This is a genomic window from Nonomuraea sp. NPDC049421, from assembly GCF_040677005.1.
Lineage (GTDB): Bacteria > Actinomycetota > Actinomycetes > Streptosporangiales > Streptosporangiaceae > Nonomuraea > Nonomuraea salmonea.
The window spans coordinates 1-53712 of record NZ_JBFAQA010000004.1; the positions used below are offsets into that span (position 1 = coordinate 1).

The 53712-nt window shown below is 73.2% G+C and carries 56 protein-coding genes and 1 pseudogene (1 of these 57 only partly in view); 33 read left to right on the forward strand and 24 right to left on the reverse strand.

The window, feature by feature from the left end; genetic code table 11:
* The first annotated feature begins 109 nt into the window (after positions 1-109).
* Positions 110-664 carry a dienelactone hydrolase family protein gene (locus tag AB0K18_RS08145; protein ID WP_364911607.1) on the forward strand — a complete coding sequence of 185 codons (555 nt, stop codon included), beginning with the start codon at positions 110-112 and terminating at the stop codon, positions 662-664.
* 40 nt (positions 665-704) lie between these two features.
* Positions 705-1304, forward strand: a complete 600-nt coding sequence (locus AB0K18_RS08150; RefSeq protein ID WP_364911610.1) for a TetR/AcrR family transcriptional regulator — start codon at positions 705-707, stop codon at positions 1302-1304.
* 51 nt (positions 1305-1355) lie between these two features.
* Here the strand turns inward: AB0K18_RS08150 and AB0K18_RS08155 are convergent, their stop codons facing one another.
* Positions 1356-2138 (reverse strand): SDR family oxidoreductase, encoded by a 783-nt coding sequence (locus AB0K18_RS08155; protein ID WP_364911613.1) that lies wholly within the window; start codon positions 2136-2138, stop codon positions 1356-1358.
* A gap of 87 nt (positions 2139-2225) precedes the next feature.
* Between AB0K18_RS08155 and AB0K18_RS08160 the strand changes: the two genes are divergently transcribed.
* The 3 genes from AB0K18_RS08160 (at position 2226) to AB0K18_RS08170 (ending at position 4995) form a co-directional block, all read left to right on the forward strand.
* Positions 2226-3071 carry a helix-turn-helix transcriptional regulator gene (locus AB0K18_RS08160; protein ID WP_364911616.1) on the forward strand — a complete coding sequence of 282 codons (846 nt, stop codon included), beginning with the start codon at positions 2226-2228 and terminating at the stop codon, positions 3069-3071.
* A 67-nt stretch (positions 3072-3138) separates the two neighbouring features.
* The gene (locus AB0K18_RS08165; RefSeq protein ID WP_364911619.1) at positions 3139-3729 is read left to right on the forward strand and encodes a TetR family transcriptional regulator; all 591 of its coding nucleotides are present in this window, start codon (positions 3139-3141) and stop codon (positions 3727-3729) included.
* Positions 3730-3774: 45 nt separating this feature from the next.
* Positions 3775-4995 carry a cytochrome P450 gene (locus AB0K18_RS08170; RefSeq protein WP_364911622.1) on the forward strand — a complete coding sequence of 407 codons (1221 nt, stop codon included), beginning with the start codon at positions 3775-3777 and terminating at the stop codon, positions 4993-4995.
* 268 nt (positions 4996-5263) lie between these two features.
* Here AB0K18_RS08170 and AB0K18_RS08175 read toward each other — a convergent pair whose 3' ends face one another.
* Together AB0K18_RS08175 and AB0K18_RS08180 are read right to left on the reverse strand one after the other, a co-directional pair.
* Complete coding sequence (locus AB0K18_RS08175) at positions 5264-5935, reverse strand: response regulator transcription factor (RefSeq protein ID WP_364911625.1); 672 nt, start codon at positions 5933-5935, stop codon at positions 5264-5266.
* Positions 5920-7158 carry a histidine kinase gene (locus tag AB0K18_RS08180; RefSeq protein ID WP_364912720.1) on the reverse strand — a complete coding sequence of 413 codons (1239 nt, stop codon included), beginning with the start codon at positions 7156-7158 and terminating at the stop codon, positions 5920-5922. The genes AB0K18_RS08175 and AB0K18_RS08180 overlap by 16 nt, the downstream gene beginning before the upstream one ends.
* 183 nt (positions 7159-7341) lie before the next feature.
* Between AB0K18_RS08180 and AB0K18_RS08185 the strand changes: the two genes are divergently transcribed.
* Both AB0K18_RS08185 and AB0K18_RS08190 read left to right on the forward strand, forming a co-directional pair.
* A complete protein-coding gene (locus tag AB0K18_RS08185; RefSeq protein ID WP_364911627.1) occupies positions 7342-8274 on the forward strand; it encodes an ATP-binding cassette domain-containing protein in 933 nt (310 codons plus the stop codon).
* Positions 8271-10529, forward strand: coding sequence for an alpha/beta fold hydrolase (locus tag AB0K18_RS08190; RefSeq protein ID WP_364911630.1), 2259 nt, complete (start codon positions 8271-8273; stop codon positions 10527-10529). The genes AB0K18_RS08185 and AB0K18_RS08190 overlap by 4 nt, the downstream gene beginning before the upstream one ends.
* Before the next feature lie 161 nt (positions 10530-10690).
* Here the strand turns inward: AB0K18_RS08190 and AB0K18_RS08195 are convergent, their stop codons facing one another.
* From AB0K18_RS08195 to trpB, 5 genes are all read right to left on the reverse strand, one after another.
* Positions 10691-12625: an alpha/beta fold hydrolase gene (locus AB0K18_RS08195; protein WP_364911633.1), complete on the reverse strand. Its 1935-nt coding sequence runs from the start codon at positions 12623-12625 to the stop codon at positions 10691-10693.
* An 11-nt stretch (positions 12626-12636) separates the two neighbouring features.
* Positions 12637-13206, reverse strand: a complete 570-nt coding sequence (locus AB0K18_RS08200; protein WP_364911636.1) for a TetR/AcrR family transcriptional regulator — start codon at positions 13204-13206, stop codon at positions 12637-12639.
* 71 nt (positions 13207-13277) lie between these two features.
* Positions 13278-14033: a GntR family transcriptional regulator gene (locus tag AB0K18_RS08205; RefSeq protein ID WP_364911639.1), complete on the reverse strand. Its 756-nt coding sequence runs from the start codon at positions 14031-14033 to the stop codon at positions 13278-13280.
* Between the two features lie 9 nt (positions 14034-14042).
* Positions 14043-14834, reverse strand: a complete 792-nt coding sequence (gene trpA / locus AB0K18_RS08210; protein ID WP_364911642.1) for a tryptophan synthase subunit alpha — start codon at positions 14832-14834, stop codon at positions 14043-14045.
* Positions 14831-15988, reverse strand: a complete 1158-nt coding sequence (gene trpB, locus AB0K18_RS08215) for a tryptophan synthase subunit beta (protein ID WP_364912725.1) — start codon at positions 15986-15988, stop codon at positions 14831-14833. The genes trpA and trpB overlap by 4 nt, the downstream gene beginning before the upstream one ends.
* 240 nt (positions 15989-16228) lie before the next feature.
* Here trpB and AB0K18_RS08220 point away from each other — a divergent pair, with 240 nt between their 5' ends.
* Positions 16229-17122, forward strand: a complete 894-nt coding sequence (locus AB0K18_RS08220; protein WP_364911645.1) for an oxidoreductase — start codon at positions 16229-16231, stop codon at positions 17120-17122.
* Between the two features lie 139 nt (positions 17123-17261).
* On the opposite strand, the gene AB0K18_RS08225 is transcribed toward AB0K18_RS08220, so the two are convergent.
* Positions 17262-18269: a helix-turn-helix domain-containing protein gene (locus AB0K18_RS08225; RefSeq protein ID WP_364911648.1), complete on the reverse strand. Its 1008-nt coding sequence runs from the start codon at positions 18267-18269 to the stop codon at positions 17262-17264.
* Between the two features lie 72 nt (positions 18270-18341).
* Here AB0K18_RS08225 and AB0K18_RS08230 point away from each other — a divergent pair, with 72 nt between their 5' ends.
* A complete protein-coding gene (locus AB0K18_RS08230; protein WP_364911651.1) occupies positions 18342-19106 on the forward strand; it encodes an NAD(P)H-dependent oxidoreductase in 765 nt (254 codons plus the stop codon).
* A 4-nt stretch (positions 19107-19110) separates the two neighbouring features.
* Here AB0K18_RS08230 and AB0K18_RS08235 read toward each other — a convergent pair whose 3' ends face one another.
* Positions 19111-19554 (reverse strand): rhodanese-like domain-containing protein, encoded by a 444-nt coding sequence (locus tag AB0K18_RS08235; protein WP_364911654.1) that lies wholly within the window; start codon positions 19552-19554, stop codon positions 19111-19113.
* A gap of 71 nt (positions 19555-19625) precedes the next feature.
* Here AB0K18_RS08235 and AB0K18_RS08240 point away from each other — a divergent pair, with 71 nt between their 5' ends.
* Entirely contained in the window at positions 19626-20600 is a 975-nt protein-coding gene (locus AB0K18_RS08240; protein ID WP_364911657.1) for a helix-turn-helix domain-containing protein, read from the forward strand.
* Here the strand turns inward: AB0K18_RS08240 and AB0K18_RS08245 are convergent.
* The gene (locus AB0K18_RS08245; protein ID WP_364911660.1) at positions 20575-21333 is read right to left on the reverse strand and encodes a MerR family transcriptional regulator; all 759 of its coding nucleotides are present in this window, start codon (positions 21331-21333) and stop codon (positions 20575-20577) included. The two genes, AB0K18_RS08240 and AB0K18_RS08245, sit on opposite strands and share 26 nt — an antisense overlap.
* 40 nt (positions 21334-21373) lie before the next feature.
* Complete coding sequence (locus AB0K18_RS08250; RefSeq protein ID WP_364911663.1) at positions 21374-22111, reverse strand: SDR family oxidoreductase; 738 nt, start codon at positions 22109-22111, stop codon at positions 21374-21376.
* A 95-nt stretch (positions 22112-22206) separates the two neighbouring features.
* Between AB0K18_RS08250 and AB0K18_RS08255 the strand changes: the two genes are divergently transcribed.
* A complete protein-coding gene (locus tag AB0K18_RS08255; RefSeq protein WP_364911666.1) occupies positions 22207-22815 on the forward strand; it encodes a TetR/AcrR family transcriptional regulator in 609 nt (202 codons plus the stop codon).
* A gap of 180 nt (positions 22816-22995) precedes the next feature.
* On the forward strand, positions 22996-24456 hold the full coding sequence (locus tag AB0K18_RS08260) for an FAD-dependent monooxygenase (RefSeq protein ID WP_364911669.1): 1461 nt from the start codon (positions 22996-22998) through the stop codon (positions 24454-24456).
* Here the strand turns inward: AB0K18_RS08260 and AB0K18_RS08265 are convergent.
* The 4 genes from AB0K18_RS08265 to AB0K18_RS08280 all read right to left on the reverse strand — a co-directional run bounded on the left by AB0K18_RS08265 (position 24428) and on the right by AB0K18_RS08280 (position 26743).
* Positions 24428-24874: a VOC family protein gene (locus AB0K18_RS08265; protein ID WP_364911672.1), complete on the reverse strand. Its 447-nt coding sequence runs from the start codon at positions 24872-24874 to the stop codon at positions 24428-24430. The genes AB0K18_RS08260 and AB0K18_RS08265 overlap by 29 nt on opposite strands.
* Positions 24875-25126: 252 nt before the next feature.
* On the reverse strand, positions 25127-25501 hold the full coding sequence (locus AB0K18_RS08270; RefSeq protein ID WP_364911675.1) for a DUF5655 domain-containing protein: 375 nt from the start codon (positions 25499-25501) through the stop codon (positions 25127-25129).
* A 73-nt stretch (positions 25502-25574) separates the two neighbouring features.
* Positions 25575-26255 carry an NAD(P)H-dependent oxidoreductase gene (locus AB0K18_RS08275; protein WP_364911678.1) on the reverse strand — a complete coding sequence of 227 codons (681 nt, stop codon included), beginning with the start codon at positions 26253-26255 and terminating at the stop codon, positions 25575-25577.
* A gap of 83 nt (positions 26256-26338) precedes the next feature.
* A complete protein-coding gene (locus tag AB0K18_RS08280) occupies positions 26339-26743 on the reverse strand; it encodes a helix-turn-helix domain-containing protein (protein ID WP_364911681.1) in 405 nt (134 codons plus the stop codon).
* 192 nt (positions 26744-26935) lie between these two features.
* Here AB0K18_RS08280 and AB0K18_RS08285 point away from each other — a divergent pair, with 192 nt between their 5' ends.
* A complete protein-coding gene (locus AB0K18_RS08285; protein ID WP_364911684.1) occupies positions 26936-27979 on the forward strand; it encodes a serine/threonine-protein kinase in 1044 nt (347 codons plus the stop codon).
* Here the strand turns inward: AB0K18_RS08285 and AB0K18_RS08290 are convergent.
* Both AB0K18_RS08290 and AB0K18_RS08295 read right to left on the reverse strand, forming a co-directional pair.
* On the reverse strand, positions 27972-28835 hold the full coding sequence (locus tag AB0K18_RS08290) for an aldo/keto reductase (RefSeq protein ID WP_364911687.1): 864 nt from the start codon (positions 28833-28835) through the stop codon (positions 27972-27974). The genes AB0K18_RS08285 and AB0K18_RS08290 overlap by 8 nt on opposite strands.
* Before the next feature lie 106 nt (positions 28836-28941).
* Positions 28942-29388 (reverse strand): helix-turn-helix domain-containing protein, encoded by a 447-nt coding sequence (locus AB0K18_RS08295; protein WP_364911689.1) that lies wholly within the window; start codon positions 29386-29388, stop codon positions 28942-28944.
* 294 nt (positions 29389-29682) lie between these two features.
* Here AB0K18_RS08295 and AB0K18_RS08300 point away from each other — a divergent pair, with 294 nt between their 5' ends.
* The 5 genes from AB0K18_RS08300 (at position 29683) to AB0K18_RS08320 (ending at position 32741) form a co-directional block, all read left to right on the forward strand.
* Entirely contained in the window at positions 29683-30504 is an 822-nt protein-coding gene (locus AB0K18_RS08300; protein ID WP_364911692.1) for a nitroreductase/quinone reductase family protein, read from the forward strand.
* Between the two features lie 181 nt (positions 30505-30685).
* Positions 30686-31324 carry a TetR/AcrR family transcriptional regulator gene (locus AB0K18_RS08305; RefSeq protein WP_364911695.1) on the forward strand — a complete coding sequence of 213 codons (639 nt, stop codon included), beginning with the start codon at positions 30686-30688 and terminating at the stop codon, positions 31322-31324.
* Positions 31305-31613: a DUF6204 family protein gene (locus AB0K18_RS08310; RefSeq protein ID WP_364911697.1), complete on the forward strand. Its 309-nt coding sequence runs from the start codon at positions 31305-31307 to the stop codon at positions 31611-31613. The genes AB0K18_RS08305 and AB0K18_RS08310 overlap by 20 nt, the downstream gene beginning before the upstream one ends.
* A 28-nt stretch (positions 31614-31641) precedes the next feature.
* On the forward strand, positions 31642-32202 hold the full coding sequence (locus AB0K18_RS08315; RefSeq protein WP_364911699.1) for an XRE family transcriptional regulator: 561 nt from the start codon (positions 31642-31644) through the stop codon (positions 32200-32202).
* A gap of 11 nt (positions 32203-32213) precedes the next feature.
* Entirely contained in the window at positions 32214-32741 is a 528-nt protein-coding gene (locus tag AB0K18_RS08320; protein ID WP_364911701.1) for a GNAT family N-acetyltransferase, read from the forward strand.
* Here AB0K18_RS08320 and AB0K18_RS08325 read toward each other — a convergent pair.
* Positions 32725-33552 carry a MurR/RpiR family transcriptional regulator gene (locus tag AB0K18_RS08325; protein WP_364911704.1) on the reverse strand — a complete coding sequence of 276 codons (828 nt, stop codon included), beginning with the start codon at positions 33550-33552 and terminating at the stop codon, positions 32725-32727. The two genes, AB0K18_RS08320 and AB0K18_RS08325, sit on opposite strands and share 17 nt — an antisense overlap.
* A gap of 55 nt (positions 33553-33607) precedes the next feature.
* Between AB0K18_RS08325 and thrC the strand changes: the two genes are divergently transcribed.
* From thrC to AB0K18_RS08375, 10 genes are all read left to right on the forward strand, one after another.
* The gene (gene thrC / locus AB0K18_RS08330) at positions 33608-34660 is read left to right on the forward strand and encodes a threonine synthase (RefSeq protein WP_364911705.1); all 1053 of its coding nucleotides are present in this window, start codon (positions 33608-33610) and stop codon (positions 34658-34660) included.
* A gap of 165 nt (positions 34661-34825) precedes the next feature.
* Entirely contained in the window at positions 34826-35449 is a 624-nt protein-coding gene (locus AB0K18_RS08335) for a DNA/RNA non-specific endonuclease (RefSeq protein ID WP_364911708.1), read from the forward strand.
* Between the two features lie 91 nt (positions 35450-35540).
* Positions 35541-36146, forward strand: coding sequence for a biotin transporter BioY (locus AB0K18_RS08340; RefSeq protein WP_364911711.1), 606 nt, complete (start codon positions 35541-35543; stop codon positions 36144-36146).
* A gap of 7 nt (positions 36147-36153) precedes the next feature.
* Positions 36154-37518, forward strand: coding sequence for a class I adenylate-forming enzyme family protein (locus tag AB0K18_RS08345; protein WP_364911714.1), 1365 nt, complete (start codon positions 36154-36156; stop codon positions 37516-37518).
* Positions 37519-37520: 2 nt separating this feature from the next.
* On the forward strand, positions 37521-38651 hold the full coding sequence (locus AB0K18_RS08350) for a thiolase family protein (protein WP_364912728.1): 1131 nt from the start codon (positions 37521-37523) through the stop codon (positions 38649-38651).
* Positions 38652-38654: 3 nt separating this feature from the next.
* Positions 38655-39329, forward strand: a complete 675-nt coding sequence (locus tag AB0K18_RS08355) for an ABC transporter ATP-binding protein (protein WP_364911717.1) — start codon at positions 38655-38657, stop codon at positions 39327-39329.
* A complete protein-coding gene (locus tag AB0K18_RS08360; RefSeq protein ID WP_364911720.1) occupies positions 39326-39937 on the forward strand; it encodes an energy-coupling factor transporter transmembrane component T in 612 nt (203 codons plus the stop codon). The genes AB0K18_RS08355 and AB0K18_RS08360 overlap by 4 nt, the downstream gene beginning before the upstream one ends.
* Before the next feature lie 39 nt (positions 39938-39976).
* Entirely contained in the window at positions 39977-40327 is a 351-nt protein-coding gene (locus AB0K18_RS08365) for a metalloregulator ArsR/SmtB family transcription factor (protein ID WP_364568258.1), read from the forward strand.
* Positions 40327-40932 (forward strand): SRPBCC family protein, encoded by a 606-nt coding sequence (locus AB0K18_RS08370; protein WP_364911723.1) that lies wholly within the window; start codon positions 40327-40329, stop codon positions 40930-40932. The genes AB0K18_RS08365 and AB0K18_RS08370 overlap by 1 nt, the downstream gene beginning before the upstream one ends.
* Positions 40933-40989: 57 nt before the next feature.
* Entirely contained in the window at positions 40990-41625 is a 636-nt protein-coding gene (locus AB0K18_RS08375; protein WP_364911726.1) for an SDR family oxidoreductase, read from the forward strand.
* Positions 41626-41628: 3 nt separating this feature from the next.
* On the opposite strand, the gene AB0K18_RS08380 is transcribed toward AB0K18_RS08375, so the two are convergent.
* Positions 41629-42789: an SWIM zinc finger family protein gene (locus AB0K18_RS08380; RefSeq protein WP_364911729.1), complete on the reverse strand. Its 1161-nt coding sequence runs from the start codon at positions 42787-42789 to the stop codon at positions 41629-41631.
* Between the two features lie 22 nt (positions 42790-42811).
* A complete protein-coding gene (locus tag AB0K18_RS08385) occupies positions 42812-45541 on the reverse strand; it encodes a DEAD/DEAH box helicase (protein WP_364911732.1) in 2730 nt (909 codons plus the stop codon).
* A gap of 102 nt (positions 45542-45643) precedes the next feature.
* Here AB0K18_RS08385 and AB0K18_RS08390 point away from each other — a divergent pair, with 102 nt between their 5' ends.
* Genes AB0K18_RS08390 through AB0K18_RS08410 form a run of 5 tightly spaced genes read left to right on the forward strand, consistent with a single transcriptional unit; the run spans position 45644 to position 51504 of the window.
* The gene (locus AB0K18_RS08390) at positions 45644-46261 is read left to right on the forward strand and encodes a DedA family protein (protein ID WP_364911734.1); all 618 of its coding nucleotides are present in this window, start codon (positions 45644-45646) and stop codon (positions 46259-46261) included.
* Positions 46245-47348: a histidine kinase gene (locus AB0K18_RS08395; RefSeq protein ID WP_364911737.1), complete on the forward strand. Its 1104-nt coding sequence runs from the start codon at positions 46245-46247 to the stop codon at positions 47346-47348. The genes AB0K18_RS08390 and AB0K18_RS08395 overlap by 17 nt, the downstream gene beginning before the upstream one ends.
* Entirely contained in the window at positions 47339-47983 is a 645-nt protein-coding gene (locus tag AB0K18_RS08400; RefSeq protein ID WP_364911739.1) for a response regulator transcription factor, read from the forward strand. The genes AB0K18_RS08395 and AB0K18_RS08400 overlap by 10 nt, the downstream gene beginning before the upstream one ends.
* 39 nt (positions 47984-48022) lie before the next feature.
* The gene (locus AB0K18_RS08405) at positions 48023-50605 is read left to right on the forward strand and encodes a DUF6493 family protein (RefSeq protein WP_364911740.1); all 2583 of its coding nucleotides are present in this window, start codon (positions 48023-48025) and stop codon (positions 50603-50605) included.
* Positions 50606-50631: 26 nt separating this feature from the next.
* Positions 50632-51504: a hypothetical protein gene (locus AB0K18_RS08410; protein ID WP_364911743.1), complete on the forward strand. Its 873-nt coding sequence runs from the start codon at positions 50632-50634 to the stop codon at positions 51502-51504.
* Between the two features lie 166 nt (positions 51505-51670).
* On the opposite strand, the pseudogene mca reads toward AB0K18_RS08410, so the two are convergent.
* From mca to AB0K18_RS08425, 3 genes and pseudogenes are all read right to left on the reverse strand, one after another.
* Positions 51671-52556: pseudogene (gene mca / locus AB0K18_RS08415) on the reverse strand (mycothiol conjugate amidase Mca).
* Positions 52553-52726 carry a hypothetical protein gene (locus tag AB0K18_RS08420; protein WP_364911745.1) on the reverse strand — a complete coding sequence of 58 codons (174 nt, stop codon included), beginning with the start codon at positions 52724-52726 and terminating at the stop codon, positions 52553-52555. Before AB0K18_RS08420 ends, mca begins: the two are co-directional and overlap by 4 nt.
* Positions 52727-53165: 439 nt before the next feature.
* Positions 53166-53712: the 3' portion of an NmrA/HSCARG family protein gene (locus AB0K18_RS08425; RefSeq protein ID WP_364911748.1), read on the reverse strand. It continues 368 nt past the right edge of the window; 547 of the gene's 915 nt are visible here — the last part of the coding sequence; its start codon lies beyond the right edge, outside the window — the gene reads right to left on this strand; the stop codon is at positions 53166-53168.

The window sequence follows — 53712 nt, forward strand, 5'->3', positions numbered from 1 at the left end:
ATCGGTAAGCCGTATGCGGGAAAACCGCACGTACGGAATTGAAAGGGGGATGGGGAACCGGGCCTTCACGGCACCGCGCCCCTGACTACCAATGGCACGGATTCTCCTCTTGCACTCCATGTACGGCCTGCGGCCCGCCGTCCACCAAGCCGCCGACAGGTTGCGGACGGCCGGACACGAGGTGCACGTGCCCGATCTCTACGACGGCCGGGCGGTCGGCACCCCCGAGGAGGGCATCGCGATCAAGGAGGAGATCGGCCGCGACGAGCTGCTCAAGCGGGCCGTGACCGCCGCGGCCCCGCTGTCGGAGCACGGCCTGGTCTACGCCGGCTTCTCGCTGGGCGCCGCGCTGGCACAGAACCTCGCCCTGGGCGACGAGCGCTCGCGCGGCCTGCTGCTCATGCACGGCACCTCCGACATGGCCGACGGCGTGGCGGCCGACGACCTGCCCGTGCAGCTCCACGTCGCCGACCCCGACACCAGCGAGCCGGCCGACTGGCTCAACGCCTGGTACATCCAGATGCGCAGGGCGCGGGCCGACGTCGAGGTGTTCCGCTACGCGGGCGCCGGACACCTGTTCACCGACCCCGACCTGCCCGACTACGACGCCGAGGCGGCCGAGCGCGCCTGGGCGATCGCGCTGGACTTCGTGGCCGACCTGTGAGACCCGCCGGTCTCACCCCACATCGAGAGGGAGACGGACGATGCCGACCGGCATTGCCATCCGCGATGTCCGCGCGCAGCTGTTCGGGGCGGCCGAGCGGGTGCTGCTGCGCGCCGGGCCCGAGGGCCTGACCAGCCGGGCGGTCACCGTCGAGGCGGGGGTCGCCAAGGGGGTGCTGCATCGCCACTTCGCGGACTTCGACGCGTTCCTCGTCGAGCTGATACGCGACCGCATCGCCCGCCTCGACGCCCAAGCCGCCGCGCTCGTCGCCGCCGCGGGCACCGGCACGGTCGCGGGCAACCTCACCGCCGCGCTGATCGAGCTGTTCGACCCGGTCACCGTGTCGATCACCGGTTTGATCATCTTCCGCGACGAACTGCGCGCCCGCCTGCGCCAGTCCACCCCGTCCGGGGTCCCGCTGCTGGCCGAGGGGGCCGCCATGCTGCGCTCCTACCTCGCCCGCGAGTGCGAGCTGGGCCGGGTCGCCGCCGACACCGACGCGGCGACGCACGCGCTGACCCTGATCGGGGCCGGTCACCTGCTGTTCGCCGACCGCGCGGCCGGGCCGCCCGAGGAGCAGGCGGTGGCGGCCATGGTCAGCACGGTCATCGCCGACATCGTCCAGCGACGCCTCCTCTGACCGCCCGAGCGCGCCAGCTCAGGCCACGTTCAGGCCGGAAACCCGAGCGGGTCAGGCGCCGGCGCCGCCGTCCACCGGGACGATCGCGCCGGTCACCATCGAGGCGCGGTCGCTGAGCAGCCACGCCGCCACCTCGGCGACCTCACGGGGCTCGGCCATCCGGCCGAGCGGGGTCATGGCGGTCGCGTGCTTCTGGACGCCGGGCGTCATGGCCTCCCATTCGTCCATCATCTCGGTGACGGTGGCGCCGGGGGTGATGCCGTTCACCCGGATGCCGTCGGACGCCCAGCTCACCGCGGCGGTCTCGGTGATGCTGTTGAGCGCCCGCTTCATCGCCCCGTACGCCGGCAGCGCGGGGTTGGCGCGGCGGCTGCCGATGCTGGAGGTGTTGACGATGGCGCCGCCACCGCCGCGCCGCATCAGCGCGGCCTCGGCGGTCATGGCCGTCCAGTGCCCGCGGAAGTTCACCGCGAACTGCCGGTCGATGTCCTCGTCGCTGGTGGTGTCGAGCGGTCCAGGCTGCTGGATCGCCGCGCCGTTGTTGAACGCGCCGTCCAGCCGCCCGTGCAACTCCTCGACTCGCTCGACCGCCGCGCGGATGCTCGCACGGTCGGCCAGGTCCACGGCCACGGCGTCGGCGACGCCGCCCTCCTCGCGGATCTCGGCCACGATCTTGTCCAGTACGCCGGTGCTGCGGGCGGCGAGCACGACGGCGGCGCCCTCGCGGGCGAAGAGCCGGGCCGCGGCCTCGCCGATGCCGCGGCTGGCGCCGGTGATGAGCGTCACCTTGCCGGTGAGCAGGCCGACAGGGGCGGAAACAGTGGTGTTGGTCATGCCGACCAGTGTCAGCCGGGTGGCCGGAGCGGATGCAGGCACAACCGGTACCAGGCTACGCGGCCACGCCACAGGCACACTGGAGATATGGACAAACAGGAACTCGGGGCCTTTCTGCGCAGCAGGCGGGAGCGGCTCCGCCCGGAGGACGTCGGCCTGCCCTCGGGGCCGCGCCGCCGGACACCCGGTCTGCGCCGCGAGGAGGTGGCGGTGCTCGCGCACATCTCCACCGAGTACTACGTCCGGCTGGAGCAGGGCCGGGCGCCGCGCCCGTCGGGTGAGGTCCTGGCCGGGATCGCCGCCGCGCTGCGGCTCACCGACGCCGAGTCCCGCCACCTTCACGTGCTGGCGGGCACCGCGGAGAGCCGTACCGGGCGGCACCCGCGTGACGTGCGCCCGAGCATTCTCGCGCTGCTGGAGCGGCTGCCGCAGACGGCCGCCTTCGTCACCTCGGCCGCGTTCGAGGTGCTCGCATGGAACCACCTGGCCACCGCGCTCATGGAGGACTTCGGCAAGCTCGCCCCGAAGGATCGCAACGTCGCGCGCCGGGCCTTCCTGCCCTGGACGCTGGAGGGCCCCCGCCCGTACGGGATCTCCGACGCCGGCGTCTTCCGCCAGCACGTCGTCATGGAGCTGCGCCGCACCCAGGCCCGCTACCCGAGCGACCCCGAGGTCGCCGAGCTGATCGAGGAGCTGCGTACCGGCAGCCCTGAGTTCGCGCGCCTCTGGGAGCGGCACGACGTGCAGCCCGCGCCCACGCTCTCCAAGACCTTCCATCACCCGGTCGTCGGTTCCGTCACCGTGGACTGCGACTCGCTCGCGCTCACCGACTGCGACCAGCACCTCATCCTCTACAGCGCGCCTCCGGGATCCGCCGACGCCGAGGCCCTGGCGCTGCTGAACGTCCTCGGCCCCGACTACGCGCACCGATAAGTCAACAGCGATTTACATCTGCGGCCGGTCGCCGCTATCCTGCCGGAGTAAACGGAAAGGGACATCGATGACCGGAGGCGGCACCGAGGTCGTCCGGCGCCGCGACGCGGCCAGGACCCGGCAGCGGCTGCTCGACGCGGCGCTCAAACGCTTCGCGCACGACGGCTACGCCGCGACGACCGTCCGCGACATCACCGACGACGTCGGTGTCAACGTCGCCCTCGTCAACCGCTACTTCCAGTCGAAGGAAGGGTTGTTCGAGGCGTGCCTGGAGGCCGCGTCCGAGGAGCTGCGCCGCATCGCCGACCACGCCCCCATCCCCGACGCCATCAGGCACGTCATCACCGCGACCGGCGAGGGGCGGCTGACCGACGTGCTGCTGCTCCTGCTGCGCACGTCCGGTGACGAGCGCACCGAGCGGATGCGCGTCGGGCTGCTCAGGTCCACCAGCGAGGACCTGGCCGCCGCGGCAGGATGGCGGCCCGACGCGCCGGAGGGTGAGCGGCTGATGCTGCGCGCCCAGCTGGTGCTGGCCCTGTCGGTCGGGGTGACCACGCTGCGCGCCTCCACCGGGCTGCGGCCCCTGGCCACGGCCTCGGACGAGGACCTGGCCGGGCCGCTGCGCGAGGCCGTGGACGCGCTGCTGCCCAGGCCGTGAGCGCCGCTTCCGTCACATCGATGGCCGTGATGAAGGGGGAGAGTCTTGACCATTGACTCCGCTGAGTCCGCTGAGACGCTGCAGACCGCGCGCGGGTGCCCGTTCGCCCCGCCCGAGCAGCACGTGCGGCTGTTGCGCGAGCGGCCCGTCGCCAAGGTCACGCTGCCCACGGGCCGCGACGCCTGGGTGGCCACCCGCTACGAGGACATCAGGACAGTTCTGAGCGACCCGCGCTTCAGCGCGAACCGCCGTCATCCCGCCGCGCCGCGCCTGGTCAACGACGGCAGCGAGCAGCCCGCGTCCTCGCCGCTGCCGAAGATGATGCTGGAGATGGACCCGCCCGAGCACGGGCCCGTCCGCCGGGCCGTGGTCGGCGAGTTCACGCTGCGGCGCATCGCCGCCATGCGGCCGCGCATCCAGCAGATCGTGGACGAGCACCTGGACGCCATGCTGGCGGGTCCGCGCCCGGCCGATCTCGTGCACGCCGTGGCGCTCCCGGTGCCGTCGCTGGTGATCTGTGAGCTGCTCGGGGTGCCGTACGACGATCACGACTTCTTCCAGACCAACTCCGCGCAGCTGCTCAACCGGCGCGCCAGCGAGCAGGAACGCCAGCACGCCGTGCTGGAGCTGGCCGTCTACCTCGACAAGCTGATCACCGCCAAGGAGCAGCAGCCCACCGACGACCTGCTCGGCCGCCAGATCGTCAAGCAGCGCGAGACCGGCACCGTGGACCACCAGGCGCTCATCAGCCTGGCGTTCCTGCTGCTCATCGGCGGTCACGAGACGACCGCGAACATGATCTCGCTGGGCACGTACCTGCTGCTCGAAGAGCATCCCGAGGCGGCGCAGGCGCTGCGCGAGCACCCCGAGAAGGCCGAGCACGCCGTGGAGGAGCTGCTGCGCTACTTCACGATCGCCGAGTTCGCGATGGCGCGGGTCACGCTGGAGGACGTCGAGCTGAGCGGCACCGTGATCCCGGCCGGGTCGGGCGTGCTCATGCTGGCCAACGCCGGCAACCGCGACCCCGAGGTGTTCGAGGACCCCGAGCGCTTCGACATCGAGCGCGGCGCCCGCAACCACCTCGCCTTCGGCTACGGCGCCCACCAGTGCCTGGGCCAGAACCTGGCGCGGGTGGAGCTGGAGATCTTCTTCAGCACGCTGTTCCGCCGGGTGCCGACGCTGCGGCTGGCCGTCCCCGCCGAGGAGCTGTCGTTCAAGGAGGAGGCCGCGGTCTACGGCATGCACGAGCTGCCCGTCACCTGGTGACCAGCTGCCTCCTGGCCCGCCTCCCGGCGCGCGCTCGGCGAGATCACCGCGGGCCTGGACGCGGCCCGGCGCCTCGGCAGCGGGGAGGCCGGTCTCATCAGGGCCGGCTTCGCCGCCTCGCTCGCGCTGACCGTCCTGCCGGGGCTGCGCGCGTACCGCCGCATCTCACCGAACGACGCACGCACCACCGTCGCGGTGGCCTGGCCTCGCGGCGATGACAACAAGGCGACGGTCCGCTCACCGCTGCTCCAAGCAATGCATGTGAGCGCTACGCCGGTGGCCGTGATGGTGTGGGTGTGGCTTGCAGGTAGGCCAGAACCGCCATGACGCGCCGGTTGTGATCCTCGGACGGAGGAAGGCCGAGTTTGGCGAAGATGTTGTTCGTGTGCTTGCCGATCGCCTTGTCGGTGACCTGGAAGCGGGCGGCGATGGCCAGGTTGGACATGCCCTCCGCCATGAGCGCGAGCACCTCACGCTCCCGGAGGGTCAATGTGGCGAGCGGCTCGTCGCGGCTGCGGCGGGTCAGCAACTGGGAGACCACCTCCGGGTCCATCGCGGTGCCGCCCCCGGCGACCTGGCGTACCGCGTCGACGAATCTGTCGACGTCGCCCACCCGGTCCTTCAGCAGGTAGCCCACCCCGCCGGAATGGTCGCACAACAGCTCCCTGGCGTAGAGCTGCTCCACGTACTGCGAGAGGATCAGCACTGGCAGCCCCGGCACCTGGCTGCGCGCCTCCAGGGCCGCGCGCAGCCCCTCGTCGGTGAAGCCGGGCGGTAGCCGCACGTCGATCACGGACACGTCCGGGCGGTGCCGGACCAGGGCCTCCAGCAGCATGGGACCGTTGTCCACGGCCTCCACGACGGTGAAGCCGTTCGCCGACAGCAGGCGGACCAGCCCGTCCCTCAGGAGTGTCAAGTCTTCGGCTATGACAACGCGCACGGGACCTCCATGGTCAGTATGGTAGGGCCGCCTTGAGGGCTGCTCACGGTGAGCGAGCCGTCGAAGGCGGACAGGCGGTCCTCGATGCCACGCACTCCGGTGCCACCGTCACAACGCACCATGCCGCACCCGTTGTCGCCCACGGTCATGCGAAGCACGCCGGTGGTGTGCCGCAGCCGCACCCATGCCCGTGAGGCGCCGCTGTGCTTAGCCACGTTGACCAGCGCCTCGGCGACGGCGAAGTAGACAGCGGACTCCACGGGCGGTTGCGGGCGGCCGGGCAGATCGATGTCGACCTCGACCGGTATCGGGCACAGCAGCGCGGACGCCTCGATGGCGCCGGCCAGACCTCGGTCGGACAGCACCGGGGGATGAATGCCACGCACCAGGTCGCGCAGGTCCGTCAGCGCCTGGCCGGCGACCTCTCGCGCCTCGTCGATCATGCGCGCCATCTCGCCCGGATCACGGGAGCCGCGGGCCAGCCCCAGGTGCATGGAGATGGCGATCAGCTTGGCCTGGGCGCCGTCGTGCAGGTCACGTTCGATGCGCCGCAGCTCGGCGGCGCGCGCGTCGACCACCGCGGCTCGCGACGCGGTCAGCGCTCGGATTCGCGCGTCCGTCGCGGTGTCACCGTCCAGCAGCCGTCGCGCCAGTCGCGCCTGCCCGATGCGGAACTGGAAGATGGCCATGAGGGCGACCGCCGCGATAGCCACGATGGACAAGCTGAGCGCGAACGTGTTCAGCGTGCCCGTCTGCGTCGGCTGCAGCCGGAACCAGACGTAGTCCAGGGCGGCCAGCATCGCCAACACCGCCGCCACCGGAGCGGGGCCCGTGACGACGTGCACGGCCAGCCAGCCCAGTTCACGCCGCGTGCCGCGGCGGCGCGCTTCCGGCACCGCAGTGGCCCGCCATGGCCGGCCCATTTCACGCCGGTGACCTCCTGCGGCGCCGTCCCTGTCGAGTACTCGGCCCGCCCAGCGGCGCTGGTGGGCGGCCAGGCGATGGACGAGAACGAGCCCGAGGCCGAGCGGCGCCCGCCCGAGACCGGCCACCGGCACGAGGGCGGCGCTCACCATCACCAGGGCGAGCACCACCAGCGCCGCAAGGCCGGTGACCGCGTTCAGCGCCAGCGCCGCCAGGCTGCTCACCGCGTCCCGCGCGTACCCCGCCGAAGCATTGACGGCCTGTCGCGCCGGCCCGCCGAACGCGGGTCGTATCCCCATCACAGGTGCAGTCTGCCCTGCCGGCGAGGAGAACACGGTGGGGCCGGCCCTACCCCTTGAGGTGGCTGTTTCCCACCCTGGCCGGTGGGCCGACACCTATGGAGGCCGGAGCCCGGGACCGCGAGGCTGATCCGGCCGATCGGATCGAGCTGATCGGCCTGATCTGGCGGACAAGGATGAGACGTGATCGAAGTGCGAGGGCTGAGCATGCGATACGGCCGCACGCTCGCCGTGGACGACCTGACCTTCACGGTCAAGCCGGGCCTGGTGACCGGTTTCCTGGGGCCGAACGGAGCAGGCAAGTCCACGACCATGCGAGTCGTACTCGGGCTGGAACTCCCCACCGCGGGTGAGGCGCTGGTGGACGGTCGCCCGTACGCGACGCTGCGCCGTCCCATGCGCACGATGGGGGCGCTGCTGGAGGCCGGGGCGGTACACGGCGGGCGTACGGCCCGCGACCATCTCGGCTGCCTGGCACGCAGCAACGGCATCGGCATGAAGCGGGTGGCCGCCGTGCTCGACCAGGTCGGCTTGACCGACGTGGCGAACCTGCGGATCGGCGGGTTCTCCTTGGGCATGAAGCAGCGCCTCGGCATCGCGGCGGCGCTGCTCGGCGACCCGGCGGTGCTGATGTTCGACGAGCCACTCAACGGCCTGGACCCGGAGGGCATCCGCTGGATCCGCGACCTGCTGCGCTCGCTCGCGGCCGACGGTCGTACCGTCCTGCTGTCCAGTCATCTGATGAACGAGCTGGCCCTCACCGCCGACCACGTCGTCGTCATCGGACGCGGCCGGCTGATCGCCGACACGACGACGAACGCACTCGCCGCGCGGTTCCAGCGCGATGTCTTGGTCCGCACGGCGCATCCGGATCGGCTGGCGCAGACCCTGCGCGCGCACAGCGCGAGCGTGACCGCAGACGCCCTGGCGCCGGGCGACCTGACGGTGCGAGGCATGGACGCGGCCGAGATCGGCGAGCTGGCCCTGCGGGCGGGCATCGCACTGCGGGAGCTGACGCCGCGCAGCGCCTCGCTGGAGGAGGCGTTCATGGAATTGACCGATGACAGCGTCCAGTACGGCGCCCGCCCCGCCACCGTCTCGGGGGTGCCCCGATGAGGGACGTGATCGCCTCGGAGTGGTACAAGCTGCGCTCGCTCCGCTCCAATGTCCACCTGCTGGCCGTCTCGGTCCTCGCCGTGCTGGTCTGCGCTGGGGTGGCGTACCTGGTGGGCCGGGGGTTCGACCGCCAGACGTTCGAGGAGCGGATGCGCTTCACCAGCAACGGCGCCGGGCTGGGCACCGGGCTGCCGGTCGCCTACTTCGTGCTGGGCACGCTGGGCGCGCTCTCGATCACCTCCGAGCACGCCACAGGGATGATCCGTACAAGCCTGGCGGCGGTGCCGCGGCGGCAGGTGTTCCTGTTCGCGAAGATCCCCGGGCTGGCCGCGGTCACCCTGGTCGCCGGCCAGGTGCTGGCGTTCGCGATGCATCTGGCCGCCCAGGCCGTCCTCGGTGACCGCGCCGGTCAGATGCTGCTTGACGGGGGCACCCTCGGCACCCCGCTCTCGGAGCCGGGCGTGCTCGCCACGGTGATCGTCGCCGGGCTGTCCATGACGGCCGCGGCGCTGATCGGGCTCGGTGTGGGGGCGGCGATCCGATCGACCCCCGGCAGCCTGGTCGCGCTCGTCATGTTCTTCCTGGTGATCCCGATCGTCGCGCAGGCGCTGCCGTCCCCGCTGCGTTCGCAGGTGGGCTCGTACATGATGGAGAATCTGCCGTCGCAGATCGCCGGAGTGGGCGGCGGCCTGCTCCCTTCTGGGGTGGCGGCCGCGCTGCTCGTCGTCTACGTCGCCGCAGCCCTGACGGCGGGCGCGACGGTGACCGCGCTTGAGGGACGCCTCAAGGTGGCGGCCGTTGGAGCGGCCGCCACGCTTTTGGCCGCGCTGGTGGCGGTGCCCGCCACCGCAGACTCGGCCGGCTCCGGCCCGTCCTCGCTGGCTTGGGGACCGTGTACCGGCAAGGACGCCCCTAAGGACATGCGCTGTGCCTCCGTCCAGGTGCCCCTCATCTGGACGGAGCCCGCGGGACGGAAGATCACCGTGCCCATCGCGATGCTTCCCGCCTCCGGTGCGGCACGCCGGATCGGCACGGTGTTCGCCATCCCCGGCGGTCCCGGTGTGTCGGGCATCGATGAGCTCAAGCAGTTCCACGCGAGGTTCGCCAAGCTGCGTGACCGCTTCGATGTGGTCAGCTTCGACCCGCGCAACACCGTCAAGCCCGGCGGCGTACTGCCGTACGAGTGCCTGGCCACCGGCCCTTACATCACCCTGCCGGACACCCGTGCCGAGTACGCCGCACTCGCCCGGACCAACCGCGAACACGCGCAGCAGTGCCGGTCGGCAGACCCGGACTTCTTCGACCACATGGACTCAGCCTCGGTCGCCCGCGACATCGAGGCCGTCCGCACCGCGATGGGCGAGCGGCGGCTGAGCTTCCTCGCCACCTCCTACGGCGGACATCCCGCGCTGGCCTACGCCCGCCTGTTCCCCTCCCGCATCCGCGCCATGGTCATGGACGGCACCGCCGGCCATGTCGAGGACACGGTGGCCAGGGAACCCTCCATGTATCTGAGGGCGGAGAAGGCACTGGAGCGGTTCGCCGCCTGGTGCCGTTCGGCCACGGCCTGCGCCCTGCACGGGCAGGACGCCGGTGAGGTGTGGCGTCGGCTGGTGGTCGCCGCCGACCGCTCACCCGTACCGGTGCACAACGACCCGACCGAAGCCGCCTACACCGGATTCGACCTGAAAGTGGCCGCCGCCCCCAGCTTCACCTCGCCCGGCCCGGAACCGGACGTGCCGCGCTGGGTCGAGCTGGCCGAGGCGATCAAGAAGGCCGCCGAGGGCGACGCCTCCGGATTCGCCGAGTACGTCCGTCGCGCCACCGGCAGCCCCAAGCTCCCCTCACTCGCCGGGCAGAACATGACCCACTGCCTCGACGGCCGAGCATACGAGAGCTACGCGGCCTACCGCAGCGCACTGCGCAGGGCGCAAGAGCTGTCGCCGAACTTCGCGGGGCAGCGGGCGTGGTGGCCGCTGGGCTGCGCCGGTTGGCCCGCTCCCGTCACCAACCCGCCGGCGCCGCTGCCCACCAGCGGTCTGGTGCCCTTCCTCGGAGTCGGCAGCTGGACCGACCACGACGAGGTCGCCGACATCATCCGCCACGTGCCGGGCTCCTCAAGCGTCCGCTACGACGGACATGGCCACGCGCTCTACGTCTACGGCAAGGGCGGCTGCGTCACCGCTCACGTCAACCGCTACTTCACCAGTTTGAGGCTCCCGCCCCCGGGCACCACCTGCCAGGCCACCGCATGACGACCGGCCGCATTTCCCGGTGCCGCCCCCCTGGGAAATGCGGCCGCCGAAACTGCCAAGTCCTCGGCGGGTGAGATCATCACGCACCGAACGCCAGGAGGGCCTGGGGCGGTACGTCCAAGACGCGCCGGCCGATGACGTGATGACCGAAGGCGAATGGATCAGCTGGCGCTCCGGGCGCCCACCTCGGCTTCGAGATGGGTGGCGAGCGCCGCGGGGTGGGTGAGCTGCGGGAAGTGGCCGGCGCCGTCGATCGTGGTCACGGGGATGTCCACCGCGACGGTCAGCGGGTCGGCCGAGCCGACGACGATCTCCACGGGCACGTCGATGCGTTCCAGGAGGCGGCGCAGCTCGTCGCGCCGGCCGTGGGCGGCACGCAGGGCGGCGACGACGGCGCGGGCGCGGCCGGGGCGGGCCAGGTCGGCCGTACTGCCCACCGGGATGCCCAGCGTCCTGGCCAGGCGGGCGGCCGGCAGGCGGCGCAGCAGCGGCACCGCCGCCCACGACCGCAGCAGCCAAGAGGAGGGGTTCTGCAGGAACGCGGGAGCCACCAGCACCAGCCGGGAGATCGTGCCACGGTGTGCGGCGGCGTAGCGGAGTGCGGGGCCGCAGGCGAACGAATGCGCCACGAGCACCGGCCGCGTCGCCACCGGCTCCAACAGCCCGGCCACCCACCCCTCCAATGCCCTCGGGTCCAACGCCCTCGGGCCGGCTCGCTCTGCCCGAGCCTGGCCTGCCGTGGGTTCTGGTGGTGGGGCGGATCTGCCGTGACCGGGGAGGTCGGCCGTCAACGTCGGGGTGTCGAGGCGGGTGGTGACATGGGTCCAGGAGTCGGCGTCCAGGGGGAGGCCGTGGAGCAGGACATAGCCGGGTCGCTCCCGGTCGCCGGTCAGCCAGGTGCGGACGCCTGCCACGTCCTGGTAGCCGTAGCGGCCGGTGGGTGGGGAGGCGGCGCCGAAGCGGGCCGCCACCAGGGCGTCGGCCCAGGTCGTCAGAACGGTCTCGGTGGGTGGCTGGCTGAGGCCGGTCTTCTCGGCGAAGGCCCGCGCGGGCGCGGTGTCGTAGCGGTCGGCCGACAGGAACGACAGCGTCTCGGGGTCCACGCCGGTCAGCGCCCGGGGGAGGCGGCGCAGCAGGCCGACCGGGATCGAGCGCCGGGGCGCTCGCACGCCCATGTGGCGGGCCAGCAGCGCGATGAGGTCCGGCAGGACGGGCGTGCGGTCGTCGAGGATCCAGTACGCCCGGCCGGCCGTCTCCTCGTGCTCGGGCAGCCGGGTCATGAACGCCGCGAGGTAGCCGACGTCCACGACCGGCACGAACGCCTCGCGCCCGCCGGGCAGGGCGGGCAGGCGGCCGTGCCACAGGTCCGACACCATCGACGCCAGCCCGACGTACTGGCCGGGTCCGACGGCGGTGGAGGGGTTGGCGATGGTGAGCGGGATGCCGCGCTCGCGGGCGCGGACCCGCACTGCCGCGTCGCCCTCCTTCTTCGACGCCTCGTACGCCCCCAGCCGCCGGTAGTCGGGCGAAGTGTCGTCCGCAGGGCCGTCCGCAGGACCGTCCGCGCTGACGCGGTACCCACTGACGTGCACGACGCGCCGCAGCCCCGGCAGTTCGGCGGCCCAGTCGAGGACGTTGAGCGCGCCGGTCACGTTCGCCGCCCGAGCCTCGGCGACGCTCAGCCCGAACGCGAAGCGGGCCGCGCAGTTGTAGATGTCGCGCACGCCGTCCAGGCCGGTGGGCGGCAGGCCGAGGCCGGTACGGGTGATGTCGGCGCGGACGACGCTCAGCCCGCCGGCCGGCACATCCTGACCCGCCAGCCAGGCGGTGAGCCGGTCGGCATCGCCACGCACAGCGGCGGCGACCCGCCGGCCGCAGCGCAGCAGCTCGGCGACCACGGACCGGCCGATGAAGCCGCCCGCACCAAAGACGATGGAGTCCGGCGAGCCGCCGGACGGATCGAGAGGGCTGGCAGAGCTGGGCAGATCAAAGGGGCTGGAGGAGTTGGGCTGGTCAAGCGGGGCGAAGGAGCCGGGCCGGTCGAGGGGGCCGGACGGACCAGGTTGGTCGAGCGAGCCGGGGGAGTTGGAGGGCACGGGGGTTCTCCTCAGTGGGTGGTGAGTAGGAGGGTGGCGCGGCGGGCTGCGGCGTCGAGGGGGCGGCGGTCGCGGCGGGCTCTGGCCAGCAGAAGCGCGCCCTCGATCAGGGCGAGCACGGTCGTGGCGGTGTCGTCGGCGTGGGGGTGGCCGTCGGCGGCGAGCCGGTCGGACAGGATGCGCTCCCAGGAGTCGTAGACCTCGGCGCACACCTGCTGGAGCACGTCATGGGTGGCCGCCAGTTCCAGCGCGACGGTGGCGACCGGGCAGCCCTTGCGCCACCCGGACGCCTCCAGCCGGTCACCGAGCAGCGTGATCATGCCGGTGAGCAGGGCCGTCGTGTCGGGCGCCGTGGCGGCGAGCCCGTCCACGGCGGCGGCGATCTCCCGCCCGGCCCGCCGCAGCGCCTCGGCGACCAGCTCGTCCTTGCCGCCGGGGAAGTGGAAGTAGAGCGAGCCCCGGGGCATCCCGCTGGCCGCGATGACCTGGTTGAGCCCGGCGCCGAAGTAGCCCCCCGCTTCGATCAGCTCCTGGGTGGTGTCGAGCAGCCGTCCGCGCGTCTCCGCGCCTTTACGTCCCATGCCAGAAAAAGTAGACCGGTCTGCATATTTTTGGCAAACCAGCAAGCCAGCAAACCCTTCAGGGGCGAAGGTCAGGTGGTGGCGCCCCATGTGAGGGACAGGCCGGTGGCTGCGCGTTCGGTGCGGATCTCCATCATGCTGCCCAGGATCGTGGCGTGGTCGGACACCACAGGCGTGGCGTCGAGCGTCGCGGTGACGCGGGTGCTGACCAGCACCGGGCTGCCCTCCGGCTCCAGCAGGTGGCGGGCGGCCGCGGCGTCGAGCAGGCCGGGCCGCACCACCTCCGATGCGCGGGCGACCGCCACGCCCGCGTCGGCGAGCGCGGTGTAGAGGGAGACCTCGGTGAAGTCGCGGTCGCGGATGTGGTCGGCCATCGGCCGGCGCACCCAGGAGACCTGGTGGACGGCCGGGCGGCCGGCGAACTCGCGGACCCGCTCAAGACGCAGCGCGCTCCCGCCGGGCGGCAGCCGCAGCTCGGCGGCGATCCTGGCAGGAGCGCGGCGTACGGCCCGGCCCACAACGACGGTGCGTACGTCGTGGCCCTGCTTGCGCAGGTCGTCGGCCAGGCTGCGGAGCGAGTCGAGCTGGTACGCCAGATGCGGCGGCGCGACGAATGTGCCCTTGCCCGGCCGCTGCACGATCAGCCGCTCGTCGCTGAGCTGCCGCAACGCCTGGCGCAACGTCATCAGGGTGACCCCGTAGGAGGCGCTCAGCTCGCGCTGCGGCGGCAGCGCCTCGCCAGGGGCGTAGTGGCCGGACCGGATCTTCGCGGCGAGGTCGGCGGCGATGGCGCGGTATCTCGCCTCGTGCCCGGCTTCGGCGGTCATCGTGGTGCATCACTCCTGGTCGAGGGCCTCCCGCAGGCTCGTGACGAAGGCCCGCAGGTCGTCCGGCCCCGCACCGTCGAGCACCCGCCGCATGACGGCGGCGCCGACCACCACGCCGTCGGCGTGCCGGCGGGCCTCGCGGGCCTGGTCCGGGGTGGAGATGCCGAATCCTAGCAAGACCGGCAGGTCGGTGACCCGCCTGAGCCGCGCGGCGAGCCGCTCCGCCGAGTCGGCGAGCGCGGCCCGTTCGCCGGTGGTGCCCATGACCGACACGGCGTAGACGAAGCCGCGGCTGCGGGCGGCGATCTTCGCCAGTCTCGGCTCGGGCGTGGTGGGCGAGGCCAGCAGGGCGGGCTCGATGCCGGTCGCCTTGGCCGCGTCGGTCAGCTCGTCCGCCTCGTGCACCGGCAGGTCGGGCACGATCAGGCCGGCGACGCCCGCCTGGCGCAGCGCGGCGCAGAACGGCTCGGGGCCGGCGTTCAGCACCAGGTTGTAGTAGGTGCTGACGACCAGGGGCACGCCCACGTCGGGCATCGCGGCGAGGATGTCGCGGGTGTTCGCGCCTCTGGCCAGCGCGGCCTGGCTCGCCTGCTGGATGGTGGGGCCGTCCAGCGTGGGGTCGGAGAAGGGCAGGCCGACCTCGATCGCGTCCGCCCCCGCTTCGGCGAAGCCGTGCAGGTAGCCGGTCCAGTCAGGTGTGATGCCGGCGGTGACGTACGGCATGAGCAGGCCGCGGCCGGTGTCACGGGCGGCCCGCAGGCGGCGTTCGACCGCTCCCGCGACCAGGACGGAGTCGTTCACAGCAGCTCCTTCAACGTCGCCATGTCCTTGTCACCGCGCCCGGACAGCGTCATCAGCACCGTCGATCCGGCCGGCAGGTCGCCTGCGGCGGCCGCGCGGATGATCCAGGCGAGGGCGTGCGCCGATTCGAGCGCGGGCAGGATGCCCTCGGTGCGCGCCAGCCGTACGGCGGCGGCGACCGCCTCCTCGTCGGTCACCGTGACGTAGCGGGCTCTGCCCAGGTCGCGCAGGTGGGCGTGCTCGGGGCCGACGCCGGGGTAGTCGAGCCCGGCCGCGATGGAGTGCGCCTCGGTGATCTGCCCGTCGCCGTCCTGGAGGAACAGCGAGCGGGCGCCGTGCAGCACGCCGAGCCTGCCGCGCACGGCTCCCGCGCCGCCCTCGGCCTCGACGCCGACCAGCCGGGCCGAGGTGTCGGCGAACCCGGCGAACGTGCCGGCCGCGTTCGAGCCGCCGCCGACGCAGGCCACCACGTGCTCGGGGACGCCGGTGGGCAGCTCGGCGGCGCACTGGGCGCGCGCCTCGTCGCCGATGACCCGCTGCAGCTCCCTGACCAGATACGGGTACGGGTCGGGCCCCACGACCGAGCCGATGCAGTAGTGGGAGTCGCCGGTCGTGCCCACCCAGTGACGCATGGCCTCGCTGGTGGCGTCCTTGAGCGTACGGCTGCCCGTGGTCACCGGCACCACCTCGGCGCCTAGGACGCGCATGCGGAAGACGTTCAGCTCCTGGCGTTCGATGTCACGGGCACCCATGAACACCGTCGCGCGCAGGCCGAGCAGCGCGGCGGCGGTGGCGGCGGCCACGCCGTGCTGGCCCGCGCCGGTCTCGGCGATCAGCCTGGTCCTGCCCATGCGGGTGGCCAGCAGCGCCTGGCCGAGCACGTTGTTGATCTTGTGGGAGCCGGTGTGGGTGAGGTCCTCGCGTTTGAGGTAGAGCCGCACGCCCAGCTCGTCCGACAGGCGGGCGGCGGGGGTGAGCGGGGTGGGGCGGCCGGCGTGCACGGCCAGCAGTGTGGCCAGCGCGTTGCGGAAGCCGGGATCGGCCCAGGCGGCGCGGAACGCCTCGTCCACCTCGCGGCAGGCCTCCACCAGGGACTCCGGGGCGTACCGGCCGCCGTACGCGCCGAACCTGCCGCGTTCCTGCGGCTCGTTCATCGTCGTGTCGGGTGGGGCCGGGTCTCTCCAGGGCAGCACGTCGTACATGCCGAACTCCTCTCGTTATAGAACTCCTATAAGAGTTCTATAACAGTGAGTGTGGCACGGAACCCACGGGACGCGCCACCGGCCCCCGGGGGACTGGTATGCTGATCAAGCACCTGTGAGCCTCCTCGTCCGCCGCGAGGAGGCTTTTTTTGTGCCCGGAACCGGGCGCAACCCTCTCTGATGGAGATTGAGATGAGTGCAACATGGCGGCTCGGCGACCTGACCGTGAACAGGATCGGTTTCGGGGCCATGCGCCTGGCCGGGCGGGTCGCGTTCGGGTCCGACCAGCGCGGGCGTGACCGGGCGATCGCGGTGCTGCGGCGGGCCGTCGAGCTCGGCGTGAACCACATCGACACCGCGTCCTTCTACTTCACCGGCGACCTGGCGGCCAACGATGTGATCAGGGAAGCCTTGGCCCCGTACCCGGACGATCTCGTCATCACCACCAAGGTCTGGCCGGCCCGCCACCCGGACGGCACGTGGTGGTGGGCCACGCCCGAGCAGTTGCACGGCCAGGTGGAGGACAACCTGCGGACGCTCGGCCGCGACCGGCTCGACGTGGTGAACCTGCGCGTGCCCCCGAGCACGCAGGACGGCTCGATCGCCGCGCACTTCGGCGCGCTGGCCGAGCTGCGCGAGGCCGGGCTCGTCCGGCACCTGGGCGTCTCCAACGTCACGGCGGAGCAGCTCGCCGAGGCGCGGGCCATCGCGCCGGTGGTGTGCGTGCAGAACGCCTTCGGCGTCGGCGCCCCCGCGCAGGAGCGCGAGCTGCTGCGCGGCTGCGGCGAGCAGGGCATCGCGTACGTGCCGTTCTTCGCGATCGCCGGCTCCGGCCGCGAGTCGGGGACGGGGACGGGCGAGCACGAGGCCGTGGAGGAGGTCGCCCGCGCCCACGGCGCGTCACCCGCCCGGGTCCGCCTGGCCTGGACGCTCGCCCAGGGCCCGCACGTCCTCGCCATCCCCGGCACCGGTGACCTCGACCACCTGGCCGAGAACGTGGCGGCCGGCGCCCTGCGCCTGTCCGACGACGACCTCGCCCGCCTGAACGGCCTCACCGGCCAGGGCTCGGCGGGTGTGCGTGCGTGAAAGTGCCCCTTCGCACGCGCGCCCGCAGGGGCGGAGAGTCCCCGCAGACACACCAGCAGGGGCGGGTCCGGGTCCGAACAGGTCAGCGGGTGATCGCGGACCCGGGTCCGCGATCCGGCGGGCGAGCCGTGAGCATCGGTCAGGGGCCCCGGAAGGTGGCGCGGTAGGCGGTGGGGGAGACGCCCAGCTCGGCCTTCATGTGCAGGCGCAGTGAGCCGGCGGTGCCGAAGCCAGCGGCGACGGCGATCTCGTCGACGGGCAGGTCGGTGCGTTCCAGCAGCGAGCAGGCCCGCTCGACGCGCTGCCGGGTGAGCCACCGCCCCGGCGAGGTGCCGATCTCGTCGCGGAAGCGCCGGGTGAAGGTGCGCGTGCTCGTCGCCTCCTGGGCGGCCAGCTCGCGCAGCGTGATGGGCCGGTGCAGGTTGGTCAGCGCCCACCGGCGCGCCCTGCCGGTCGAGGAGATCTTCGGGTCCGGCATCGGCCGCCGCACGTACTGCGCCTGCCCGCCCTCGCGGTGCGGCGGGACGACGGAGCCACGCGCCACGTCGTTGGCGACGGCCGCGCCGTGGTCGGTGCGGATCATGTGCAGGCACAGGTCGACGCCCGACGCCCCGCCCGCCGAGGTGAGGACGCCGTCGTCGTCGGTGTAGAGCACGTCGGGGTCGACGACGACGTCGGGGAAGCACTCGCGAAACCGGGCGGACGAGCGCCAGTGCGTGGTCGCCCGCCGCCCGGCCAGCAGGCCGGCCGCGGCGAGCATGAACGCACCCGTGCAGATGGCGGCGACGCGGGTGCCGGGACGGATCCGCGCCAGCGCGGCGACGATCGCGGGGTCGAGCGGCTCGTCCGGGCGCTCGACCCCGCGATCGAACTCGTCGTGCTCGAAGTCGTTCAGGGAGGCCGGGACGACGACGGTGCCGGCCTCGGCCAGCGCTTCGAGGCCGTGCGCGACGGTGAGGGTGAAGTCTCCGTCGGTACGCAGCTCGCCGGGCTCGGCCGCGCAGGTCACGACCTCGTACAGGGCGGCGCCGTCGGCCGAGCGCGCCTGGCCGAAGAGCCGGTGGACGATGCCGAGCTCGAAGGAGAGCGCCCGGTCACGCGCCAGCACGGCCACCCGGTGCCGCCCATCACCGGAGAAAACGGACATGGCCCGATCTTCGCACATGTTGTCCATCAGGCCAGTCGTGCGGGCGGGCGCCGCACGACCAGCATGGACGCCATGAACGTCCTGTGGATCCTCGCCCACCCCGAACCGCGCTCGCTCAACGGCCACCTCGCCGAAGAGGGGCAGCGCGCGCTCCGCGCGGAAGGCCACCGCGTCGAGGTGTCCGACCTGTACGCGATGGGGTGGAACCCCGTCGTCGACCCCGCCGGCTACGCCCACGACCCGGGCGAGCGGTTCCAGGTCGCCGCCGCCGCGAAGCAGGCGTACGAGAGCGGCGCCCTGAGCCCCGACATCCGTGCCGAGCAGGAGAAGATCGACCGGGCCGACACCCTCGTCGTCCAGTTCCCGATGTGGTGGTTCGGGATGCCCGCCATCCTCAAGGGCTGGTTCGACCGGGTCTGGCACCAGGGCTACGCGTACGGGCTGCGCGGCCCGGACGGCGAGTGGATCGGCTACGGCGACGGTTTCCTCGCGGGCAAGCGCGCGATGGCGGTGGTGACCATGGGCGGGCCCGGCTGGTTCTACGGCGCGCGGGGCATCCACGGCGCCGTGGACGAGCTGCTGTTCCCGCTGCAGCACGGCACCCTGTTCTACGCGGGCGCGCAGGTGCTGCCCCCGGTGCTGATCTTCGGCGCCGACCGGTTCACGCCCGGCGAGGGCCGGACGGCGGCCAAGGAGCTGACCGCACGCCTGCTCGCCATCCCGGAGACCGAGCCGATCCCGTACCGTACGCAGAGCGGCGGCGACTACGACGCGAACCTCGTGCTCCGGCCGGACGTGGCCCCTGACCTGACCGGGCTGCGAGCGCACACGGCCTGAACCCTCAGCAGTCGCACGTCACGGTCAGCTCATCCCCCTGACGCCGCCTGACTCCGTCGCGGGTGCGGACCGGGAGGCCCTCGCGCACCCAGTACTCAATGCCGCCGATCATCTCCTTGACCGGGTAGCCGAGTCTGGCGAACTCCAGCGCGGCCCTGGTGGAGCCGTTGCAGCCAGGGCCCCAGCAGTAGGTGACGACGACGGCTCCGGCGGGGATCTCGCGCGCGGCCCTGGCCGCGATCTGCCGGGTCGGCAGGTGGATGGCGCCGGGCACGTGGCCCTGCTCCCAGGCGTCGGCGCCGCGGGTGTCCACCACCACGAAGCCGGGCACGCCCGTCTCCAGGTCCTGGTGGACATCGCTGACGTCGGTCTCGAAGGACAGCTTGGCGGCGAAGTGGGCGGCAGCCCGCTCAGCGGGCGCAGGCGATGAGGAGAGTACGAAGGACATGCGGAAATCCTCGGCCCAAGCGTGTCCCCCCGGCCAGTGGCGCCAGTGACGATGCCCGCTAACATTCCGCCATGCCGCGACCCGCGCCGACCGTCTCGGTGCTCGCCTACGACGGGATGTCGGTCTTCGAGCTGGGCATCGTCACCGAGGTGTTCGGCCTGCCCAGGCCGGAGTTCGACGTCCCGTGGTACGACCTGACCGTCTGCGCGGAGACGCCCGGCCCCGTACGCGTCGTCGGCGGGGCCGCCCTGCACACGCCCCACGGCCTCGACGCGTTCGCCGCCGCGGAGACCGTCATCGTTCCGGGCGTGCCCGACGTCGCCGCCGATCCCTCACCCGAGCTGGTCGCCGCGCTGCGCCGGGCTTCCCATCAGGACGCGCGGATCATGTCGATCTGCTCGGGAGCGTTCGCGCTAGCCGGCGCGGGCCTGCTGGACGGCCGCCGCGCCACCACCCACTGGCGCTACGCCGACCGCTTCCGGCAGCGCCACCCGGCGGTGGACCTCGACCCCGACGTCCTCTACATCGACGACGGGCCGCTGCTCACCAGCGCCGGCAGCGCCGCCGGGCTCGACCTGTGCCTGCACGTCGTGCGCAGCGACTACGGCCATGCGATCGCCAGCGCGGTCGCCAGGCGGCTGGTGATCCAGCCGTACCGCGAGGGCGGGCAGGCGCAGTTCATCGAGGCCCCGCTGCCCGCCGACCCGGCCGACGACCGCATCGCCCGCAGCATCGCGTGGGCCCTGGCGCACCTCGGCGAGGCGATCACCGTCGAGCGGCTGGCCGGGCAGGCCCACATGTCCGCCCGCACCTACCTGCGGCACTTCGCCCGCGCCACCGGCACCACCCCGATCCGGTGGCTGATCCAGCAGCGCGTCCAGGCGAGCCTCGCCCTCCTGGAGACGACGGCCACGCCGATCGAGAAGGTCGCCAGGGCGGTGGGCTTCGACACGGCCGTCACCTACCGCCACCACTTCGCCGCCATCATGCGCACGTCGCCGTCGGCGTACCGGAACGCCTTCAGCGGGGCAGGCGGTCGCCGATGAGGCGGACGGCGCGGCGGACCACCTCCGCCTGGGCCGGGGCCAGGCCGCCCAGGAACGGCTCGACCGCGTCGGCGCGCCAGCCGTCCCGCGTCTGGCCGGCCAGCACGTGGTCCAGACTGAACGCGGCCAGCTCCTCGGCCATCGGCCCCACCCGCGGGTCGTCGGGCTCCGCGCCGGCCAGCTCGTCCAGCCTGCGGTAGAAGTCGTGGCCGCGCGCCGTCAGTTCGGGGTCGGCGGCCAGCGCGTCGAGCACGGTGAACGCCCGCCCGTCCGGCGTCTTGGAGGCGCTGTCGACCAGCACCAGCAGGTCGCGGTCCCAGGCCGCCGACGCCGAGGCCGGCACGTCGATGACCTTGAGGAAGGACACCAGGTCGGGGGACGCGGTGTCGTCCGGGCCGAGCGTGCCGTCCTCGGCCCGGCGCAGCACCTCCGCCAGCCTGGCCCGCCGCAGGCGGATGTCGCGTTCCTGCGCGGCCAGGTCGGCGTCGATCTCGGCGAGGATCTCGGGCAGTTCCCTGGAGCGCTCCTCGGCCATGACGTCGCGGATCTCGTCGAGGCTGAGCCCGAGCCCCACCAGCCGGCGTACGCGGGCCAGGGCGATGGCGTCGCGCATGCCGTACTCGCGGTAGCCGTTGGCCAGGCGCGGCGGCTCCGGCAGGACGCCCTGGTGGTGGTAATGGCGCACGGTCCGGGTGGTCACCCCGAGCAGCGCGGCCAGCTCTCCGATCCGCATACTCCCTAGTTAAGACGTTGACGCGGCGTCAAGGTCAAGCTCAGATCTGGTTGAGGCCGCCGTCCACGTACAGGTTGGAGCCGGTGACGAAGCTGCTCTGACCACTGGCCAGGAAGAGCACGGCGGCGGCGACCTCGTCCGGGCTGCCGAGCCGGCCCAGCGGCACCTGCGCCGCCAGGTTCCGCTCGAACGCCTCCGGGTCGTCGGTCAGCCCCGACAGGCCCGGGGTGAGGATCGGGCCCGGCGTGACGGTGTTGACCCGGATGCCGCGCTCCTTCAGCTCGTTGGCCCAGGTGCGGGCGAAGGAGCGGGTGGCGGCCTTGCTGGCCGCGTACGCGCCGAACGCCGCCGCGCCCGAGTCCGCGTTCGTCGAGCCGTTCAGGATCACCGAGGCGCCGTCGTTGAGCACGGGCAGCGCCTTGCGCACGGTGAACAGCATGCCCCGGACGTTGATGCCGAAGATGTGGTCGAAGTGCTCCTCCGTGGTCTGTTCAAGCGTGACGAACTCGGCCACCGAAGCGTTGGCGAACAGCACGTCCAGGCCGCGTCCCCGCGCGCGGACCGCCTCGTAGAGCCGGTCAAGGTCGGCCAGGTCCGCGATGTCGCCGACCACTGCGGTGGCGTCGCCGATCTCGGCGACGGCGGCGTCAAGCTCGGCCTTGCGGCGGCCGGTGACGAACACGTGGGCGCCCTCGGCCGCCATCCGCGCTGCGGTGGCCCGCCCGATGCCGGTGCTGCCGCCGGTGACGAGCGCGGTCTTGCCCTCAAGCAGTCTCATCTCTATGACCTCCTCAAACTTACGCATCGATCGATGCGGAACTCGAACGGTAGCACTTCTGAAGCGATCGATACAAAAAGGGGTAGACTGCTCGCGTGGAGACCAGGCAGAGCGGACCCATCGGCCGGCCGCGCGCGTTCGACGCCGACGAAGCACTCGAGCGGGCCATGCTCGTGTTCTGGGAGCACGGCTACGAGGGGGCCAGCCTCAGCAGGCTGACCGAGGCGATGGGCATCTCCACCACCAGCATGTACGCCGCCTTCGGCAACAAGGAGGAGCTGTTCCGCAAGGCGCTGGAGCGCTACACCGAGGGCCCCGGCGGCTACCTGACCCGCGCGCTGGAGGAGCCGACCGCGCTCGGCGTCGCCACCTCGATCCTGGCCGGCACCGTCCGCACCACCACCCGCTCCGCCGGCCCGCCGGGCTGCCTCGGCGTCCAGGGCGCCCTGGCGGCGAGCGACTCGGGGCGCGAGGTGCGCGAGCTGCTGGTCGCCTGGCGCGAGGACGGCTGCTGCCGCGTCCGCGACCGGTTCCTGCGCGCCGTCGAGGAGGGCGACCTGCCGCCGGAGACCGATGTCACGGTGCTCGCCCGCTACGTCACGACCCTGGCCTTCGGCATCGCCGTGCAGGCGGCGAGCGGCGTCGGCCGCGACGAGCTGCAGGCGATGGCCGACGCCGCGCTGCGCACCTGGCCGCTGCCGTGAAAAACGTTGGACGGGCCGGTGGCCTGGCCTGTAGCGTTCCGGTGACCGTGACCCGGCCGGAGGAGGTGAGACCCATGAACGCTGTAGCGATGTGGGCGCTCCGCCCTCCCGCCACGGTCGGGCGGCCGACGTAGGTGCCGCCGGGAGCGCCGCCAAAGGCACTCCCGAAAGGCACCACAGATGCACTCTTCCCCCTACGACGTCGTCATCGCCGGCTGCGGGCCCACCGGCGCGATGCTCGCCGCCGAACTGCGGCTGCACGACGTACGGGTCCTCGTCCTGGAGCAGGACACCGAGCCCGGATCGATGGTCCGCGTCGTCGGCCTGCACATCCGCAGCCTGGAGCTGATGGCCATGCGGGGCCTGCTCGACCGGCTGCTCCCGCACGGCCGGCGCCGCCCGGCGGCCGGCTTCTTCGCCGCCATCCCCGCGCCCCAGCCCGAGGGCCTCGACTCCCCGTACGCCTACCTGCTCGGCATTCCGCAACCGGTCATCAACCGCCTGCTGGAGGAGCACGCCGTCGCACTGGGCGCCCACGTCGAGCACGGTCGCGCGGTGACCGGCTTCGAGCAGGACGACGACGGCGTGACCGTCGAGCTGTCCGGTGGCGAGCGGGTGCGCTCGCGCTACCTCGTCGGCTGTGACGGGGCGCGCAGCACCGTACGCAAGCGGCTCGGCGTCGCCTTCCCCGGCGAGCCCTCGCGCAACGACACGCTCATGGGCGAGATGGAGGCCGGCGTGCCGCAGGAGGAGATCGCCGCCACGGTCGCCGCGGTGGCCGGGTCCCACCGGCCCTTCTGGATCAGGCCTTTCGGCGGCGGCGCGACGTACAGCGTCGTCATCCCGGCGGCGGACGTCAGCGACCGTACGGAACCGCCCACGCTCGACGACTTCCGGCGGCAGCTGCGCGCCGTCGCGGGAACCGACTTCGGCGTGCACGCGCCGCGCTGGTTGTCCCGCTTCGGTGACGCCACCCGCCTCGCCGACCGCTACCGGGTGGGGCGGGTGCTGCTGGCCGGGGACGCGGCGCACATCCATCCGCCGTTCGGCGGGCAGGGACTCAACCTGGGCGTCCAGGACGCGGTCAATCTCGGCTGGAAGCTGGCGGCGCAGATCCGCGGCTGGGCGCCGGACACGCTCCTCGACGCCTACCACGCAGAACGCCACCCGGTGGCCGCCGACGTGCTGGACAACACCCGCGCCCAGGCGGAGCTGGCCTCCCCTGAGCCCGGCCCGCGCGCGGTGCGGCGGCTGCTCACGGAGCTGGTGGCCTTCGACGAGGTCAACCGTCATCTCATCGAGAAGATCACCGGCCTCGCCGTGCGCTACGACTTCGGCCCCGGCCCCGACCTGCTCGGCCGCCGTCTGCCCGACCTGGAGCTGAAGCGGGGCCGCCTCTACCCCCTGCTGCGTCAGGGTCGCGGCCTGCTGCTCGACCGCACAGAACGCCTCACCACCGGCCCCTGGTCGGACCGCGTCGATCAGCTCACGGATCCAGGGGCGGCGCTGGACGTGCCATGCGTTCTGCTCCGCCCGGACGGCCACGTCGCCTGGATCGGCGACGACCAGCGGGACCTGGACGACTGCCTTGCGCGCTGGTTCGGCGCACCCGTCACACCCGGCCGGGCAGCCGGGTGGTGACCTCCTGCAGCACCCAGCCGTTGCCGTCAGGGTCGTTGAACGACAGGAACGAGCCGTAGCTGGCCCGCTCCGGGTCCGGGCCGGAAACCCGGGCCCGGGTGCCGGCGTGGTGGAAGACGCCGCCGGCGTCGTGGAAGACCTCGCTCGGGGCGGCGCCGAGCCGCTGGAGCTCGTCGTGCGCGGCGGTGATGTCGTCCACGACGAGGTGCAGCCCCTGCGCCGAGCCCGGCTCCTGCGAGGTGACCGACGTGCCGAAGATGACCGAGGCCGGCGAGCCGGGCGGCGTGACCTGTACCACCCGGAAGTCCGCATCCGTGGTGACGTCGGCGTCCAGCCGCCAGCCCAGCCCGGTGTAGAAGTCCTTGGCCCGGTCGACATCCGCGACGGGCAGCACGACGACTTCGAGTTTCATGTCCATGACCTGCGCCTCCTTGACCCGGCTGCCCCCGGCCGACCGGCGGAAACCGGTCAGGCGCCGACCGGCCGGGCCAGGGCGCCGCCGCCGTTGCGCGCCAGGATCGGGGCGAAGGCGCGGCCGATCCCGCGGTTGCCGTCCGTCACGAGCGCGACCGATCCCTTGATGTCCATGGTGTTCTCCGTCCACAAGCTGAGTTGAAAACTGCAACTCAGACGGGGGCGGGAACGCTTCCCTTGCCACGCGTGACGTGTCTCACGTGAGCAGGTGGCGACCCTGCCCCACGTCGTACGCTTCCCCCAGCCACCCCGCGAACTCATCGTCCAGCTGCTCGGGCCCGGTGATGCGGAAGGCATGGACGAACAGGCGTTTCGTGTACGGCGACACGCTGGTGAAACGCGGGTCCTCGACGACGCGCTGCAGGTCCATGTAGCCGCGCAACCCCCGGGCGTCGGGACGGGCACCGGCGAAGCCGCGGCGGGTGCCCTTGAGGGTGATCATGCTCTTGGAGACGGCGTAGGTGAAGGGCCCGAAGCCCTGCGCGAGGTCGATGAAGCGGTGATATAAGGCCACGAACTCGTCGGGCTTGCCGGCCAGGTGATCGTCGATCGTCCACGTGGAATCGTTCATGATTCACTTTTGCACGCCTCGCTCCGGCCGGGGGCGCACCCCGACCGGAGCGGACGGCGGGTCAGGCGGCGGATCAGGCGGCCTGACGGAGCGGGGCGAGGGCGCGGCTCCAGGCCAGCACCTCGTCCAGCATGGCCGACAAGGCCGCCACCTGGTGCTCGCCGGCCGCGAGCTTGGTGAAGCCCTCGAAGTCGGCGAACAGCGACAGCGTCACGTTGGTGCGCACGTCCGCGAGCTTCAGCTCACCGCCGATCAGCCGCAGGTGCTCGGCCGCGCGGGCGCCGCCGACGCTGCCGTACGACACGATGCCGAACGCCTTGTTGTTCCACTCGGCGAACAGGTAGTCGATGGCGTTCTTCAGCACGCCCGAGGTGGAGTGGTTGTACTCGGGCGTCACCATGACGAAGCCGTCGAACGAGCGGATCTTGGCCGCCCACGCCTTGGTGTGCTCGTTCTGGTACTGGCCGTAGGCCGGGGGCATGGGCTCGTCGAGGTGGGGGAGCGGGTAGTCCAGCAGGTCGACGATCTCGAAGGTGGCGTCGGGGCGGCGGGAAGCGTGCTCCAGCACCCACTGCGCCACCTGCTCGCCGTTGCGGCCGGGACGGGTGCTGCCGAGGATGATGCCGATGCGGGTCATCACGGGGGTCCTTTCGAAGGTTCCGATGTGCGAGCGGCCCGTGACGTGGCGTAGCCGGATCGGCCCTGGAGGCAGGGCGGTGGCGGGGGAGACGTCGCAGGTCGAGGTGGGCGACATGCGCTGCGCCGACCTCGCACTACTGACTACAGGCCGGTGATCGGTCACTTCAACAGAACCGTGGTCACCCGGACGTAACAGGCTCAGCCGCCGGTCGCCTCGTCGAAGGCGTCCCTGTTGGCGCGGATGGTGTCCTGGTTGGCGAGCGTCCAGCGGGCCAGCGCCAGCACCGGCTCCGACAGGCTGCGCCCGAACGGCGTGACCTCGTACTCGACCCTGGGCGGGATCTCCGGGTAGGCCACCCGCTTGACCAGTCCGTCACGCTCCAGCCCGCGCAGCGTCACCGACAGCATGCGGCGCGAGATGCCGGGCGCGACCCGCAGCAGCTCGGTGAAGCGCATCGGCCGCTCCTCCAGCAGCCCGATCAGGAGCAGGCTCCACCGATCGGCCACCCGGTCCAGGACGGACCGCAGCACGTCGGGATCGTGGTCGAGACACGCCTTGCCCCGCGAACGCAGCACCCTGTCGGCTTCGCGTTGATGCGACATCGGCCCCCGTCTCCCCGTCACTCGTAAGTGACCTGGTCACGTTGCTGTTACCGGCCGTCGAAGAGTACATCAGGGGTCGAAGGCGACTTACCGAGGAGCCCCGCGATGACCGTCCCGACCGCGGACCGGCGCCGCCGCGCCCGCCCATGGTGCCGCGAGGCCACCGCACGAGTTCGAGAGAGGTGACAGATCATGCAGGATCTTCCGGTACCGAGCCGCGGCGACCCGGCGCACATCGGCGGCCACCGCGTGCTGGGGCGGCTGGGGGAGGGCGGCCAGGGGACGGTCTTCCTCGGCGCGTCGCCCGCCGGGCGGCGGGTGGCGATCAAGGTGTTGCACCCCTGCTTCGCCGCCGACCGTCCCATGCGCCGCCGCTTCCGGCGTGAGGCGGACATCGTACGGGGGCTGGCGGGCTTCGCCACGGCCCGGGTGCTGGAGACCGGCTTCACCGGGGAACGCCCGTACATCGTCAGCGAGTACGTCCCCGGGCCTTCGCTGGAGCGGCTGGTCAAGGAGGACGGGCCGCGCGGCGGCAGCGCACTGGAGCGGCTCGCCGTCACCACCCTGACGGCGCTCGCCTCGATTCACGCGGCCGGGATCGTGCACCGCGACATCAAGCCGAGCAACGTGATCATGGGCAGCGAAGGGCCCGTGCTGATCGACTTCGGGATCGCCTCGCCGCTGGACGCGGCCGCCCGCTCCGCCACGCCGATCGGCACGCCCGCCTACATGTCACCCGAGCAGTTCGACGACCTGCCGCCGACAGCCGCCTCCGACCTGTTCTCCTGGGCGGGCACGATGATCTACGCGGCCACGGGCCGGCCGGCCTTCGCCGGCGGCAGCGTGCCGGCGACGCTGAACGCCGTGCTGCACGCCGAGCCCGACCTGTCCGGGCTGCCCGAGCCGCTGCGCGGCGTGGTGGCCGCCTGCCTGGCCAAGGACCCGGCAGCCCGGCCCGCGGCGGCGCAGGTGCTGTGCGAGCTGGCCGGCCACAAGCCCGCCCCGGCCCTGTCCCAGCAGGCTCCGTCCCGCCAGGCTCCGTCCCAGCAGGCCCTGTCCCAGCAGGCCCTGTCCCAGCAGGCCCTGCCCCAGCAAGCCCTGTCCCAGCAGGCCCCGTGCCACCAGGCCCGGCACCGGCGGCCACACCGGCCACACCGGCGTCGCGGCCTCGCGGTCGTGGCCGCCTGCGCGGCGGTGCTCGCCGGACGTGCGGGCCGGATCGGCTCGGTCAGCTGACGGCGGCCGACAGCTCGGCGACGTCGTCGTCGGTCAGTTCGAGGCCGGCGGCGGCGACGTTCTCCTCCAGGTGGGCGATCGAGGAGGTGCCGGGGATCGGCAGCATCACCGGGGAGCGGCGCAGCAGCCACGCGAGCGCGAGCTGCGACGGCGTGGCCGACAGCCGCGAGGCGATCGCGTCGAGCGGCCCGCCCGGCTTGACCAGCCCGCCGGTGGCCAGCGGGAACCACGGGATGAACCCGATCTGGTTGCGCTCGCAGTAGTCGAGCACGCTCTCGGCGGAGCGGTCGGCCAGGTTGTAGAGGTTCTGGACGGTGGCGATCGGGGCGACGGCGCGGGCCTGCTCGATCTGCTCGACGCTGACCTCCGACAGGCCGATGTGGGCGATCTTGCCTTCGTCCTGGAGCGCCTTGAGCTCGCCGACCTGGTCCTCGAGCGGCACCTCGGGGTCGACGCGGTGCAGCTGGAGCAGCGGGATGCGCTCGAGCCCGAGTACGCGCAGGCTCATCTCGCACTGCTGGCGCAGGTAGGCGGGCCGGCCGACGGGGGTCCACTGGTCGGGGCCCTGCCGGGTGAGCCCGGCCTTGGTGGCGATGACGATGCTCTCGTCGTACGGCGCGAGCGCCCGCCGCAGCAGTGGCTCGGCGACCAGCGGGCCGTAGGAGTCGGCGGTGTCGAACAGCGTGACGCCGAGCTCGGCCGCGCGGCGCAGCACGCGGACGGCTTCGTCCTCGTCGGCAGGAGGCCCCCACACCCCTTTCCCGGTGAGCTGCATGGTGCCGTAACCGAGCCGGTTGACGGGAAGAACGTTCTCGATCGTGAACTGGCCGGACGCGTCGGCCCGCACAGAGGTCATGGCGCTTTCCTTTCTCCGCTGGCCCGTCGAGGCCGCAGGCGTGCTGGGTGGGCCTGCCCCGTGGGTCCGCGCCCTATCTCAACCTCGGGCAAAGCCATGCCACCGATCATGGCCGGAGGTCGATCACCACGTCCTCGCCGGTCACCTCGCGGCCTTCGCCGTCGACGAACGCGACGTGCACCGGCTCGCCGGTGGAGCGTCGCCTGCGCAGCGCCGAGGGCCCGGACGGGCGCGGGCGGTGCTCGTCGCCCCACTGCTGCAGCGCGCCCAGCACCACCCGCAGGTCGGCGCCGGCCGGGGTGAGGTGGTAGCTGCGGCGCTGCCTGCTGCCCGGCTCCTGATAGGTGTACGTCCGCAGCACCCCGGCCGCGACCAGCGTCTTCAGCCGGGCGCTGAGCAGGTTGGGCGCGACGCCCAGGGAGTCTCTGATGTCGGCGAAGCGGTGCCTGCCGCGGAAGATCTCGCGCAGGATCAGCAGGGTCCACCGCTCGCCGAGGATCTGCAGGCTGCGCTCGATGGAGCAGGCCGGCTCATCCTGATCGGTCTTACTCACTTTCATTACTGTACTCAGGCTCCCGATGATCGGGATCGGTTGACAGACTCCGGCTGATATGGGCGTAATGGCGGTCGCGTCGCGTGTCGCCGGCCGGGAGGACGGTCGCGGCATGGAGGCGCCGAATCAAGGGGGATGACGCCGTGGACACTCACACCATCGGTCGTGCCTGAGCACACCGCGCCCGTGCGTCTTCCCATGCCTGTTGCGGTGTCGTAAGCACCCGCGCGCCGGCATGCCCGCGCGGGTCGAAGCATGTCCAAGACACCGATCATCAGGGAGCCTTCTTTCAGCATGCCGGAAAACTTCAACCAGCAGGTCATCGACGAGTTCCGAGCCAACCGCGGCCAGGTCGGCGGCCCCTTCGAGGGCGGCAGGCTACTGCTGCTGACCACCGTCGGCGCCAAGTCGGGCGCCCCGCACACCACCCCGCTCGGCTACCTGCCCGACGAGGACCGTGTGCTCGTCATCGCCTCGGCCGGCGGCTCGTCCAGGCACCCGGCCTGGTACCACAACCTGCGCGCCACCCCCCGGGTCACCGTGGAGGACGGCATCTTCACGTACGCGGCCGACGCCGTCGTCCTGGAGGGCGAGGAGCGCGACCGCGTGTTCGCCCGCGCCGTCGAGATGGACCCGGGCTGGGCCGCCTACGAGGAGCGCTCGGGCCGCACGCTGCCGGTGGTGGCGCTCGTGCAGGCCGAGTTCGGGCCGCCGGCCGGGCGGCGCATGGGCGACGCGCTCAAGGACATCCACGACGTCTTCCGCCGCGAGCTGGCCCTGATCCGCAGGGAGGCCGCCGCTTCGGGGCCGCGCCTGGCCGCGCAGCTGCGGATCAACTGCCTGACCATGTGCGCGGGGCTGCACATGCACCACTCGCACGAGGACAACGGTCTGTTCCCCGGCCTGGAGCGGCAGTATCCGGAGCTGGCTCCGGCGATAGGGCGGCTGCGGGCCGAGCATGAGGTGGTGGCACGGCTGCTGGAGGAGCTCAGGTCACTGCTGTCGGCCGACGACGTCGCGCCCGCCGACCTGATCGCGGGCGTGGACCGGCTCACCAAGGAGCTGGAGGCCCATCTCGACTACGAGGAGCAGCAGCTCGTCGCGCTGCTGAACTGACGCGGACGTCCGGCGTGCCCCTGTGACATGAGGGACACGCCGGACGTATCCTGACGTTGCGTCCGGGCCCGGCGCCACAGCTTTCGGCGTAGCCGACCTCTCACCACTGATCACGCGCCCCCTTCGGCGTGCGCGGACAAAAATTGCAGTGGATTGCAAATTTACAGTACGCTCCAGCGGCATGACTGAAGGACTGCGCGAGCGGAAGAAGCGCCGCACGCGGCAGCACATCTCCGAGGTTGCCGTCGGCCTGTTCGTCGAGCGCGGTTTCGACAACGTGACGATCGCCGAGGTCGCGGCCGCCGCCGAGGTGTCGGTGAACACCGTCTACAACTACTTCCAGGCCAAGGAGGACCTGGTGCTGCCGCCGGAGGAGGCCTCGCCCCGCCGGCTGGCCGACATCGTGGCCGGGCGCGCGCCCGGCGAATCGGCGGCCGGGGCGGTGCTGGCGCGGCTGCGGCAGGAGGTGCGTGAGCGCGAGCGCCGCGTGGGCCTGACGCCGGGGTTCGGGCGGGTGCTGGAGATGATGCGGGCCGCGCCCACGCTGACCGCACGGCTGGAGGACCTGGGGCAGCGCATGACCGGCGAGCTGGCCGGTCTGCTGGCCGAGGAGTGCGGCGTGGGGCCGGATGATCCGCTGCCCCGCGTGGTCGCCTGGCACATCGGCAGCCTGCACGCGCTGGTGCTGGGCGAGATCGGCCGCCGCACGGCCGCGGGCGAGCAGCCGGACGCGATCGCCGAGGCCGTGCTGGAACTGCTGGACGCGGCCGAGAGCGTGCTCGGCGAGAAGGTGCTGGCTTATGCCGTACGAGGGGAGTGACGTGATGTTCCGGGTGACGATCAGCGGGAAGTTCCAGGGGCTCGACGACGCCGGGCGGGAGGCGGTGCGGGCGGCGGCCGGGACGGCGTTCACCGAGGCGGGCACGTTCACCCACGATCAGAGCGTGAAGGTGTTCACGTTCCGCTGCCAGGTGCCGGCCGAGCCGGAGGACGGGGACGACGAGGCGGCGCTGGGGGCGATGGCGGCGCTGGAGGCGTACGGGCAGCCGTACGAGGTGCTGCGCATCGGCGTGACGGACATGCGCGACATCAAGATCCGCCGGCGCTGATTCTCATATCTGGGATAGAATCCCGGATATGAGAGGGGATGTGGAGAGCCGGCTCGCCGACCGCCTCGCCCGGCTGCGCATCGAGCGTGACTGGTCGCTGGAGGAGCTGGCGAGCAGGTCGGGCATCAGCCGCTCGACGCTGTCGCGGCTGGAGCGCGGCGAGATCAGCCCGACGGCGGCGCTGCTCGGCAAGCTCTGCGAGGTGCACGGGCGGACGATGTCGCGGCTGCTGGCCGAGGTCGAGACCGAGCCGCCGCAGGTCGTGGCCGCCGGGGCGCAGCAGGTGTGGCGGGACGAGTCGTCAGGTTTCGTGCGCCGTTCCGTCTCGCCGCCCCACCCCGGGCTGCGCGGCGAGGTCGTGGAGGGGCGGCTGCGGCCGGGCGCCGACATCGCCTACGACGCCCCGCCCGTCCCGGGCCTTGAGCAGCACATCTGGGTGCTGGAGGGGTCGGTGGAGATCACCTTCGACGGGCGTACGCATGCCGTGGAGGCCGGCGACTGCCTGCGCTTCCGCCTGTGGGGGCCGTCCAGGTTCCGCTGCCCCGGCCCCGGCCCGGTCCGGTACGCGATCTTCGTCGTCCTGCCCTAGGAGGAGCCCGCATGCGCACGATCACCCGCCTGTCCCCGGCCGAGTTCGAGACCTGCGTCAAGGAGCTGGCCGCGCTGCTGGCCGACGCCGTGGACGGTGGCTTCTCGCTGGGGTTCGTCATGCCGTTCGACATCGAGGACGCCGCCGCCTGGTGGCGCGCGCAGGCCCCCGCCGTCGCCGCCGGCGAGCTCATCGTGTGGGCTTGCCGCGAGGACGGCGCCGTCGTGGGCACGGTCGGCCTCGTCCCCTCGCCGAAGGCCAACTCCCGGCACCGCGGCGAGATCATCAAGCTGATCGTGCACCGCGAGGCACGCAACCGCGGCCACGCGCGCGCCCTGCTCGCCACCGCCGAGCGGGAGGCGTCGGCGGCCGGCCTCGACCTGCTGATGCTCGACACCGAGACCGGCAGCGCGGCCGAGCATGTCTATCTCACCTGCGGCTGGACCCGCTTCGGCAGTGTCCCCGACTACGCCGGCTCGCCCGACGGCACGCTGCGCGAGTGCAGCTTCTTCTACAAGCGGCTCACAGCGACTGCGTGAGCGCGTCGAGGTCGGCGAGCCGGTCGGCCGGGGCCAGGCGGGCGGCGGTGGCGACGAGCAGCAGCTCGGTGACCGCGATCTCGTGGGCGAGCGGCGCGATCGGCCCCGCGGCCTCGCGCGGCAGCGCGATGAGCAGCTCCGCCTCGGCGGCAAGCGGCGAGCCCCAGGTGTCGGTGACGAGGATCAGCCGCGCGCCGCGCCCGCGCGCGGCCCGCACGAAACGGGCGGTGGCGGGGGAGTAGCGGCGGAAGTCGTAGGCCACCACCAGGTCGGCCGCGCCCAGGTCGAGCACGGTACGTGCGCGCGCGTGGACCGGCTCGGGCACCCGGTGCGCGCCGGGGCGCAGGCCGGCGAGCTGGCGGATGAGGTAGTCGGCGGCCAGCTCGCTCAGCGGCCCGCCGAGCGCCCAGACGGTCCTGGCCTCGGCCAGCAGGCCCGCGCCGCGGTGGCAGAGCTGGGCGGGGACGGCGGCCAGTGTGCCGTCGAGGCCGGCGCGCAGCTCCTCGGCCGCCTCGCCCAGCTCGCCGGGGGGCTCGTCATCGGGGCGGGTGACGTATTCGAGCAGGCGTGAGCGGTCTCTGGCGCCGTCGCGTACGGCGGCCTGGAAGTCGGCGAAGCCCGCGTAGCCGAGCCGGTCGAACAGCCGGGACGCGGTCGGCGGGCTCACCCCGGCCCGCTCGGCCAGCGCGCGCAGCGAGCCGAGCGCCGCGAACGGGTGGTCGTCGAGCAGCACCCGCACCACCGCCCGCTCTCCCGGCGGCAGCTCGGCGTAGACGGCGCTGAGCCTGGCCACGATCGCGTCGCTCTCCATACTGACGAATGTTACATCATTCCAAGCATACGAAACGAATGTTACGGTTCCGAGCATGACTACCTGGAACGGCCTCATCGACAGTCCCTACCGGCGCTGGCTGCCGGTCACCCCCGACACCCCGGCCATCTCGCTCAACGAGGGCAACACCCCGCTGCTGCGCTCGGCCCACCTGTCCGAGCTGACCGGCTGCGAGGTCTGGCTGAAGGTCGAGGGTGCGAACCCGACGGGATCGTTCAAGGACCGGGGCATGACGGTGGCGATCAGCCGCGCGGCCGAGGCCGGCGCCGCGACCGTGATCTGCGCCTCCACCGGCAACACCAGCGCCTCGGCCGCCGCCTACGCCGCCCGCGCCGGGCTGCGCGCCGCCGTGCTCGTGCCCAAGGGGCGGGTGGCGCTGGGCAAGCTGGCCCAGGCCGTACGGTACGGCGCCGAGATCGTCGAGGTCGGCGGCACCTTCGACGACTGCCTGCGGGTCGCCCGTGAGCTGGCCGCCCATCACCCCGTCGCGCTGGTCAACTCGGTGGGCAACGAGCTGCGGCTGGCCGGGCAGCGCACGGTCGCGTACGAGATCGTCGACGCCCTGGACGCGGCGCCCGACGTGCACTGCCTGCCGGTCGGCAACGGCGGCAACATCACCGCGACCTGGACCGGCTACCGCACCTACTCCCCAGGCGAGCCGCCGCGCATGTGGGGCTTCCAGGCGGCCGGGGCGGCTCCGCTGGTGCACGGCGCGCCGGTGTCCGAGCCGCGCACGGAGGCCAGTGCGATCAACGTCGGGCACCCGGCGACGTGGGAGGGCGCGATCGCGGCCAGGGACGAGTCGGGCGGGCTGATCGGCGCGGTGAGCGACGAGCAGATCTTCGCCGCGTACCGGCTGATCGCCCGCCGCGACGGCGTCTTCGCCGAGCCCGCGTCGGCGGCCGGGGTGGCGGGGCTGCTCGACCTGCACGCCAGGGGCGGGCTGGAGCCTGGCCTGCGGGTGGTGATCACGCTGAGCGGCAACGGCCTGAAGGACCTCGACGCGTCGCTGCGCGGCGGTTACACCGCCACCGAGACCTCGGCGGCGACCGGGGAGGTGGCCACAGCTTTGCGGCTCGCAGCCTGACCTACCTGCGACAACCACTCGAAGTAGCTGAACAGTAACGTTATGTGAAAGTTCTCACGGGCACGAAAGTCACGACAAAGCCGACAGGTGGCCGATCGGGCGGTTCAGCGCCGTCGGCCTCCCCTCTCCTGAGCGGTGACCCCCTGCTCCGAGAGGACTCCTGCCGTGCCCGCGACCCGACTTCGCCGTGCCCTGGGCGGCGCGAGCGCCACCGCGCTCCTGCTCACCGCCGCCGCCTCCGCCCCCGTGCTCAAGCCCGACGCCGCCCCCTGTGCGCGGCTGCTCGAAGCGTCGGCCACCTACCGCGCCTACGAGCACACCTTCACCACCGACGCCGCAGGACGTCCCGTAGAAGCCGTGGCCAAGACGCTCGTCGACCGGGACGCCCCGCGCGGCTCGTGCGAGGGCAAGGTCGGCGACTGGGGCGGGAGCGGCGACTGGCAGGGCGGCCACCTCATCGCCGCCTCCTTCCGCGGCGCGAGCATGCGCTACAACCTGGTGCCCATGCGGGGCAGGCAGATCAACCAGGGCCTGATGAAACGGGTGGAGAACGGGGCGCGCGCCTGCCTGGAGGACGGCGGCGAGGTGCGCGACTACCGGGTACGCCTGCACTATCCCGACCGTAGGACCCTGACCCCCGACACGATCCGCGTCAGCCTCAAGGTGGCATCCCGGCCGGTCACGTTCACCTTGCCGAACCGTACACTGAGCGCCGAAGACCTGGAATCCCAGCAAAACGGGATAACTGCCGCGTTCGATGCCGCGCCGTGCGGCAGGGACGGCGCGTGAGCGCGGTATCGATCGCCAGCAGATGATCGGAGGGAAAGTTGTGGGATACCTCCATGCCTGAGCCCGCCCGTTCTGGTGTGGGATCGACGCCATGAAGGATGAAGGGAAAAAGCGCAGGAGGCTCGCGACGGGCACGCTGGCGCGGGTGGCCGTCTTCGCCGCGCTCATCGCGGTCATGGGCCTGCCCGGCACGCTGAACGTCTTCGGCAACGCCGTCCCGATCACGCTGCAGACCATGGGCGTGATGCTGGCCGGCGCCGTCCTCGGCGCGTGGCGGGGCGCGCTCGCCGTCCTGGTCCTGTACGTGCTGGTCGCCGCCGGGCTGCCGCTGCTGGCCAATGGGCGGGGCGGGCTCGGCGTGTTCTTCTCGCCGTCGGCGGGGTTCCTCATCGGCTGGCTGCCCGGCGCGGCCGTCACCGGCTGGCTGGTCGAGCGGGCGGGGCGCAGCCCGAGTGTGCTCCAGCTGTTCGTGGCGTCCGTGGTGGGCGGCATGGGCGTCGTCTATCTGTTCGGCATCCCGGTGCAGGCGCTGGTGACCGGCGTCTCCCTCAGCACGGCGGCCGGGCTCACCGGGGTGTTCCTGCCCGGCGACCTGATCAAGGCCGCGCTGACGGCGGTGGTGGTCAGGGGCGTCCAGCGGGCCTACCCCGACGCGGTGCCCGCCGTGCACCGCGAACGCCTCGGCGGGGGGCGTTGACCGCTCGATGCCCGTAGCAGAACACGTGCTGACGCACGCCGCCGAGCGGCCCTCCAAGCTCGCGGTGCGCGGACCCGGCGGCGAGCTGACCTACGCGCGGCTCGCCGCCCGCATCGAGGCCGCCGCCCGGCACCTCGCGGACGACGGGCTCGGCCCCGGGGTGACGGCGGCCATCGGCCTGGCCGACCCGGTGGACCTGCTCGTCGCCGTCCTGGCCGCCGACCTCGCCGGTGCGACCCCCCTGGTGGGCGACCACACCTGGGACCGCGACCGCTGGCGCACGCTCACCGCCCCTCTGCCGACCGTCCCCATCACCACATCACCGATCGACACGCCCCCGCCCGGCCCCGCTGTGCGGCGGCGGGCCCGGCCCGACGATCTCGCCTGGGCCTGTTTCAGTTCCGGGAGCACCGGGCGGCCGCGGGCGATCGTCCGTACCCGCGCCTCCTGGACCGGCTCCTACCACCATCTGAACGCCCTGACCGGCATCGGCCCCGACGACGTCGTGCTCGTGCCCGGCCCCCTGGTCTCCTCCCTGTACGCGTTCGCCGCCCTGCACACCCTGGCCACCGGCGCCACGGCTCTGCTGCCGGGACGCTGGCCGGGCCGTGCCCTGGCCGATCACCTGGCGGCGGCGAGCGTGGTGCACCTGGTGCCACACCGGCTGCCCGACGTGCTGGAACAACCGGGTTCGCTGCGGGTGGCCGTGGTCGGCGGCGCCGCCCTCGCCCCCGGCACGCGCCAGGCCGCAGAACGCGCCGGCGTGCGCGTGGTGACCTACTACGGAGCCACCGAGCTGTCGTTCGTGGCCGCCGACACCGACGGGCGCGGGTTGCGTCCCTTTCCCGAGGTGGAGATCGAGGTGCGCGGCGACGGGCCGCTGGGCGAGGTGTGGGTGCGCTCGCCGTGGCTGGCCGAGGGCTACCTGGGTGCGGCGGCCGGGCCGCTGCGGCGCGACGAGGACGGCTGGGTGAGCGTGGGCGACGTGGCCGAGCCGTACCGGGCGGGCGGCGTACTGCGCGTACGCGGGCGCGGCGACGGCGCGATCCAGACCGGCGGCGCCACCGTCGTGCCCGAGGACGTCGAAGAGGTGCTGCGCAAGGTGCCCGGAGTGGGAGACGTCGTGGTGGTGGGCTCGCCGCACCCGTCCCTGGGCGCGGTGGTGACGGCGGTCGTCGAGACCCCGTTCTCCGAGCCGCCGCCACGCGCGCTGCTGGAGGAGACCGCGCGCGGCGGGCTCGACTGGGCGCAGCGGCCCCGCCGCTGGTACGCGGTGCCCGAGCTGCCCCGCACGCCCACGGGCAAGCCGGCGCGGGCGCTGGTGGCGGCCCGGCTGGCGAGCGGCGACCCGGCCATCAGGCGGCTGACGTGACCATGGACCTGACCCCCGTGGTGGTGTCGGCCCGGCGCACGCCGATCGGCACGGCCGGGCACGCGTACAAGTCGCTGACCGCCGAACACCTGGCCGCACCCGTGATCGCCGCAGTGGCGGGCGACCTGAAGGGACGGCCGGTCGATGACGTGGTGCTGGGCAACTGCATGGGACCCGGCGGGAACGTCGCCAGGGTCTCCGCGCTGGCGGCCGGCCTCGGGCACGAGGTGCCGGGGGTGACGGTGGACCGGCAGTGCGGCAGCGGCCTGGCCGCGATCCTGCTGGCCGGCCAGGCCGTCCGCGCGGGCGAGGCGGACCTGGTGATCGCCGGAGGCGTGGAGAGCGCCTCGGCCGCGCCGCTGCGCACGTTCAGAGGGGCCTCGAAGCCGTACGAGCGGGCGCCGTTCACCCCGGAAGGCAGCCCAGACCCGGACATGGGCCCGGCGGCCGAGGCGCTGGCCGCGGCCAAGGGCGTCGATCGCGAACGGCAGGACGCCTACGCCTGCCGCAGCCACGCCCGCGCCCTGGCCGCCCGCGCGGCGGGACGGTTCACCGACGAGAGCGTCCCCGTCGCCGGCCGCACCGACGATCAGCGCCCGCGCCCGCTGCGGGCGGCGTCGCTGGCCCGGCTGCCGGCGGCGTTCGTGCCGGGCGGCACGGTGACGGCCGGCAACTCCTCCCCGAACAGCGACGGCGCCGCCGCCGTGGCCCTGGTGCCGGAGGGGCTGCGCGACGGCATGCCCGGCCTGCGGCTGCTGGCCGGGGCCGTGGCCGGGTGCGATCCCGAGCTGCCCGGGTGGGGGCCGGTGCCGGCGATCCGCCGGGTGCTGGCGCGTACCGGGGTGGCGATGGAGTCGATCGCGGTGGTGGAGATCGTGGAGGCGTTCGCGGCGCAGGTGCTGGCCGTCACCGACGCGCTCGGGCTCGACCCGCTGGGCGCCGACGACGAGCGGGTGTGTCCCGGCGGCGGCGCGCTGGCGCTCGGGCATCCGTGGGGCGCGACCGGCGCGGTGGTGGTGACCAGGTTGTTCGGCGGGCTCGTCCGCGCCGCGGCCCCGAAGGGCACGCTGGGCCTGGCGGCGGCCGCGGTCGGCGGCGGGATGGGCGTGGCCGCCCTGTTCGAGGTGGTGTGAGAGTTGATCGAATTCGCTGACGTGCACGTCCGGCTGGGCACGCGCGACGTGCTGCGCGGCATCACCGCGGCGCTGCCCGAGCGCCGGGTGGGCGTGGTGGGCGCCAACGGCTCCGGCAAGAGCACGCTCGCCCGGCTGGTCAACGGGCTGGCGCTGCCGTCGTCCGGCCAGGTCACCGTGCTCGGCATGGACACCCGCCGCGACGGCGCCAGGATCAGGCGCGGTGTGGGGTTCCTGTTCACCGATCCCGACGCGCAGATCGTCATGCCGACGGTGGCCGAGGACGTCGCGTTCTCGCTGCGCCGCAAGGGCCTGACGCGCGAGGAGGTGGACCGGCGGGTGGCCGAGGTGCTCGGCCGCTACGGCCTGGCCGGGCACGCCGACCATCCCGCGCACCACCTGTCGGGCGGGCAGAAGCAGTTGCTGGCGCTGTGCTCGGTGATGGTGCTGGAGCCGGAGATCCTGGTCATGGACGAGCCCACCACGCTGCTCGACCTGCGCCACTCGCGCCAGGTGGCGGAGCTGCTGGAGGAGATGCCGCAGCAGGTGTTCCTGGTCACCCATGACCTGCCGCTGCTGTCGGGGTTCGACCGGGTGCTGGTGATCGATGATGGCCGGGTGGCCGCCGACGGCACGCCCGCCGAGGCCATCGCCCACTACAGGAAGCTGATGGCGTGAACAGCCTCACCGGCGCCTACGTACCCGGAGATTCGCTGCTGCACCGGCTGCCCGCCGGCGCGAAGCTGGCCGCGCTGGCGCTGGCCTGCACGGCGCTGGTGCTGCTGCGCTCGCCGCTCGCGCTGGCCGTGGCGGGGGTCGTGGTGGCGGCCCTGTACGCGCTGGCCAGGGTCGGCGCGGCGGCGGCGTGGGCGCAGGTCAAGCCGGTGCGCTGGTTCGCCGTGATGCTGTTCGGCGTGCAGCTCGTCTTCGCCGGGCCGGCCGCGGCCGCCGCCACGACCTTGCGGGTGGTGCTGGCGGTGGCGCTGGCCGGGCTGGTGACGCTGACCACCCGGTCGGCGGCCATGATGGCGGCGCTGGAGCGGCTGCTGTCGCCGGTCCGGTTCGTGGGGCTGGACCCGTTCCGGCTGTCGTTGCTGCTGTCGCTGACCATCCGCAGCGTGCCGGTGGTGGCGTCGCTGGCCACGCGGGTCAGGGAGGCGCAGCGGGCCAGGGGCGTCGAGCGCAGCCTGCGGGCGTTCGCGGTGCCGCTGGTGGTCAGCTCGCTGCGGCACGCCGACGCGCTGGGCGAGGCGTTGAGCGCCCGCGGGCTCGACGACGATAATTAAGAGTTGACTTATATAAGCAGATCCTGAAACACTCTGGTGGTGCACGCCTTCGACGTCCTCGGCGATCCGGTACGCCGCCGGATCCTGGAGCTGCTGGCCACCGGCGAGCTGAGTTCAGGCGAGGTCACCGCCGTCATCCGGCAGGAGTTCGGCATCTCGCAGCCGGCCGTCTCCCAGCACCTTCGGGTGCTGCGTGACAGCGGGTTCGCGAGCGTACGGGCGGAGGGCACCCGCCGCCTCTACGCCGTCGAGCCCGGCCCGCTGCGCGAGATCGACGCCTGGCTGGAGCGCTTCCGCGCCTTCTGGGACCAGCGCCTGGACGCGCTGGCGACGGAGCTGGCCCGGGGCAAGCGCGAACGCCGCATCACAAAAGAGAAAGAGGATCCCTGATGGACATGGTCGACGAGATCAACAAGACGCACCGCGAGCTGATCGACGGTGAGCGCAAGGTGCAGGTGCTGCGCCGCCACTACGACGCCGAGATCGAGGACGTCTGGCAGGCCTGCACCGACGCCGACCGCATCTCCCGCTGGTTCCTGCCGGTCAGCGGCGACCTGCGGCTGGGCGGCCACTACCAGCTGGAGGGCAACGCGCATGGCGAGATCCTGCGCTGCGAGCCGCCCAGCATGTTCAGGATCAGCTGGCTGTTCGGCCCCGCGCCCGGCTTCTCCGAGGTCGAGGTGAGCCTGGCCGCCAAGGACGGCGGCACGGTGCTGGAGCTGCGGCACACGGCGGAGGTGCCGGAGGAGATGTGGTCGCAGTTCGGCCCAGGCGCCACGGGGGTGGGCTGGGACCTGGGGCTGCTGGGCCTTGCCCTGTATCTGAGCGGCGGCGTCAAGCCCGACGAGAACACCTTCCACGAGACCGAGGAGGGCCGGCGCTGCATCACGACCAGCAGCAAGGCGTGGGGCGAGGCGCACCGGGCGGCGGGCGGCTCACCCGACCTGGTGGCCGCGACGGTGGCCGCCACCACCGCCTTCTACGCCCCCGAGTGACCCGCGGGCCCCTCCGAGTAGGGTAGTGAGTACTCACTCACCCTTGGAGGGAGCCCTATGAAGATCACCGTCTTCGGTGCGACCGGTGGCAGCGGGCTCGAGCTCGTACGCCAGGGCCTCGCCCTGGCGTACGAGGTCACCGCCGTGGTCCGCGACCCCGCCCGGCTGCCCGCCGAGCTGCGCGAGCAGGCAGACGTCGTCCAGGCCGACGTGATGGACCCCGACGCCATCGCCTCCGCTGTCGCGGGCCGCGACGCGGTGCTCAGCGCGATGGGCCCCCGCGGCACGGGCCCCACCACCGTCTGCTCCGACAGCACCCGCGCCATCCTGACCGCCATGGAACGCACCGGGACGCGGCGGCTGCTCATGGTCAGCGCCGCCGGGCTGGAGAGCGACGCCGGTGACGGCCCCTTCTCGCGGTACGCGCTCAAGCCGGTCATCCGCCGGTTCCTCCGCCACGTCTACGCGGACCTGGCGGTGGCGGAACGGCTGGTGCGCCAGTCCCGTACGGACTGGACGATCGTGCGGCCCGCCCGCCTCACCGACGCCGGCCGCACCCACCGCTACCGCACGGCCCGCGACCTCAGCGTCCGCGGCGGCCACATCACCACCCGCGCCGACCTCGCCGACTGCATGCTCAAGCTGATCGAGGACGGCACGTCGGCGGGTCACGTGGTGTCGGTGGCGACGTGAGGCTCAGCCGACGAGGGCCGAGGGGTCACGGTCCGGAGGGCCGGCGGGCCACCACCGGTCGTCGCGGCGGGTGAAGGGGTACCAGCGGCCGTCCCGGCCGTAGCGGAGCTGGAACTCTCCGAGGGTCCAGCGGTTGCGCCAGGCTTGCACCGGCGGGGGTTGCGCGCCTTCCCAGGCGGCTTCGAGCCGGGCGCGCGCTCTGGCCAGGTCGTGGCGGGGCGGGGTCCAGGCGTGCTCCAGCGCGGCCAGGCCGTCGGCGCCGCCGTGCCGCCAGGCGGCCACGGCCGCCCCCAGCTCCTGTTCGCTTCGGGCGTCCGGCTGGTCGAGGATGTGGTCGGCGAGCAGCCGTACGTGGTCCTCGTGCTCGGTCAGGTGCGGCAGGCGGTCGTGCAGCAGCAGGTCGCGGGCGCGGGCGGCGGCGGAGGCGGCCAGCACCGCGAGGGCGGCCACGTCCACGCCGGGCGCCGGGTCGAGGGCGGGTGGGGTGTAGGCGACGTCGTACGACGGCGGGTCGGGCAGCGGGGGCACCCCGGCCGCGAACGCGACCGCCGCCGGCGTGCCGGACGGCCGGGCGGCATCCTCCGTCCGCCCCGAACGCGTGGCGGCGCCCGCCGCGTTCCGTGCCTGCAGGGCCTCGACCAGGTCGCTCTGGCCGCGGCCGCGCAGGAGCAGCAGGACGAACGGGTCGGCGTCCAGCAGCCAGGACGCCTGGTAGCAAAGGGCGGCGGCGTGCTGGCAGGGGTGGCCCCAGTCGGGGCAGGAGCACTCGGGCTCCAGGTCGCCGACGGCGGGCAGCAGCGGCACGCCCACGTACTCGGCCGCGTCGACCAGGTCGTGCGGCATGTCGCCGTCGAGCAGCGCGGCGATGTGGCCGGCCTTGGCGGCGACCTGGTCGAGGAAGCGTTCCCATGCGTCGCCGGTGAGCTGCTCGACGCTCACGACCACGTCGTACTCGTGCTCGGCGACCGCGGCCAGGCGTCCTGGGCTGACGGTGATCGGGCCGAGCTGCCCGGTCTTGGCGTACGCGCGGCCCTTGCGCAGCAGGGTGTGGTCGAGCGAGGTGTCCTCCATGGCCTGGATCCAGGCGCGCCCCCACCAGGAGGTGGCGAAGCGGGCGCCGGCGCGCTGGCGGGGGAAGGCGGGGAAGCCGCGGGCGGGGGTCATCGGGGCTCCAGGATCGGGTTGGTCATCGGAGTTCGACCAGGGCGGCGAGCTCGGCGTCGGTCAGTTCGGTGAAGGCGGCCTCGCCGGAGGCGAGCACGGCGTCGGCGAGCGAGCGCTTGGCGGTGAGCATCTTCGCGATGCGGTCCTCGATCGTGCCCTCGGCGATGAGGCGGTGCACCTGGACGGGCCTGGTCTGGCCGATGCGGTAGGCGCGGTCGGTGGCCTGGTCCTCGACGGCCGGGTTCCACCAGCGGTCGTAGTGGATGACGTGGTCGGCGCGGGTGAGGTTGAGCCCGGTGCCGGCGGCCTTGAGCGACAGCAGGAAGACGGGCGCCTCGCCGTCCTGGAAGCGCCTGACCATCTCCTCGCGGCGGGCGACGGGGGTGCCGCCGTGCAGGAGCTGGGTGGCGACGCCCCGGCCGGTCAGGTGGCGCTCCAGGAGGCGGGCCATGGCGACGTACTGGGTGAAGACGAGCACGGAGCCGTCCTCGGCGGTGATGGTGTCGACCAGCTCGTCCAGCAGCTCCAGCTTGCCCGAGCGGCCGGGCAGGCGCGGGTCGCTCTCGTGCAGGTACTGGGCGGGGTGGTTGCAGATCTGCTTGAGCCCGGTGAGCAGCTTGACGATGAGGCCGCGCCTGGCCATGCCGCGCGCGTCGGCGATCTGGGTCATGATCTCGCGGACGACGGCCTCGTACAGACCGGCCTGCTCGGTGGTGAGGGCGACGGGACGGTCGGTCTCGGTCTTGGGCGGCAGCTCGGGCGCGATGCCGGGGTCGCTCTTACGACGGCGCAGCAGGAACGGCCCGACCAGCCGCGACAGGCGTTCGGCCGTGGCGGTGTCGCCTGACTCGACCGGCCTGGCCCAGCGGGCGCGGAACCGGGTCAGCGGGCCGAGCAGTCCGGGGGTGGTCCAGTCGAGGATGGCCCACAGCTCCGACAGGTTGTTCTCGACGGGGGTGCCGGTCAGGGCGACGCGGGCGGCGGCGGGGATCTCGCGCAGCGCCTTGGCGGTGCCGGACGCCGGGTTCTTGACGTGCTGGGCCTCGTCGGCGACCAGCAGGCCCCACGGGTGCGCGGCCAGGCGGTCGGCGTCGAGGCGCATGGTGGCGTACGTGGTGAGCACGAAACCCTCGTCGGCGAGCGTGCGGTTGCCGCCGTGGTAGCGGCGTACCGGGACGCCCGGCGCGAATCTGGTGATCTCGCGCTCCCAGTTGCCCAGCAGGGAGGCGGGGCAGACCACGAGCGTCGGCCCTGAGGCGCGGTGCAGGTGCAGCGCGATGAGCGTGACGGTCTTGCCCAGGCCCATGTCGTCGGCCAGGCAGGCGCCGAGGCCGAGCGAGGTCATCCTGGCCAGCCAGCGCAGCCCCGCGTACTGGTAGTCGCGCAGGGTCGCGGCCAGGCCGGGCGGCGGCGGCACCTCGGCGGGCTCGGCCAGGCGGCGGCGCAGCTCGTCGAGCCAGGCGGTGGGCTCGACGGGGATCTGCTCGTCCTCGACCTCGACCGTCCCGGTGAGCGCGGCGCCGAGCGCCTCGATGCCGGTCAGCGGTTTGAGCTCGCGCGTCCGGGCCTTGCGCGCCAGGTCGGGGTCGATGAGCACCCACTGGTCGCGCAGACGTACGACGGGGCGGTGCGCCTCGGCGAGCTGGTCCATCTCGGTGGCGGTCAGGCGTTCGCCGCCGAGTGCGAGCTGCCAGTCGAAGCTGGTCAGGTGGTGGCCGCCGAGGAAGGAGGGCAGGTCGGACGGCGCGGGGTCGCGGTCGCCGACGACGGCGCGGGCGGTGAGGCCGCGCACGAACGAGCGCGGCCAGTGCACGTCCACGCCCGCCGCGGCCAGCCGGTCGGCGGCTCCGGCCAGCAGCGCCTGCACGTCGCCGTCGGACAGGGTCAGCTCGTCGGGCACGGTGCTGTCGAGCAGCTCCTCCAGGCGGGGCCAGGCGCGGGCGGCCCTGCGTACGGCGAGGGTGGCCTCGATCCTGGCGCCGGGGCCGAAGCCGGCCTCGCCGCCGCGCCACAGGTCGGCGGCGTCCACGACCAGCGAGGGGTCGGCCAGGCTGTGCAGCTGGGCGACGGCGCGGAACTCGGCGGCCACCGGGTCGTCGGCCTCGATGCGCAGCGACAGCCGCAGGCCCGCGTCCAGCCCGGCGGAGACCTCCTCGGCCCAGCCGCGCAGGTGGGGCACCTTGACGGGCTTCGCGGCGGCGTAGGCGGTGAGGCCGGTGGCGCGTACGGCGCCGGGCGAGCGCGGCATCGCGTCGGCGACGGCGTCGAGAAAGGCCCGCACCAGCGGCTCGGCGTCGGGCAGCAGGGCGTCGCCGGCGGGCAGGGTGTCGCCGGCGGGCAGGGGGACGGCGCGGGCGGTGGCGGGCATGGCGGCGGCCAGTTCGCGGACGCGGCGGGCGTCGTCGGCGTCGAGCGGCCCGGCCCGCCAGGAGTCGTGCTCGCCCGGTGACACGCCGGGCAGGATGCGGCCCCGGGTGACGAGCTGCAGCGCGATGAGGGCGGCGGCGCCCCAGAAGCGGGCGGCCGGGTGGGCGTGGGGGTCCTTGCGCGCTCTGGCGAGGGCGGCGACGGCCTCACCGACGGGCACGAGGGTGGCGGGGACGGCGCGCGTGGCCACGCCGCCGTCGCGTTCCTCTGCCACGGTCAGCACACTGTCACCGGCGGGGTCGAGGAAGGCGATGTGCCCGGTCCTGGGCGGGTCGCCGGGCTGGAAGACCGCAGGGTGCCGGGCCAGATCCGTCTGAGAGCTCACGGCCGTACAGTGTACGGTACGCTGAGGGTGTGGTTTGCCGCAGTGCCGAACGGGCAGCGACCACATTCCGCACTCGGCCCGATCTTCCATAGCCTGGATCGCATGACTGACTGGCTGGTAGGACTCATGGACCGCCTCGGAGCACCCGGGGCCGGTCTCGCCATCGCGCTGGAAAACCTTTTCCCGCCTCTTCCGAGCGAGGTGATCCTGCCACTGTCCGGTTTCACGGCGAGCAGGGGCAAGATGCAACTGCTCGACGTGCTCGTCTGGACGACGCTGGGCTCGGTGATCGGCGCACTCGCACTCTACGGCGTGGGCGCGCTGCTGGGCAGGGAACGCACGCTGGCCATCGCCGGCAAGCTCCCCCTGATCAAGATCTCCGACATCGAGAAGACCGAGGCGTTCTTCCAGCGTCACGGCGGCAAGACCGTCTTCTTCGGCCGGATGATCCCCATCTTCCGCAGCCTGATCTCCATCCCGGCCGGCGTCGAGCGCATGCCGCTGATCAAGTTCACGCTGCTCACCACGGCCGGCAGCGCCATCTGGAACACGCTCTTCGTCATGGCCGGCTATCTCCTGGGCGAGCAGTGGGAGCTGGTCGAGACCTACGTCGGCGTCGGCACCAACGTGGTGATCGCCGTCGTGGTCCTGGCGATCCTGCTGTTCATCGGGGTCCGCCTGGCCGAGCGGCGCAAGGGCAAGCATGCGAGTCGTCGCTGAGGGTCTGCGGGTGGCCGCGGCGGTCACGGCAGGCGCTGCGACCGCGTTCGCCGAGCTGGTGTTCCTGGTGCTGACGCTGCCGTTCCTCGGCCACCCGAACGTCCTTGCCTCCGCCCGCCGGCTGGCCCGCCTGGAGGCGCGCCGCCTGCGGCTGGACACCTCCCACCTGGACGCCCTGGAGGACGCGCGGGGCGGCAGGGCCGCGCGCTACCTGGCGGCGCGGGTGCCCGTCGGAGTGCTCGGCGGGCTGGTGATCGCGCTGCTGGTCGCCGGGGTGAAGGTCGCGGTGCCGTTGCTGGCCGCCTGGGCCGCGGGCCGGCCGTTCGACGGGATGGAGCCGACGGCGCCGCTGGTGGCGTACATCCTGACCGGGGGTTTCGTCCTGCTCTTCCTGGACCTGTCCGGTGTGGCGGGCGTGCACGCGCTCGAACGCCGGCTGGCCGTCCGCCTGCTCGGCCCCGACCCGACCGAGCAGCTGCGGCGCCGCATCACCGAGCTGGCCGAGAGCCGGGCCGGCATCGTCGCGGCGGTCGACTCCGAGCGCCGCCGCATCGAGCGCGACCTGCACGACGGGCTGCAGCAGCGCCTGGTCGCGCTGTCGATGCTCATCGGACGCTCCCGCCGCGGCCGTCCCGAGCTGCTGGAACAGGCGCACGCCGAAGCCCAGCACGCGCTGGCCGAGCTGCGCGAGGTGGCCTGGCGCGTCTACCCGAGCGGGCTCGACTCGCTCGGCCTCGGCGAGGCGCTCGCCGGGGTCGCGGAACGCTCGAGCGTGCCGGTCACGGTAGATTGCCGGCTGCCGGAACGTCCCCCGATGGCGGTGGAGACGGCGGCGTACTTCGTGGTGTGCGAGGCGGTGACCAACGCCGCCAAGCACGCCGGGGCGGCGGCCATCACGGTCGGGGTGCACAAGGAGGGGGCGGCGGTGGTCGTACGCGTGCGCGACGACGGCTCGGGCGGCGCGCGCCCGACGGGCGGCGGCCTGTCGGGGCTGGCCAGGCGGGTGGCGGCGCTCGACGGCCGCTTCGAGGTCGACAGCCCCGCCGGCGGCCCCACCACGGTCACGGCGGTGCTGCCGTGCGGGTGATCCTGGCTGAGGACTCCACGCTGCTGCGCGAGGGCCTCGTACGCCTGCTGCTGGAGGAGGGCCACGAGGTCCCGGCCGCCGTCAGCGACGGCGAGGCGCTCATCGAGGCCGTCGAGCAGCACGAGCCCGACATCGTGGTGGTCGACGTGCGCATGCCGCCCACCCACACCGACGAGGGCCTGCGCGCGGCGCTGGAGATCCGCAAGCGCCGGCCGTCGGTCAAGGTGCTCGTGCTGTCGCAGTACGTCGAGAAGCGCTACGCCACCGAGCTGATGAGCTCCGACGTCGAAGGCGTCGGCTACCTGCTCAAAGACCGCGTCGGCCAGGTCGGCGACTTCCTCGACGCGCTCGAACGCGTGGGCGCGGGCGGCGCCGCCTTCGACCCCGAGGTGGTGCGCCAGCTGCTGGCCCGCACCACCCAGCAGGACCCGCTGTCCAAGCTCACCGCCCGCGAACGCGAGGTGCTGGAGCTCATGGCCCAAGGGCTCACCAACGCCTCCATCGCCCAGGCCCTGCACGTCTCCCAGAGCGCGGTGGAAAAGCACGTCAACTCGCTGTTCGACAAGCTCGACCTGTCCCACATCACCGGCTACAGCCGGCGCGTCCTGGCGGTCCTGCACTTCCTGGAGACCTGACCCGGAGAATTGTCGGCGCGGCCCGCTACCGTCCCCGCCATGGATCATGAGGACGAGATCAGGAAGCTGATCTGGCAGCGCCACGCCGACCGGCTCGCCGAGCGCGTCAAGGCCCTCGACGAGCCCGCGCGCAAGCGGGTCGCGGCCGAGCTGCCGCAGCTGCTGAAGGAGCTGACGGCCACCTTCAGCCCGTGGGAGAGCGACGGGCTGGCCGACTTCGGCCCCGCGCTGCGCGTGGCGGGCGCGGCCACGCTGGGCGGCGCGGCGGCCGTCGCGTCCTGGCTCTACCGCCGGGCCTACGCGCCCCAGTGGGCCGGCCCCGACAACGACGTCGATCTCGTCCTCGCCGTCATCGCCGACCGTCCCGCCGCCTGGCGTGCCGACCTGGCCGAGCGGCTGACGCTGCGGCTGCGCACCGCCGACGACCGCGGCATGCGGCTGGCGCTCGCCCTGCTGCGCGAGACCGGCATCGAGCCGCCGCCGCACGACGTGCTCGTGGCCGGCTGGGTGTCCGAGCCGCCCAAGGGCCTGGCCGACGACCCGCTGCTCGACCACCTGCTGCCACGGCTGTTCGAGGCGCAGGGCGTGGGGCGTCAGCTGCAGTGGCAGAGCGATCCCGACCAGGGCTGGCTCGGCGCGCTCCTTGACCTCGCCGACAGCGGCCGGGTGCGGCGGGCCGATCTCCTCGACGGCTGCCTGCGCCGGTTCCTGCTCGGCGGCGCCCCCGTCGAGCTGCGTTTCTTCGTCCACCTGCACGAGGCCCTCGATCCGGCGCCCGGCGAGGTCGACGGCCGCGCCCGCGACTACCTCCGGCTGCTGCCCGCCGCGCCCGGCCAGGTCGCCGAGGCGGCCGCCAAGCGCCTGCGCGGCTGCTCGGCGCTGACGGCCGACGACCTGGCCGAGGCGTGGGAGTCGCTGCTGTTCCGCCAGGAGCGCAAGCTGGTGCGGGCCGGGCTGTCGTGGCTGCAGGCGGCGGTGCGCCGGCGGCCCGAGCTGGCCGGCGTGGTGGCCGCGCCGCTGGCCAGGGCGTTCGCCGCCGAGTCGGCCGAGCTGCAGGAGAAGGCGGCCGAACTGGCGCTGGCCCACGCGGCGGCGATGGACGAGGAGGGGCGCGCGGCCGTGCGCGAGGCGATCGAGCTGCTGCCGCCCCGGCTGGGCGGCCGCCTCGCGGCGGCCTTCGGCGGTGCGGCGGCGGCCGAGCCGGTCTTCGCGCCGCCGCCGCTGCCCGCTGCGCCCGAGCGGGCCCGGCCCTTCGAAGAGCCGCCCGCCACTCCCGACGAGCTGGTGACGCTGTGGGTGTCCATGTCCCGGACGTGGCAGACGTGGGAACGGCTGCTGGCCGGGTTCGTCACGCTGGCCGGTCGCGACCGCGCCGGCCTGGCCGCCAGGCTGGAGGGCCTCAGGCAGCCGTGGTGGCGCTGGCAATACCAGTCCTCGTTCTGGGACTCGGTGGACGACTGGTTCAGGGGGGCGGTCACGCACATCGTCGGCCTCGGCTCCGACCAGCCGGCGTGGCGCACGCTGCTGCCGTCAGGAGGGCTGGCCGTCCCGCAGCGGGTGCTGCTGCACCGCGCGGCGGAGATCCTGCGCGCCCTGGATGAGGGCACGCTGCCGCCGCTGCTGCTGGCCACCCCCACCCACGACACCGGGCACGTGGCGCCGGCCGAGCTGGTGCGCCGGCTCGAGGTGCTGGAGGCGGCGGGCGCCAAGCCACTGGCCGCCGACTTCCAGCAGGCACTGCTGCGGCTGCCCCCCGATGAGCCGGTCGAGGCGGGGCACCTGACGTCGCCGGCCGGGCGCATCCTGGCCGCCTGGCGGCACCCGGAGACCGAGCTGGGCCTGCAGTGGCGGTGCGGCGACCACGGGCCCGAGCACGACTGGCACGCCCGCGACCACCACCACTACAGCAGGCCGCACCTCCTCGTCCGCCGGGCGGCGCGCACCGGGTTGCCGCTGGCCGACTTCCTGCTCAACCGCTTCGAGCCCTCCCTCTCCTCCGACGCCGAGGTGCGTCATCTCGACTGGTGGCCCGCCATGCTGCCCTTCCATCGGGAGACGGCCGCGGCGCACCTCGGCCCCTACGTCGTGCACTCCTACGGCCGGCCGCACGTGCGGGGGGAGCACGCGCGGGCGCTGGCGCGGGCCGGCGGGCCGGCCGGGGCGGCGTTCGCGGCGGTGCTGGCGCGGGTGCTGGGCGACCCGCAGGAGACGGAGGCGGTCGATGTGCTGCTGGAGGTGGCCGCGCGTGGCGAGTTACCGGCGGCCGAGGTCGGCAGGCAGGCCGGGCTGCTGCTGGCGAGCGGCGAGGTCAAGATGAGCGACATGATCGCCGCGCTCGACACGGCCGCGCAGCGGGGCGCGCACGCGCAGGTGTGGGAGATCATGGCGGCGGCGCTGCCCGTGGTGCTGCCCGAGCCGGGCGCGCGGCCGCGCAACGGGTCGGCCGCCTTCGTCGCGCTGGCCGGCACCGTCGCGGGGCGGTGCGGGGCGCGCGGGGAGATCCCGCGGGTGCGCGACCTGGCGGCGCGCAAGGGGAGCAGCGCGCTGCTGAGCGAGCTGCGGGCCCTGCACGCGCTGCTCACCACTGACACTTCGGCGAACGTCGCTCGGGAAGGGGCATGATGGCGCACCGCAGGTTTCCCCGTCAGATGGACGAGGGGCACGACACGCGCATGCACATCGGCGATCTGGTGCGCGCCGCCGTCCCGGACGCCTCGCGGGTGACGGTGCGACGGGCGCAGCTGGGCGCGTCCGGGGTGACGACCGTGCTGGGCGACGGGCGGCCTTGCGAGGTCGATGGCGAGGTCGATGGCCTGGACGAGTCCCTTGAACGGCTGCGCGAGCTGTCCTATCGCAAGGGGAAGGGCACCTGGTTCAGCTGTGAGCTGGAGTTCACCTCCGGCAGCCGGGGTCATGGCTGCAGGGCCGACGGTGAGGCGATGCCGTTCGCGCTGGTGGAGCCGGCGGCGGCGCTGGGGGAGCTGACCATGTTCCCCCGCGACGTGCCGCCGGAGTGGCTGCTTGCGGCGCTGCCGACCGCCATGCCGTTCGGGCTGCCCGTCCCGCTGCTGGACGAGCGGCCGTGGCACTCTCCCTTCGACGAGCACCGGCCGGCCCCGCCGATCACCGGCGAGGTGTCCTACACCCCTGCCGCCGGCATGACCGCCCGCGTCGCCGGGCACGAGGAGGACTCCGAGCCCGTGCCGGGACAGCGGCTGCTCTGGCTGGGCGAGCGGCCCGACGACCCCGACGCCGAGGCGGTCGTGCTGACCGTGCACGAGGAGACGTACTACCTGGCGCGCCACCCGGAGGGCGCCACCGACGGCGGCCTGCGCTCACTGACCCTCGACGGTGCGACGCTGCGGGTCGAGCTGACCCCGCGGGCCGCCGACCGCCTGCGGACCGAGACCGTCTTCGAGGTCCGCCTCGACCTGCCCGCCGAGAGCATGGCCACGGTGCGGGCGGCGGTGCCGGGCATGCTGGGGCGGCTCACGGACGGGCCGCAGCTGCTCGGCTTCTGACCACCCCGGCCTTGAGCTTCTGGCCGGTCCCGGCCGCTCCTTGGGCGGCCCGCCCCATCAGAACGATCGGCGCGTGCGCTCCGGGCCACCGCGGCTCGCTTGCCCGGCGTGGGCGCCGGCGGCGTGCGACGCCGTGACCAGGCTGGCTGGTCTTCCTGGGGTGCGGTCACGGGGTGGTACGCAGGCCGGCGAACAAGTCGTTCTCCGGGAGAGCGACCTCGACGTCGGTGCGGGCGAGAAGGTAGTCCTCCGTGGGCCAGACCTCGCGTTCGACGTCGCGGTCATGCAGCATGAAGCCGCCTGCGGGGTCGATCTGGGTGGCGTGGGCGAGCAGCGCCCGGTCCCTGGTGGCGAAGTGATCGGCGCAGGGGACGCGGGTGGTGAAGCCGGGATCCGGTGCGTCGGCGGGGACCTCGGCGGGGACCTCGGCGGGGAACTCGGCGAGGACGTCGGCCATGCCGGAGTCGAGGCCGCGCGCGGTCATGGCGTCGTGCATGGCCTGGAACCACGCCCTGGACAGGGCGCCGTGGTAGTAGAGCTTGGCCGGCCGCCACGGCGGGCCCGCCCCGGGGTGGCGGCCCGGGTCGGTGGCGGCGTCGAAGGCGGCCACGGTCACCCGGTGGGTGTGGACGTGGTCGGGGTGCGGGTAGCCGCCGGTATGTGTAGGTGATGATCACGTGCGGGCGGAAGGAGCGGATGAGCGCCACCAGCCGCCCGGCCGCCTCCTCGACGGGCCGGCGGGCGAAGCAGTCGCCGGGCAGGGGCTCGCCGGGTCCTGGCAGGCCGGAGTCGACGTAGCCGAGGAAGTGCTGGCGTACGCCGAGGATCTCGCGGGCGGCGGCCATCTCGGCGCGGCGGATCTCGGCGAGGTTCTCGCGGACGCCGGGCTTGTCCATGGCGGGGTTGAGCACGTCGCCGCGTTCCCCGCCGGTGCAGGTGACGACGAGCACGTCCACGCCATCGGCGGCGTATTTGGCCAGCGTGGCGGCGCCCTTGCTCGACTCGTCGTCGGGGTGGGCGTGCACGCTCATCAGGCGCAGGGGTGAGGTCACAGGGGCCTTTCGTGGACGAAGTCCGCCAGGCAGCGGAGGAACGTGGTCATGGCGGGCAGGACGGCGCCGGTCAGCATCGCCAGGTGGAAGACGTGGGGCAGGCCTTCGTACACGTCGAGGACGGCCCGCGGGGCCGCGGCGGCCAGGCGGCGGGCGTCGTCCAGCAGCACCCCCCGCGAGCCCGCCGCGAGCGGCCTCGGTGGCGGGCCGTCCTGAGGCGTTGACCCACCGGCCGGGCACGCCGCCGGTCGCGGCGTGCCCGGGGTGAGGTCGGCGTCGGCCAGCAGGCCGGGGACGCCCGCCTGGAGGAGGCCGAGGTGCTCGGTGACGGCCGTGATCTCGCTGGGAGTGAGGTGGACGTTCAGGGGGTGCCTCCTCAGCGGCCCTTCTTGCCGCGCGGCAGCTTGAGCGGCACGGGCTTGGCGGTCGGGCGGATCGGGCTGGTGCGCTGGTCACAGGTGGTGCGGGCGTTCGGCTGGGTGGTGCGCAGATTCATGAGCGCTCCTCTCTCTTGGCTTCGCCCTAAACTTAGTACCGACCTAAATATCTTGTCAACCATGAACTTAGGTCTGACCCAAGATTCTCTGCCCAGGGAGGAGCGTCCGAGTGTCAGACCAGGGTCTTCTCGGCCCACTCGGCGAAGGTCGTCATGGGGATGTCGAAGCCCTTGGCGTACTCGGGCCTGGCGGGCTGGCTCCTGACGTTCATGTACGCGTGCGAGATCCCCATGTCCGGCATCCCGGCCGCCTTCGCCTCCTCCAGGGTCATGTCGGGAGCCGTCAGCGGGGCGCCCAGCACGCGGGAGAGGGTCGCGGCGATCTCCGCCATGGACAGGAAGTCGCCGCACAGCTCCAGCTCGACCTGGTGGAAGCGGTCCGGGTCGGCGATGGCGGCGGCGGCCGCGGTGCCGACGTCCTCGGTGTCGATGAGCGGCACGCGGGTGTCCGGCTTGAGCAGGCTCACCAGGCCGCCCTCGACGCCGCGGGGGAACAGGAACCGCATGGACGGCAGGAAGTTCACCATGAAGAAGGACGGCTTGATGATCGTCCAACGGGGGAAGCCGGCCGCGCGCAGCCGGTCCTGGATGGCGGCCTTGGCCTCGATCGGGGCCTTCAGGGCGCTCCAGCGGCCTTCGGTCCAGCCGGGAATGTCGGCC

What these genes read in the sequence shown, in the direction of transcription:
- AB0K18_RS08150 (WP_364911610.1), top strand. Translation starts at nt 705, where the DNA reads ATGCCGACCGGCATTGCCATCCGCGATGTCCGCGCGCAGCTGTTCGGG.
- AB0K18_RS08155 (WP_364911613.1), bottom strand. Translation starts at nt 2,138, where the DNA reads ATGACCAACACCACTGTTTCCGCCCCTGTCGGCCTGCTCACCGGCAAG.
- AB0K18_RS08160 (WP_364911616.1), top strand. Translation starts at nt 2,226, where the DNA reads ATGGACAAACAGGAACTCGGGGCCTTTCTGCGCAGCAGGCGGGAGCGG.
- AB0K18_RS08165 (WP_364911619.1), top strand. Translation starts at nt 3,139, where the DNA reads ATGACCGGAGGCGGCACCGAGGTCGTCCGGCGCCGCGACGCGGCCAGG.
- AB0K18_RS08180 (WP_364912720.1), bottom strand. Translation starts at nt 7,158, where the DNA reads ATGGGGATACGACCCGCGTTCGGCGGGCCGGCGCGACAGGCCGTCAAT.
- AB0K18_RS08190 (WP_364911630.1), top strand. Translation starts at nt 8,271, where the DNA reads ATGAGGGACGTGATCGCCTCGGAGTGGTACAAGCTGCGCTCGCTCCGC.
- AB0K18_RS08200 (WP_364911636.1), bottom strand. Translation starts at nt 13,206, where the DNA reads ATGGGACGTAAAGGCGCGGAGACGCGCGGACGGCTGCTCGACACCACC.
- AB0K18_RS08205 (WP_364911639.1), bottom strand. Translation starts at nt 14,033, where the DNA reads ATGACCGCCGAAGCCGGGCACGAGGCGAGATACCGCGCCATCGCCGCC.
- trpB (WP_364912725.1), bottom strand. Translation starts at nt 15,988, where the DNA reads ATGAACGAGCCGCAGGAACGCGGCAGGTTCGGCGCGTACGGCGGCCGG.
- AB0K18_RS08220 (WP_364911645.1), top strand. Translation starts at nt 16,229, where the DNA reads ATGAGTGCAACATGGCGGCTCGGCGACCTGACCGTGAACAGGATCGGT.
- AB0K18_RS08225 (WP_364911648.1), bottom strand. Translation starts at nt 18,269, where the DNA reads ATGTCCGTTTTCTCCGGTGATGGGCGGCACCGGGTGGCCGTGCTGGCG.
- AB0K18_RS08230 (WP_364911651.1), top strand. Translation starts at nt 18,342, where the DNA reads ATGAACGTCCTGTGGATCCTCGCCCACCCCGAACCGCGCTCGCTCAAC.
- AB0K18_RS08235 (WP_364911654.1), bottom strand. Translation starts at nt 19,554, where the DNA reads ATGTCCTTCGTACTCTCCTCATCGCCTGCGCCCGCTGAGCGGGCTGCC.
- AB0K18_RS08240 (WP_364911657.1), top strand. Translation starts at nt 19,626, where the DNA reads ATGCCGCGACCCGCGCCGACCGTCTCGGTGCTCGCCTACGACGGGATG.
- AB0K18_RS08245 (WP_364911660.1), bottom strand. Translation starts at nt 21,333, where the DNA reads ATGCGGATCGGAGAGCTGGCCGCGCTGCTCGGGGTGACCACCCGGACC.
- AB0K18_RS08250 (WP_364911663.1), bottom strand. Translation starts at nt 22,111, where the DNA reads ATGAGACTGCTTGAGGGCAAGACCGCGCTCGTCACCGGCGGCAGCACC.
- AB0K18_RS08260 (WP_364911669.1), top strand. Translation starts at nt 22,996, where the DNA reads ATGCACTCTTCCCCCTACGACGTCGTCATCGCCGGCTGCGGGCCCACC.
- AB0K18_RS08265 (WP_364911672.1), bottom strand. Translation starts at nt 24,874, where the DNA reads ATGGACATGAAACTCGAAGTCGTCGTGCTGCCCGTCGCGGATGTCGAC.
- AB0K18_RS08270 (WP_364911675.1), bottom strand. Translation starts at nt 25,501, where the DNA reads ATGAACGATTCCACGTGGACGATCGACGATCACCTGGCCGGCAAGCCC.
- AB0K18_RS08275 (WP_364911678.1), bottom strand. Translation starts at nt 26,255, where the DNA reads ATGTCGCCCACCTCGACCTGCGACGTCTCCCCCGCCACCGCCCTGCCT.
- AB0K18_RS08280 (WP_364911681.1), bottom strand. Translation starts at nt 26,743, where the DNA reads ATGTCGCATCAACGCGAAGCCGACAGGGTGCTGCGTTCGCGGGGCAAG.
- AB0K18_RS08285 (WP_364911684.1), top strand. Translation starts at nt 26,936, where the DNA reads ATGCAGGATCTTCCGGTACCGAGCCGCGGCGACCCGGCGCACATCGGC.
- AB0K18_RS08290 (WP_364911687.1), bottom strand. Translation starts at nt 28,835, where the DNA reads ATGACCTCTGTGCGGGCCGACGCGTCCGGCCAGTTCACGATCGAGAAC.
- AB0K18_RS08300 (WP_364911692.1), top strand. Translation starts at nt 29,683, where the DNA reads ATGCCGGAAAACTTCAACCAGCAGGTCATCGACGAGTTCCGAGCCAAC.
- AB0K18_RS08305 (WP_364911695.1), top strand. Translation starts at nt 30,686, where the DNA reads ATGACTGAAGGACTGCGCGAGCGGAAGAAGCGCCGCACGCGGCAGCAC.
- AB0K18_RS08310 (WP_364911697.1), top strand. Translation starts at nt 31,305, where the DNA reads ATGCCGTACGAGGGGAGTGACGTGATGTTCCGGGTGACGATCAGCGGG.
- AB0K18_RS08315 (WP_364911699.1), top strand. Translation starts at nt 31,642, where the DNA reads ATGAGAGGGGATGTGGAGAGCCGGCTCGCCGACCGCCTCGCCCGGCTG.
- AB0K18_RS08320 (WP_364911701.1), top strand. Translation starts at nt 32,214, where the DNA reads ATGCGCACGATCACCCGCCTGTCCCCGGCCGAGTTCGAGACCTGCGTC.
- AB0K18_RS08325 (WP_364911704.1), bottom strand. Translation starts at nt 33,552, where the DNA reads ATGGAGAGCGACGCGATCGTGGCCAGGCTCAGCGCCGTCTACGCCGAG.
- thrC (WP_364911705.1), top strand. Translation starts at nt 33,608, where the DNA reads ATGACTACCTGGAACGGCCTCATCGACAGTCCCTACCGGCGCTGGCTG.
- AB0K18_RS08340 (WP_364911711.1), top strand. Translation starts at nt 35,541, where the DNA reads ATGAAGGATGAAGGGAAAAAGCGCAGGAGGCTCGCGACGGGCACGCTG.
- AB0K18_RS08345 (WP_364911714.1), top strand. Translation starts at nt 36,154, where the DNA reads ATGCCCGTAGCAGAACACGTGCTGACGCACGCCGCCGAGCGGCCCTCC.
- AB0K18_RS08350 (WP_364912728.1), top strand. Translation starts at nt 37,521, where the DNA reads ATGGACCTGACCCCCGTGGTGGTGTCGGCCCGGCGCACGCCGATCGGC.
- AB0K18_RS08370 (WP_364911723.1), top strand. Translation starts at nt 40,327, where the DNA reads ATGGACATGGTCGACGAGATCAACAAGACGCACCGCGAGCTGATCGAC.
- AB0K18_RS08375 (WP_364911726.1), top strand. Translation starts at nt 40,990, where the DNA reads ATGAAGATCACCGTCTTCGGTGCGACCGGTGGCAGCGGGCTCGAGCTC.
- AB0K18_RS08380 (WP_364911729.1), bottom strand. Translation starts at nt 42,789, where the DNA reads ATGACCCCCGCCCGCGGCTTCCCCGCCTTCCCCCGCCAGCGCGCCGGC.
- AB0K18_RS08390 (WP_364911734.1), top strand. Translation starts at nt 45,644, where the DNA reads ATGACTGACTGGCTGGTAGGACTCATGGACCGCCTCGGAGCACCCGGG.
- AB0K18_RS08395 (WP_364911737.1), top strand. Translation starts at nt 46,245, where the DNA reads ATGCGAGTCGTCGCTGAGGGTCTGCGGGTGGCCGCGGCGGTCACGGCA.
- AB0K18_RS08405 (WP_364911740.1), top strand. Translation starts at nt 48,023, where the DNA reads ATGGATCATGAGGACGAGATCAGGAAGCTGATCTGGCAGCGCCACGCC.
- AB0K18_RS08410 (WP_364911743.1), top strand. Translation starts at nt 50,632, where the DNA reads ATGGACGAGGGGCACGACACGCGCATGCACATCGGCGATCTGGTGCGC.